The sequence below is a fragment of the Massilia pseudoviolaceinigra genome (assembly GCF_030846505.1).
Lineage (GTDB): Bacteria > Pseudomonadota > Gammaproteobacteria > Burkholderiales > Burkholderiaceae_D > Telluria_A > Telluria_A violaceinigra.
In genome coordinates this window covers 1-55,468 of the sequence record NZ_JAVCWL010000011.1, presented here as the reverse complement: position 1 = coordinate 55,468, position 55,468 = coordinate 1, and the positions used below count along the sequence as shown (strand labels likewise).

At 64.4% G+C, this 55,468-nt stretch carries 55 protein-coding genes and 1 pseudogene (1 of these 56 cut by a window edge); 27 read left to right on the top strand and 29 right to left on the bottom strand.

Going from position 1 to position 55,468, the window contains the following annotated elements; genetic code table 11:
- On the bottom strand, nt 1–132 hold the 5' end (the start) of the coding sequence (locus tag RBA40_RS12665) for a hypothetical protein (RefSeq protein WP_306648220.1). It extends 693 nt beyond the left edge of the window; 132 of the gene's 825 nt are visible here — the first part of the coding sequence; it begins with the start codon at nt 130–132; the stop codon falls past the left edge of the window.
- A gap of 317 nt (nt 133–449) precedes the next feature.
- Between RBA40_RS12665 and RBA40_RS12660 the strand changes: the two genes are divergently transcribed.
- Nucleotides 450–2,015 carry a sigma 54-interacting transcriptional regulator gene (locus RBA40_RS12660; protein ID WP_306648219.1) on the top strand — a complete coding sequence of 522 codons (1,566 nt, stop codon included), beginning with the start codon at nt 450–452 and terminating at the stop codon, nt 2,013–2,015.
- Nucleotides 2,016–2,025: 10 nt separating this feature from the next.
- On the opposite strand, the gene RBA40_RS12655 is transcribed toward RBA40_RS12660, so the two are convergent.
- Entirely contained in the window at nt 2,026–2,649 is a 624-nt protein-coding gene (locus RBA40_RS12655) for a hypothetical protein (RefSeq protein WP_306648218.1), read from the bottom strand.
- Nucleotides 2,646–4,814: a serine/threonine-protein kinase gene (locus tag RBA40_RS12650; RefSeq protein ID WP_306648217.1), complete on the bottom strand. Its 2,169-nt coding sequence runs from the start codon at nt 4,812–4,814 to the stop codon at nt 2,646–2,648. Before RBA40_RS12650 ends, RBA40_RS12655 begins: the two co-directional genes overlap by 4 nt.
- Before the next feature lie 159 nt (nt 4,815–4,973).
- Between RBA40_RS12650 and RBA40_RS12645 the strand changes: the two genes are divergently transcribed.
- Nucleotides 4,974–5,354 carry a hypothetical protein gene (locus RBA40_RS12645; RefSeq protein WP_306648216.1) on the top strand — a complete coding sequence of 127 codons (381 nt, stop codon included), beginning with the start codon at nt 4,974–4,976 and terminating at the stop codon, nt 5,352–5,354.
- Nucleotides 5,355–5,375: 21 nt separating this feature from the next.
- Here RBA40_RS12645 and RBA40_RS12640 read toward each other — a convergent pair whose 3' ends face one another.
- A complete protein-coding gene (locus tag RBA40_RS12640; RefSeq protein WP_306648215.1) occupies nt 5,376–5,774 on the bottom strand; it encodes a GFA family protein in 399 nt (132 codons plus the stop codon).
- 130 nt (nt 5,775–5,904) lie between these two features.
- On the opposite strand from RBA40_RS12640, the gene RBA40_RS12635 reads away from it, so the two are divergent.
- Together RBA40_RS12635 and RBA40_RS12630 are read left to right on the top strand one after the other, a co-directional pair.
- A complete protein-coding gene (locus RBA40_RS12635) occupies nt 5,905–6,159 on the top strand; it encodes a hypothetical protein (RefSeq protein ID WP_306648214.1) in 255 nt (84 codons plus the stop codon).
- A gap of 130 nt (nt 6,160–6,289) precedes the next feature.
- Nucleotides 6,290–8,485 carry a hybrid sensor histidine kinase/response regulator gene (locus RBA40_RS12630; protein ID WP_306648213.1) on the top strand — a complete coding sequence of 732 codons (2,196 nt, stop codon included), beginning with the start codon at nt 6,290–6,292 and terminating at the stop codon, nt 8,483–8,485.
- On the opposite strand, the gene RBA40_RS12625 is transcribed toward RBA40_RS12630, so the two are convergent.
- Nucleotides 8,451–9,254, bottom strand: a complete 804-nt coding sequence (locus RBA40_RS12625) for a DUF72 domain-containing protein (protein WP_306648212.1) — start codon at nt 9,252–9,254, stop codon at nt 8,451–8,453. The genes RBA40_RS12630 and RBA40_RS12625 overlap by 35 nt on opposite strands.
- Before the next feature lie 98 nt (nt 9,255–9,352).
- On the opposite strand from RBA40_RS12625, the gene trxC reads away from it, so the two are divergent.
- A complete protein-coding gene (trxC, locus tag RBA40_RS12620) occupies nt 9,353–9,796 on the top strand; it encodes a thioredoxin TrxC (RefSeq protein WP_306648211.1) in 444 nt (147 codons plus the stop codon).
- A gap of 75 nt (nt 9,797–9,871) precedes the next feature.
- Nucleotides 9,872–10,249 (top strand): DUF4870 family protein, encoded by a 378-nt coding sequence (locus RBA40_RS12615; RefSeq protein ID WP_306648210.1) that lies wholly within the window; start codon nt 9,872–9,874, stop codon nt 10,247–10,249.
- An 88-nt stretch (nt 10,250–10,337) separates the two neighbouring features.
- On the opposite strand, the gene RBA40_RS12610 is transcribed toward RBA40_RS12615, so the two are convergent.
- From RBA40_RS12610 to phaC, 4 genes are all read right to left on the bottom strand, one after another.
- Nucleotides 10,338–11,498, bottom strand: a complete 1,161-nt coding sequence (locus RBA40_RS12610; protein ID WP_306648209.1) for a cystathionine beta-lyase — start codon at nt 11,496–11,498, stop codon at nt 10,338–10,340.
- A gap of 60 nt (nt 11,499–11,558) precedes the next feature.
- Entirely contained in the window at nt 11,559–12,938 is a 1,380-nt protein-coding gene (rimO, locus tag RBA40_RS12605) for a 30S ribosomal protein S12 methylthiotransferase RimO (RefSeq protein WP_306648208.1), read from the bottom strand.
- A gap of 166 nt (nt 12,939–13,104) precedes the next feature.
- The gene (phaR, locus tag RBA40_RS12600) at nt 13,105–13,659 is read right to left on the bottom strand and encodes a polyhydroxyalkanoate synthesis repressor PhaR (protein WP_099879662.1); all 555 of its coding nucleotides are present in this window, start codon (nt 13,657–13,659) and stop codon (nt 13,105–13,107) included.
- Nucleotides 13,660–13,868: 209 nt separating this feature from the next.
- The gene (gene phaC, locus RBA40_RS12595) at nt 13,869–15,623 is read right to left on the bottom strand and encodes a class I poly(R)-hydroxyalkanoic acid synthase (protein ID WP_374710487.1); all 1,755 of its coding nucleotides are present in this window, start codon (nt 15,621–15,623) and stop codon (nt 13,869–13,871) included.
- Here phaC and RBA40_RS12590 point away from each other — a divergent pair.
- Entirely contained in the window at nt 15,622–16,011 is a 390-nt protein-coding gene (locus RBA40_RS12590; protein ID WP_306648207.1) for a hypothetical protein, read from the top strand. The two genes, phaC and RBA40_RS12590, sit on opposite strands and share 2 nt — an antisense overlap.
- Nucleotides 16,012–16,022: 11 nt before the next feature.
- On the opposite strand, the gene pgeF is transcribed toward RBA40_RS12590, so the two are convergent.
- A complete protein-coding gene (gene pgeF / locus RBA40_RS12585; protein WP_306648206.1) occupies nt 16,023–16,811 on the bottom strand; it encodes a peptidoglycan editing factor PgeF in 789 nt (262 codons plus the stop codon).
- Complete coding sequence (locus tag RBA40_RS12580; RefSeq protein ID WP_306648205.1) at nt 16,811–17,860, bottom strand: RluA family pseudouridine synthase; 1,050 nt, start codon at nt 17,858–17,860, stop codon at nt 16,811–16,813. The genes pgeF and RBA40_RS12580 overlap by 1 nt, the downstream gene beginning before the upstream one ends.
- A 65-nt stretch (nt 17,861–17,925) precedes the next feature.
- On the opposite strand from RBA40_RS12580, the gene RBA40_RS12575 reads away from it, so the two are divergent.
- A complete protein-coding gene (locus RBA40_RS12575; protein WP_306648204.1) occupies nt 17,926–18,756 on the top strand; it encodes an outer membrane protein assembly factor BamD in 831 nt (276 codons plus the stop codon).
- A gap of 164 nt (nt 18,757–18,920) precedes the next feature.
- Here RBA40_RS12575 and yaaA read toward each other — a convergent pair whose 3' ends face one another.
- Entirely contained in the window at nt 18,921–19,691 is a 771-nt protein-coding gene (gene yaaA / locus RBA40_RS12570; protein ID WP_306648203.1) for a peroxide stress protein YaaA, read from the bottom strand.
- A gap of 37 nt (nt 19,692–19,728) precedes the next feature.
- Between yaaA and RBA40_RS12565 the strand changes: the two genes are divergently transcribed.
- The 3 genes from RBA40_RS12565 (at nt 19,729) to RBA40_RS12555 (ending at nt 21,557) form a co-directional block, all read left to right on the top strand.
- Nucleotides 19,729–20,190 carry a putative toxin-antitoxin system toxin component, PIN family gene (locus RBA40_RS12565; protein ID WP_306648202.1) on the top strand — a complete coding sequence of 154 codons (462 nt, stop codon included), beginning with the start codon at nt 19,729–19,731 and terminating at the stop codon, nt 20,188–20,190.
- Between the two features lie 35 nt (nt 20,191–20,225).
- On the top strand, nt 20,226–20,378 hold the full coding sequence (locus RBA40_RS12560) for a hypothetical protein (protein ID WP_306648201.1): 153 nt from the start codon (nt 20,226–20,228) through the stop codon (nt 20,376–20,378).
- A 153-nt stretch (nt 20,379–20,531) separates the two neighbouring features.
- Entirely contained in the window at nt 20,532–21,557 is a 1,026-nt protein-coding gene (locus RBA40_RS12555) for a TonB C-terminal domain-containing protein (protein ID WP_306648200.1), read from the top strand.
- Between the two features lie 231 nt (nt 21,558–21,788).
- On the opposite strand, the pseudogene RBA40_RS12550 reads toward RBA40_RS12555, so the two are convergent.
- Nucleotides 21,789–22,159, bottom strand: a pseudogene (locus RBA40_RS12550) (integrase core domain-containing protein); the annotation flags it as partial.
- Between the two features lie 175 nt (nt 22,160–22,334).
- Here RBA40_RS12550 and RBA40_RS12545 point away from each other — a divergent pair.
- Both RBA40_RS12545 and RBA40_RS12540 read left to right on the top strand, forming a co-directional pair.
- Nucleotides 22,335–23,492: a pyridoxal phosphate-dependent aminotransferase gene (locus RBA40_RS12545; RefSeq protein ID WP_306648199.1), complete on the top strand. Its 1,158-nt coding sequence runs from the start codon at nt 22,335–22,337 to the stop codon at nt 23,490–23,492.
- A 22-nt stretch (nt 23,493–23,514) separates the two neighbouring features.
- Nucleotides 23,515–24,612 carry an HD-GYP domain-containing protein gene (locus RBA40_RS12540; RefSeq protein WP_306648198.1) on the top strand — a complete coding sequence of 366 codons (1,098 nt, stop codon included), beginning with the start codon at nt 23,515–23,517 and terminating at the stop codon, nt 24,610–24,612.
- Between the two features lies 1 nt (nt 24,613).
- On the opposite strand, the gene RBA40_RS12535 is transcribed toward RBA40_RS12540, so the two are convergent.
- The 16 genes from RBA40_RS12535 to RBA40_RS12460 form a co-directional block, all read right to left on the bottom strand.
- Nucleotides 24,614–25,738 (bottom strand): tetratricopeptide repeat protein, encoded by a 1,125-nt coding sequence (locus RBA40_RS12535; protein WP_306648197.1) that lies wholly within the window; start codon nt 25,736–25,738, stop codon nt 24,614–24,616.
- Nucleotides 25,735–26,625: an ExeA family protein gene (locus tag RBA40_RS12530; protein WP_306648196.1), complete on the bottom strand. Its 891-nt coding sequence runs from the start codon at nt 26,623–26,625 to the stop codon at nt 25,735–25,737. Before RBA40_RS12530 ends, RBA40_RS12535 begins: the two co-directional genes overlap by 4 nt.
- A 1-nt stretch (nt 26,626) precedes the next feature.
- Nucleotides 26,627–28,414: a pilus (MSHA type) biogenesis protein MshL gene (mshL, locus tag RBA40_RS12525; RefSeq protein WP_306648195.1), complete on the bottom strand. Its 1,788-nt coding sequence runs from the start codon at nt 28,412–28,414 to the stop codon at nt 26,627–26,629.
- 8 nt (nt 28,415–28,422) lie between these two features.
- Complete coding sequence (locus RBA40_RS12520; protein WP_306648194.1) at nt 28,423–28,803, bottom strand: hypothetical protein; 381 nt, start codon at nt 28,801–28,803, stop codon at nt 28,423–28,425.
- Nucleotides 28,788–29,507: a type II secretion system protein M gene (locus RBA40_RS12515; protein ID WP_306648193.1), complete on the bottom strand. Its 720-nt coding sequence runs from the start codon at nt 29,505–29,507 to the stop codon at nt 28,788–28,790. The genes RBA40_RS12520 and RBA40_RS12515 overlap by 16 nt, the downstream gene beginning before the upstream one ends.
- Nucleotides 29,504–30,211 carry a PilN family protein gene (locus tag RBA40_RS12510; RefSeq protein WP_306648192.1) on the bottom strand — a complete coding sequence of 236 codons (708 nt, stop codon included), beginning with the start codon at nt 30,209–30,211 and terminating at the stop codon, nt 29,504–29,506. Before RBA40_RS12510 ends, RBA40_RS12515 begins: the two co-directional genes overlap by 4 nt.
- Nucleotides 30,208–31,149, bottom strand: a complete 942-nt coding sequence (pilM, locus tag RBA40_RS12505) for a type IV pilus biogenesis protein PilM (RefSeq protein ID WP_306648191.1) — start codon at nt 31,147–31,149, stop codon at nt 30,208–30,210. The genes RBA40_RS12510 and pilM overlap by 4 nt, the downstream gene beginning before the upstream one ends.
- A gap of 163 nt (nt 31,150–31,312) precedes the next feature.
- Nucleotides 31,313–33,520: a DUF6701 domain-containing protein gene (locus RBA40_RS12500; protein ID WP_374710492.1), complete on the bottom strand. Its 2,208-nt coding sequence runs from the start codon at nt 33,518–33,520 to the stop codon at nt 31,313–31,315.
- Between the two features lie 905 nt (nt 33,521–34,425).
- On the bottom strand, nt 34,426–34,872 hold the full coding sequence (locus tag RBA40_RS12495; protein WP_306648189.1) for an agglutinin biogenesis protein MshP: 447 nt from the start codon (nt 34,870–34,872) through the stop codon (nt 34,426–34,428).
- Nucleotides 34,869–35,720 (bottom strand): type II secretion system protein, encoded by an 852-nt coding sequence (locus RBA40_RS12490; protein WP_306648188.1) that lies wholly within the window; start codon nt 35,718–35,720, stop codon nt 34,869–34,871. The genes RBA40_RS12495 and RBA40_RS12490 overlap by 4 nt, the downstream gene beginning before the upstream one ends.
- On the bottom strand, nt 35,717–36,331 hold the full coding sequence (locus RBA40_RS12485) for a type IV pilus modification PilV family protein (protein ID WP_306648187.1): 615 nt from the start codon (nt 36,329–36,331) through the stop codon (nt 35,717–35,719). The genes RBA40_RS12490 and RBA40_RS12485 overlap by 4 nt, the downstream gene beginning before the upstream one ends.
- Nucleotides 36,321–36,875: a pilus assembly FimT family protein gene (locus tag RBA40_RS12480; protein WP_306648186.1), complete on the bottom strand. Its 555-nt coding sequence runs from the start codon at nt 36,873–36,875 to the stop codon at nt 36,321–36,323. Before RBA40_RS12480 ends, RBA40_RS12485 begins: the two co-directional genes overlap by 11 nt.
- Nucleotides 36,876–36,969: 94 nt before the next feature.
- On the bottom strand, nt 36,970–37,494 hold the full coding sequence (locus RBA40_RS12475; protein WP_306648185.1) for a type II secretion system protein: 525 nt from the start codon (nt 37,492–37,494) through the stop codon (nt 36,970–36,972).
- Nucleotides 37,495–37,574: 80 nt separating this feature from the next.
- Entirely contained in the window at nt 37,575–38,108 is a 534-nt protein-coding gene (locus RBA40_RS12470) for a type II secretion system protein (protein WP_306648184.1), read from the bottom strand.
- Entirely contained in the window at nt 38,105–39,340 is a 1,236-nt protein-coding gene (locus RBA40_RS12465; RefSeq protein WP_099879729.1) for a type II secretion system F family protein, read from the bottom strand. Before RBA40_RS12465 ends, RBA40_RS12470 begins: the two co-directional genes overlap by 4 nt.
- 3 nt (nt 39,341–39,343) lie before the next feature.
- On the bottom strand, nt 39,344–41,047 hold the full coding sequence (locus RBA40_RS12460) for a GspE/PulE family protein (protein WP_306648183.1): 1,704 nt from the start codon (nt 41,045–41,047) through the stop codon (nt 39,344–39,346).
- A 373-nt stretch (nt 41,048–41,420) separates the two neighbouring features.
- Between RBA40_RS12460 and RBA40_RS12455 the strand changes: the two genes are divergently transcribed.
- From RBA40_RS12455 to RBA40_RS12390, 14 genes are all read left to right on the top strand, one after another.
- Complete coding sequence (locus RBA40_RS12455; protein WP_306648182.1) at nt 41,421–42,137, top strand: ABC transporter ATP-binding protein; 717 nt, start codon at nt 41,421–41,423, stop codon at nt 42,135–42,137.
- Nucleotides 42,125–43,051, top strand: coding sequence for an ExeA family protein (locus RBA40_RS12450; RefSeq protein ID WP_306648181.1), 927 nt, complete (start codon nt 42,125–42,127; stop codon nt 43,049–43,051). The genes RBA40_RS12455 and RBA40_RS12450 overlap by 13 nt, the downstream gene beginning before the upstream one ends.
- Before the next feature lie 67 nt (nt 43,052–43,118).
- The gene (locus RBA40_RS12445; protein ID WP_306648180.1) at nt 43,119–44,960 is read left to right on the top strand and encodes a type II secretion system protein GspD; all 1,842 of its coding nucleotides are present in this window, start codon (nt 43,119–43,121) and stop codon (nt 44,958–44,960) included.
- Nucleotides 44,961–44,962: 2 nt separating this feature from the next.
- On the top strand, nt 44,963–46,303 hold the full coding sequence (locus RBA40_RS12440; RefSeq protein WP_306648179.1) for a tetratricopeptide repeat protein: 1,341 nt from the start codon (nt 44,963–44,965) through the stop codon (nt 46,301–46,303).
- Between the two features lie 4 nt (nt 46,304–46,307).
- Nucleotides 46,308–48,011, top strand: coding sequence for a GspE/PulE family protein (locus RBA40_RS12435; RefSeq protein ID WP_306648178.1), 1,704 nt, complete (start codon nt 46,308–46,310; stop codon nt 48,009–48,011).
- On the top strand, nt 48,011–49,216 hold the full coding sequence (locus RBA40_RS12430; RefSeq protein WP_306648177.1) for a type II secretion system F family protein: 1,206 nt from the start codon (nt 48,011–48,013) through the stop codon (nt 49,214–49,216). The genes RBA40_RS12435 and RBA40_RS12430 overlap by 1 nt, the downstream gene beginning before the upstream one ends.
- Nucleotides 49,217–49,218: 2 nt before the next feature.
- On the top strand, nt 49,219–50,787 hold the full coding sequence (locus RBA40_RS12425) for a hypothetical protein (protein WP_306648176.1): 1,569 nt from the start codon (nt 49,219–49,221) through the stop codon (nt 50,785–50,787).
- The gene (locus tag RBA40_RS12420; protein ID WP_306648175.1) at nt 50,775–51,461 is read left to right on the top strand and encodes a hypothetical protein; all 687 of its coding nucleotides are present in this window, start codon (nt 50,775–50,777) and stop codon (nt 51,459–51,461) included. Before RBA40_RS12425 ends, RBA40_RS12420 begins: the two co-directional genes overlap by 13 nt.
- Nucleotides 51,458–51,850 carry a hypothetical protein gene (locus tag RBA40_RS12415; protein WP_306648174.1) on the top strand — a complete coding sequence of 131 codons (393 nt, stop codon included), beginning with the start codon at nt 51,458–51,460 and terminating at the stop codon, nt 51,848–51,850. Before RBA40_RS12420 ends, RBA40_RS12415 begins: the two co-directional genes overlap by 4 nt.
- Nucleotides 51,847–52,554: a type II secretion system protein gene (locus tag RBA40_RS12410; protein ID WP_306648173.1), complete on the top strand. Its 708-nt coding sequence runs from the start codon at nt 51,847–51,849 to the stop codon at nt 52,552–52,554. Before RBA40_RS12415 ends, RBA40_RS12410 begins: the two co-directional genes overlap by 4 nt.
- A 3-nt stretch (nt 52,555–52,557) precedes the next feature.
- Nucleotides 52,558–53,295 carry an ABC transporter permease gene (locus tag RBA40_RS12405; protein WP_306648172.1) on the top strand — a complete coding sequence of 246 codons (738 nt, stop codon included), beginning with the start codon at nt 52,558–52,560 and terminating at the stop codon, nt 53,293–53,295.
- On the top strand, nt 53,295–53,987 hold the full coding sequence (locus RBA40_RS12400) for a hypothetical protein (protein ID WP_306648171.1): 693 nt from the start codon (nt 53,295–53,297) through the stop codon (nt 53,985–53,987). Before RBA40_RS12405 ends, RBA40_RS12400 begins: the two co-directional genes overlap by 1 nt.
- 45 nt (nt 53,988–54,032) lie before the next feature.
- The gene (locus tag RBA40_RS12395) at nt 54,033–54,584 is read left to right on the top strand and encodes a prepilin-type N-terminal cleavage/methylation domain-containing protein (RefSeq protein WP_306648170.1); all 552 of its coding nucleotides are present in this window, start codon (nt 54,033–54,035) and stop codon (nt 54,582–54,584) included.
- A gap of 17 nt (nt 54,585–54,601) precedes the next feature.
- Nucleotides 54,602–55,303, top strand: coding sequence for a histidine phosphatase family protein (locus RBA40_RS12390; protein WP_306648169.1), 702 nt, complete (start codon nt 54,602–54,604; stop codon nt 55,301–55,303).
- Nucleotides 55,304–55,468: the final 165 nt, after the last annotated feature.

Genomic DNA, 55,468 nt, shown 5'->3' with positions numbered 1-55,468 from the left:
GGTGCCGCGGCCCATGTCGTAGGCGCCGCCGCCGGTCAGCGTAAAGCCGGGCGGCAGCCATACCTGGGCCGTCGGCCCGGTTGCCCGGGTGGCCACGCCAACAAATGCATAACTCTCGATCACGATACCCATGTTTCCAACTCTCTCCGGCGGATTAGCCACTTGCAGCCCGACAAGGCCGCGCTTAGGTACATAGCAACTCCCGTGCCACACTGATAAGTGCGCGAACGGCATGTCAATTCCCTGATTTACAAGGAAAAACATGTCAACGGGCATGTAAAGCCCCCCTTATTTACATGTTCAGGGGCAAGATGACGCGGAGATGCCCGGAGGGGATTTGACGCGAAACGTGTAAAACACGTGTAAAGCAGGGACTCTTTACATGTCAACAATTGCCGGGCTTGCTCTATAATTGGCAATTACTAAACGCTGTGCCATGGAGCCGAACGGTGAACGATGTTGATAACACGCTGACGACACAGCTTTTCTCGCAGAAAAATGGCATCACCAGTGCGCTGTTGGGCCTGACGATCCTGTGGCACCCGGAAACCGAGCGCATCGGCGAGCAATTCATCGGACCGGCCGAGGAAGGCGCGATCGAGGTGTGCCGCTACGCTCCGCTGTTTTTCCGTCCCGGCCAGGATGGCATCGCGCTCGGCCACCGGGCGATCGCGCGCGCCCCGCTGATGGTGCGCCGTACGGCCGACGACGGCGTCGAACTGGCCGCGCCCGACAGCCGCATGGCGCTTGAAGTCAATGGTACGCTGCTGAGCGGTACACGCAGTTTTACCCGCGAGGAGGTGGCCGCCGGCGTGGTGCTGGGCCTGGGCGGCCATGTGCTGCTGTGCCTGCACTGGATGACGAGTTTCCCCCGCCCTAACCTGTTTCCAGGCCTCCTGGGCGTGAGCAGCGGCGCCATCGCCACGCGCGAACTGATCCGCCAGGTGGCGGGCACCGACCTGGCCGTGCTGCTGCTGGGCGAAACCGGTACCGGCAAGGATGTGGCCGCGCGCGCGATCCATCAGGCCAGCAAGCGCAGCGCCAATCCGCTGGTGGCGGTGAACATGGCGACCCTGAGCGAGTCGCTGGCCGCGGCCGACCTGTTCGGCGCGGCCAAGGGTGCCTACACGGGCGCGCAGGCGCCGCGCCAGGGCTTGTTTGCCGAAGCCGATGGCGGCACCCTGTTCCTCGACGAGCTGGGCGACACGCCGGCCTCGGTGCAGCCGATGCTGCTGCGGGTGCTGGAAACGGGCTGCTACCGGCCGCTGGGCGCGAGCCAGGATGCGCGCACGACGGCGCGCCTGATCGCCGCCACCGACCAGGATCTCGACGCGCGCGGATTCAACCAGCCTTTGCTGCGCCGCATGGAAGCGTTCGTGATCCGGGTGCCGACCTTGCGCGAACGGCGCGAAGATATTGGGGTGCTGCTGCTGCACATGCTCAAGGGCTGCGGCTTGAAAGCCGAGGAGCTGGCGGCCTTTCCTCCGGCGCTGGTGAGCGAAATGTGCAATTACGACTGGCCGGGCAATATCCGCCAGCTGGCCAATGTGGCGCGACGCATGGTGATGGCGTTGCAGGCGGGCGAGCGCCCGGTACTGTCGCAGTATGTGCAGGCGCCGGCGCCGCTGCGCTCGGCCAGCGCCAGCCTGGCCGCACCGAACGGGCAGCCGCACGAACAGCCGCGCAGCGCCAGCATGAAAGCGCCGCCCGATACGGCGCCGCGGCGCAAGCTGGCCGAGGTCAGCAACGATGACCTGCTCGACGCACTGGAAGAACACGGCTGGCAGATCAGCGGCGCGGCCCAGCAGCTGGGCCTGTCGCGGCCCTCGCTGTACAAGCTGATCGAAGCGCATCCGGCAATCCGCCCGGCGGCCCTGATTCCGCGCGACGAACTCGACGCCGCCCTGCGCGTCCATGGCGGCGACCTGGCCCTGTGCGCATCGCTCCTCAAAACCCCGAGCGAGGCGCTGCGCCGCCATTTGCGGGTGCTGGGCCTGGACGCCGGCACCAGCTAGCTTATCCGGATCAGGCCGGCAAGCCGCCGATGATCTCGCCTTCCGGCATGCAAGCGATGCCGTCGTCGGTGTCATCCATGTCCGGCGGGGTGACGCCGGCGCCGACCACGCCTTCAGGATCGAACACGAACACGCGCGTATCCTGCTTGCCGGAGCGGCGCGTGATCTCGACGGTCAGCACGAACGAGACTTCCCAGCGGCCGGTTTCTTCGCCGACGGTGAGGAAGTTGTCCCATTTGCGCGACATCGTGTGGTACTTGCGTCCGTCATCCTCGCTCTCCCTGGCACGGGGCGGGCCGAATTCGCCGGGGGCGATCGCCACGCAGGCGCCGGCCACGCCGTCGAACGGCGACGGGCTGGCATAGGTGGCCAGCTGGCCGGGGGCAATGCATACGATTTGCGGGCGGGTAATGAGGGAACAATCGAGCACCTTGAACGACTCGAACTGCTCATACCCACCCGCACGCACCTTGATGTGCACCTGCTCGCCCATCGTGAAATAGATGGCGCCGGCGTAACGGCCCGTGAGCGGGTTGCCATCCCCATCCTTGCGGCTGAACTTCCATTCCAGCGTTTCGCCGATCTGGTTGATGTCGAAATTTGCTTCAAGAAGCATCGATGTCGGTTTCTTCATTTATCACTTTCTGTGGTGGAATCAAAGTACCGCGGGTCGCGCCGCAGCGCGATCAGATCGGGCTCGGCGTTGATGAGATGGATGGGATAACCTCGCTGGCGCGCCGCCGCCAGCTCCGCCAGGGCGCGGTCGCGCTCGCCCAGCAGCTCGTAGGCCATGAGCGCGCGAAAGCGCAGGTTGGGGTCTTCCGGCCGCATTTCCACGGCGCGCCGGGTATGCTCGAGCGCAGCGGCGCGCTCTCCCAGGCGCGCTCCGTATAGCCCCATGCGCGACTGGAAGGTGGCGTCGCCTGGAGCGTCGGTCAGCATCGGCTTGAGTATTCCGATCGCTTGCCGGTAAGCCTTGCGCGAATCTTCCTCGCGCCCCGGAATCCAGCGCAGGGTGTCGCCCAGGTTAGCCCAGCGCAGGTAGTCGGAATTGGTCGCGTACGGGGGCGTGACGGCGCGCTCGAACGCCTCGGCGGCGCCGACGTAATCGCCGCGGTTGAACAGGGCATTGCCCAGGTTGGTGTAGAGCATGCCCGTCGGACGTACCTGCAAGCCTTGCTGCAACACTTGCAGGCTTTCATCCATGCGATTCTGGCGCTGCAAAGCAAGGCTGAGGTTGCCGTAGGAGCTGACTGTATCCGGTTGCAGCTTGATGCTGCGCCGGAATGCCTCTTCGGCGGGCTTGAGCTGCCCCTGCTCGAAATACAGGGTGCCCAGCAAATCCTGCAGCACGTGGTCGGCCGGATAGATCTTGATCGCATCGCGCAAGGTGCGTTCGGCCTCGGGATAGCGGCGCGCGCGCGTCAGGGAGTTGCTCTTGGTAATCAGGCCGAACCAGTTGAGCGGGTCGAGCCGCAAGGCATGGTCGGCCAGCGACAGCGCCTCCGGCAGCCTGCGCTGGCCGGCGCGCACGGTCGCCTGGGCTGCGTAGCCGAGCGCCAGCTGACTGTTGAGCTTGATGGCGAGCTGGGCGCTGGCATCGGCGCGCTTGAGCCAGGCATCGTCGCGATGATCGCTGGTTTGCTTGAAGCTGTAGGCAAACGACAATCCCGCAGCGGCGGCGGCGTGATTCGGATCGCGCTCGAGAATGGCGCTGAAGCTGCGCACCGCCAGGTCCAGGCTCTCGGGCCGTTCGAAGGTGCGCAGCGCCGTCAGTCCGGTCTGCATCGCCGTCGCTTCGGAAAAGAAGGGATCGTTGCGCTGGTACCAGTCGTTCAGCACACCGGTGCGCAGCACGCCGCCCACCCCGATCGCCAGCGCGGCCAGGACCATGGCAATCTGCACTCTCTTCTTGCCGAACAGCGTCGCCGCGTGTTCGCGCCCGCCCTTGCCAGCCCCGGCGGGGACGGACGCGGGGTTCAGCTGGCGCAGCACCGCATCCTGCACGGCCTGCATCGAGGCCAGCCGGTCCTCGACCTTGCGCGCCGTCATGGCGCGCACCAGTGTGATCACGCCCGGCGCGGTTTGCGCCGGAAACGGCCACAAGTCGGACGAAGATTGAATGTGGGCGGCGGCCAGCGCCAGCCCGCTCAGGTGCGAAAACGGCCGGGTACCGGTCAGCAATTCGTACATCACCACGCCCAGCGCATACACATCGCTTTGCGGGCTCAGCGTGGAGCCCATCATCAGTTCCGGCGCCAGGTAGGCGATGGTGCCCTCGGTCTGGTCGAAGGCGATCGATTCGGTCGCTTGCGGGTCGATCTTGCGCGCCAGGCCGAAGTCCATGATGCGCACCTTGCCGGACGCTTCGAGCATCAGGTTGGCCGGCTTGATATCGCCGTGGATCAGTTGGGCCGCGTGGGCTTCGCGCATGGCGTCGGCCACCTGGGCCACGATGTCGAGAACTTTGTCTTGGGGCATCGGACCGCTCTTGCCCGCTTCGCGCAAGGTGCAGCCATCGACAAATTCCATTATGATCGACTGGTGGGCCGCATCGCCCTCGATCGAGAAGATGCGCACAAAGCTTGGATGGCGCAGGGACGCGGCCAGGCGCGCCTCGTCGAGCAGGTTTTCCGGCCGCGACGACAGCATTTGCGGTTTGAGTCGCTTGATGGCGATGGTACGCTGGAGCTTGGAATCCCAGGCCTCGTATACCTGCCCGAAGCCACCCTCACCCAACAGACGCTTCAGCCGATAATGACCCAGTTCTTGCTCATCCACCTGCAAATCGCGCTCCACGTCGTCTGGTTATGTAAACATTTCCATAGTGTACATGTAGGAAGGTGTCAACGACAAAAAAGTTTCGTATGATGTCATCGTTGTAACAAGCTGTAAGTAGCAGCGCCGCCAGCGGCCGTTTGCCTATAGTGATCGCATCGGAATGAGGAGTTTCCCGCCATGAAAAACCTGTTATTGATCGGTGTCCTGGCCGCGCTCGGCGGCTGCGCCACCTATCCTTCGTCAACCCGCTACGCGCAGCCGTCCGACCCGACCCAGTGGCGCGTGGTGTCCGTCACGCCGGTTGCGCCCGGCACCGGCGAGCGCGTGGCCGCCGCCTCGCCCACCGGTTCGCGCGTCGAGTATTCCTCGCGCCCGGTAACCGTGGTCGAACGGGTGTATGTGCCGCAGCCTGTGTATGTGCCGGCGCCGGTGTACATCGAGGAACCGGCCTATTACTATCCACCCATCTCGCTCAGTCTCGGCTTCGGCTTCGGGCGTTACTGGGGCCACGGCGGCCACGCACGCGCGCACATCGGGCGCGGCTGGCGCCACCGCTGAGGCGTCGGCGAGCGTTACAGCTTACAGATAGCCCGTTTCGGCGGGCGGCTTGTCCCACTCTTCGTTGCGTCCGTCCACGTAGCGCACCGGCACCCAGGACAGTTCGTCGTCGGTGACGCCGTCCAGGCAGGCGATATTAACGCCGTAAAATTTGCCCAGGCGGGGCGACTGGCCGATGCCGAACGGCGGCACCCCGCAGTGGCGGCAGAACAGGTGATGCTCGGTGCGGCGCTTGAACTGATAATCGCTCAGCTCCGAAGCGCCACACAGCAGGCGGAACGATTCCGGTTTCACGATCGCCGCCCACCAGCGGATCTTTTTGCAAAACGAACAGTTGCAGCGCAACGTTTCCAGGCTCAGGTCGATATCGGCCTCGAAGCGCACGGCGCCGCAATGGCAACTTCCAAGATACGTTTTCATCGTCGGTTCACCGCCGCGCGGTGTCGTCTGGTTGGGTGGTTAGTTTCAGTCCAGCATTGGACGTGAGTGTACCAGCAAGCCCGCCCGCCGGGCGTGGACATTCGCCATGCCAGCAGGTATGCTGTAGCGCATGAACATCAACCAGCAAATCGCCCTGACCCTGAGCACCGCCGCCAACGCGCGCGCGGCCAACTGGCGCGCCTGGGCGGCGCTGGCCGGCATGATGGTGACCATCGGCGGCATGGTGGCGATGATGTGGTTCCTGTCCACCCAGCCCACGCTCGACCTGCGCGGCTGGCTGTGCGGCGGCGCCAGCATGGCCGCACTGGCACTGTGGCGCGCGATGCTGCCGCTGGCCGTGGAGCACGAGCGGCGCGGACGCTGAAGCGATTTTCCTGACGCACCGGCCGGTGCGGTAAAATCGCGGCCAGTGTTCCCGTCACGTCCGATCGTCCATTCATTCGTCCATTCATGCCTGCAAAGTTCCTCTTGCGCCGCAGCGGCGCCCCCCGTTGATGCGCCTGCGTTCCCACTACATCGTCCTGGCCCTCTCGATTGTCGTTCCGGCTGCCGTGTTTGGCGCCATCGCGCTGCACATTCTGCAAGACACCCAGCACAGCTCGGCCATCGGCCGCATCGAGCAAAGCGCGACGCTGACCGCGCGCGCCATCGACGCCGATATCTACCGGGCCCAGTCGGTGCTCAAGGTGCTGGGCAGCTCGCACGCGCTGGCGCGCGGCGACCTGGCCCGCTTCTACGAGGAAGCGCGCGAGGCGAGCGCCGCGCCGGGCGGCTGGATCATCCTGTACGACACCAACGGCCAGCAACTGCTCAATACGCGCCGCGCCTACGGCGTCGACCTGCCAAGGCGCCCCGATCCGGACCAGGTGACGGCGATGCTCGCCTCGGGCCAGGGGCAGGTCACCGGCATCAAGTGGGGCGAAGTGCTGAAGAACCATTTCGTCATGGTCGAACAGCCGATCCGGACCCCGACCGGCCAGCGTTACGTGATCGGACAAGCGTTTTCGCCGGCCTTCTTCGCGCATTCGTTCGCCGGGCGCACCCTGCCGCCGGGCTGGCGCGTGGCGATCCTCGACCGGGCCGGCATCATCATCGCGCGCAGCGAGAATGCCGACAAATTCGTCGGCCTCACGGTCCGTCCCGCCACCCTGGCCGCCATCAACAAGACGCGCAGCGGCGTGTTCACGCATCTGTCGGGCGACGGCAACGAAGTGGTCGACGCCTTCACCCGCTCCGAGCGTTCGGGCTGGTCGGTCATCATCGGTGCGCCGCTGGCCGAGATCGACGCGGCCGTGTGGCGCGGGGTTCCGGTGATGAGCGCCGGCCTGGTGATCGCCCTGATCGCGGCGCTGGCCCTGGCCATGGTGGCCGGACGCCACCTGGTGCGCTTCGTGGCGCGCGCCTCGCAAGCCGCGGCCCTGCTCGGCCGGGGCGGCGAAGTGAACGCGCTGGCGCGCTCCGGCATCCACGAACTGGAAAGCCTGAACGAAGCGATCCGTGAAGCGAGCAAGCGCCTGCAGGCCGAAATGCGCTCGCGCTCGGACGCCGAAAACGAACGCAATGCGCTGCTGGTGTCGGAAAAGACCGCGCGCGCCCGCGCCGAAGAACAGAATGCCGCCAAGGACGAGTTCCTGGCGATGCTCGGCCACGAGCTGCGCAACCCGCTCAGCGCGGTCGCCAGCGCCGTCTCGATCCTCGACAACGGACGCAATATCGACGACGCCATGGCCCAGCGCGCGCGCGACGTGCTGCGGCGCCAGACCGACCACCTGCGCAAGCTGGTCGACGACCTGCTCGAAGTGAACCGCGCCCTGATGGGCAAGCTGGAACTGGACAAGACGCCGGTCAACCTGGCCGAGGTGCTGCAGCGCTGCGTCGACACGCTCAAGGCGAGCGGGCGCACGGCCGCCTTCACTGTGCGCCTCGATACCGTGCCGGCCACCGTCAACGCCGATCCGACCCGCCTGCTGCAAGTGATCGACAACCTGCTCGACAACGCCATCAAATACAGTCCGGGCGGTGGCGAGATCGTGCTGTCGGTGCGCCACGTGGGCGACGCGGCCGAACTGAGCGTGCGCGATTCGGGCCTCGGCATCCCGGCCGACCTGCTGCCGCACGTGTTCGACATTTTCGTCCAGGGCAAGCAGAGCCTGCAGCGTGCCCATGGCGGGCTGGGGATCGGCCTGTCGCTGGTGCGCCGGCTGGTCGAGCTGCATGGCGGCTTCGTGCGCATCGACAGCGAAGGCAGCGGCAAGGGCAGCACCGCCACCGTCACCCTGCCGCGCCTTGCCGGGCACGCGGCCGTGGCGCCGGACGCACCAGCGGCCCAATCGGCGCGCCTGCGCCGCGTGCTGCTGGTGGAAGACAATGCGGATGCGCGCGAGATGATGTCGATGCTGCTGCAGCTGCGCTCGTGCGAAGTGGTCAGCGCCGCCAGCGGGCCGGAGGCGATCGCCACGGCGCTGGCCGTGCAGCCGGAGCTGGCCTTTATCGACATCGGCCTGCCGGACATGGACGGCTATGCGGTGGCGCGCGCGCTCAAGGCCGACGAGCGTACCGCCGGCATCGAACTCATTGCCCTGACCGGCTACGGCAGCGAAAAAGACCGCACCTTGGCGCTGGAGGCCGGGTTCGCCCGCCACTTCACCAAGCCGATCAGGCTGGAAGACCTGGATCTGGCGCTGTCCTAGGCGAAGCCTGGCCGGGCCGCGCAAGGCCGAGCGCTTCGCGCAGCTCGAGCGCATTGGGCAGTGCCGCGCCGGACGCCGTGTTATCGAAGATGCACCAGACATCGCGCCCGTGCGCCGCGTGGGTCGCCATGTCGCGCGCCAGCTGGGCCAGATAGTCCGCGGAATACGGCGAGTAGTAGATGCGCGGCGCGCCATGCAGGCGCACGTAGATGCTTTCCGTGGTTGGCACATGCGGGCCATCCTGGCCCTTGGCCGGGTCGGCGATCACGCGCGTGACCGTTTCGCGCCGCAACAGCTCGCTGGCATCTTCCCCGAACCAGGTCCGATGGCGCGCTTCACAGGCGATCATGCAGCCGAAGGTGTCTTTCAGGCGCGCGAAAAAGTCGCTGGCGACAGCGGCGTCGAAAGCGAGCTTGGGCGGCAGCTGCACCAGCAGGCAACCGAGCTTGTCGCCGAGGGCGCCGGCTTCGGCCGCGAACTGGCTCAGCGGCGCATCGATGCCCACAAGGCGCGCATCGTGCGTGATGGTGCGCGGCAGCTTGACCGCGAAGCGGAAATCCGGCGGCACGCTACCGGCCCAGCGCTCGTAGGTCTTGGCCTGGTGCGGACGATAGAACGAGGAGTTGATTTCAACCGTGCCGAGCACGCGCGCATAGCGTTCCAAATGGCTGCCGGCGGTCTCGAACGCGCCCGCGGCCTCGCGCGAAATGGTCCAGCCGGCGCAACCGATGCGCAGCGCGCCGGCGTCTTGATGTGTACGATTTGTCATGGTGAGAAAGTGTAGCAGCGAGCGGCGCGCGAGCCGAACACGGTTGACCGCGTGCGGTCTACAATGGCGTTTTACCAATCAGTACGCAGGAGGATTCCATGACCGACCCCGTCCACATCGTCTGCCCGCATTGCGAAGCGGTCAACCGGCTCGCGCACGAGCGCCTGAACGACACACCCGTGTGCGGCAAATGCGCGCGTGAGCTCTTCGTCGGCATGCCGATCGACGTCAACACGGAACGCTTCAACAAGCATGTCGGGCGCAACGATATTCCGGTGCTGGTCGATTTCTGGGCCGAATGGTGCGGACCGTGCAAGATGATGGCGCCGGCCTACCAGCAGGCGGCCAAGCGCCTCGAGCCGCGCATCCGGCTGCTCAAGGTCGATACCGAGCACCTGCAGGATCTCGCGGCACGCTACAACATCCGCAGCATTCCGACGCTGGCGCTGTTCCGCAATGGCCGCGAAGTGGCGCGCCAGCCGGGCGCCATGGACGTGAACGGAATTGTTTCCTGGGTGGATGCGCTCATGCGCCACGCATGATATGCATGCGAAACAAGCGGATGGGCCGCGGCGGGACTGCTACAATCAGGTCATATTGCTAAAGGAGCATGAATTATGACGCAAGACCTGGTACTCGATTCCAATTTGGAAGAACAAAAAAACGTCGCGCGGATTCTGTACATCGTGCACGCGCTGACGCTGGTTTTCTCGCTGGGCCTGCTATCGGTCGTGCCCTTGATTGCGAACTATATCAAGCGGCCGGAGACGGAGGGATCGTATTTGTACAGCCATCACAGCTGGATGATCCGCTCGTTCTGGTGGTTTTTCGTGTGGGCCGTCGTTGCCGCGTTTTTCGTCTTCACCTTGTGGTGGGTGCTCGGCCTCGGCATCGTCATCGGGTATGTGGTGGGTGCTCTGGCGTGGATCTGGAAGGCGTATCGCTTGTTGAAAGGGTATTTCGATCTGGAGAAGAATCGGGCGATGCCGGGTTAACCAGTACCGTTGTTTCCGCCACTATCCCGTCCGTCGAGCCGCCACCGCCGTCGTTTCTGGCAATGCCAGAAACGACGAAGGTAGCGACTCAAAGCCTCCCCAGCCCCTGCTCCAGATCCGCAATCAGATCGTCGGCATCTTCCAGCCCGATATTGAAGCGCACCAGCACCCCCGCATCCTTCCACTGCTTGCGCATCGCCTGCATCCGGTACGGCATGACCAGGCTGTTCGCCCCGCCCCAGCTGTAGCCAATGCCGAACAATGCCAGACCATCGACGAAGCGATCGGTCTGCTCCTCGCTGTAACGCGCATCGAACACCACCGAAAACAAGCCGCCCGCGCCGGTAAAATCGCGCTTCCAGTGCTCGTGCCCCGGACAGTCGGCAAACGCCGGATGCAGCACCCGAGCGATCTCCGGGCGCCCCTTGAGCCAGGCCGCCACTTTCCGCGCCGCCGCATCGTGCGCCTCGAAGCGCAGCTTCATGCTGCTCAGCCCGCGCAGCACCAGATACGCGTCGTCGGCGCTCACGCCCATGCCCAGACGCATATGCGCCATCGCAATGCGGTCGTTGAGCGCGCGCTCGCGCGTGATCACAGCGCCCATCAGCACGTCCGAGCCACCCGACTGGTACTTGGTCAGCGCCTGCATGATGATGTCGACGCCATGCTCGAAGCCGCGCAGCGCCAGCCCGGCGGACCAGGTGTTGTCGAGCGCCACCAGCGCGCCCGCGGCGTGCGCCGCCTTGCAAATCGCCGGCAGATCGGGCACTTCCATCGAGACCGACCCCGGTGCCTCGGTCCAGACCAGCTTCGTATTGGGCTGCATCAATTCGGCGATGCCGGCCCCGATCATTGGATCGTAATAACGCGCGGTGATGCCGAAATCCTGGTTGAGCCAGCGGCCCAGTTCGCGGTTCGGGTTGTACACATTATCGGGCAGCAGCACGTCGTCGCCGCTTTTGAGCAGCGCAAAATCGACCATGGCGATCGCCGCCAGCCCGCTCGGCGCCAGCAGGCAGAACTGACCATCTTCGATCGCGGCCAGGCGTGCTTCCAGGGTGAACGTGGTCGGCGTGCCGTGCAAGCCGTAGGTGTAGGCGTTCTTTTCTTTCCAGTCGCCCGAGCGCATCGCCGCGACATCCTTGAACAGGACCGTCGAGGCGTGATGGATCGGGGTGGGAAAAGCCGCGAAGCCGGCGGGCGGCTCGTAGGCGTTATGAATCAGTTGGGTTTGCGGGGAAGTTTTCATCGGCTGGCAGGCTTTCCGGTGGCGGCGCGGCCACCGGGCGGCCGTGCCAGCCGTGGTGAACTAGACCACCGAGGCCCAGAGATCGTGGGCGTCGGCGGCGGTGATGGTAACGTCGGCAAATTCGCCGACGGTGAGCTTCTTGCCCGGCACCAGCGAACGCTTGATGTGGACCACGCCATCGATTTCCGGGGCGTCGGCCCACGAGCGGCCGATGGCTTCCTTGCCGCCGACTTCATCGACCAGCACGCGCATGGTCTTGCCGACCTTGGCCTGCAGGCGCTTGGCCGAGATTTCTTCCTGCAGCAGCATGACGCGGCCACGGCGTTCTTCGCGCACTTCTTCCGGCACGGGATTATCGAGCAGGTTGGCGGTGGCGCCTTCCACCGGCGAATACGCAAAGCAGCCGAGACGGTCGATCTGGGCTTCCTTGAGGAAGTCCAGCAGGTACTCGAATTCGGCCTCGGTTTCGCCCGGGAAGCCGGCGATGAAGGTCGAGCGGATCGTCAGGTCCGGATTCATGGCGCGCCAGGCCTGGATGCGGTCGAGGTTTTTCTCGCCGCTGGCCGGGCGCTTCATGCGCTTGAGTACGTCCGGATGGGCGTGCTGCATCGGAATGTCGAGGTAAGGCAGGACCGAGCCGCCGCTCATCATCGGAATGATCTGGTCGACGTGCGGGTACGGGTAGACGTAGTGCAGGCGCACCCAGGCGCCGAACTGGGCCGCCAGCTGGCCGAGCGCTTCGACCAGTTGCGTCATGTGGGTCTTGACCGGACGGCCATTCCAGAAGCCGGAGCGGAACTTGACGTCGACGCCGTAGGCGCTGGTGTCCTGGGAAATGACGAGCAATTCCTTGACGCCGGCCTTGAACAGGTTTTCGGCTTCCATCATCAGGTCGGCGATCGGGCGCGAGACCAGGTCGCCGCGCATCGATGGGATGATGCAGAAACTGCAACGGTGATTGCAGCCTTCGGAAATCTTGAGGTAAGCGTAATGTTTCGGCGTAAGCTTGATGCCTTGCGACGGCACCAGGTCGAAGAACGGCTCATGCGGCTTGGGCAGGTGCAGGTGGACCGAGTCCATGACTTCGCCGAGGGCGTGCGGGCCGGTAACGGCCAGCACCTTCGGGTGCACCTTCATGATGATGTCGTCGCCGGCAGCATCTTTTTTGGCGCCGAGGCAGCCGGTGACGATGACGCGGCCGTTTTCGGCCAGCGCTTCGCCGATGGCGTCGAGCGATTCCTGGACGGCGGCGTCGATGAAGCCGCAGGTGTTCACGATGACCAGGTCCGCGCCTTCGTACGATTTGGCGGTTTCGTAACCTTCGGCGCGCAGCTGGGTCAGGATCTGTTCGGAGTCGACCAGTGCTTTAGGGCAACCGAGCGAGACAAAGCCGACTTTTGGAGCGGCACCAGGAAGGGGAATACGACGAAGTTCGGACATGTTGGAGGCACGATAAGGCAGGGTAATCTGCGATTATACCTGTTTGCGGCAGGGTGATGGTGGTTTAGGCGTTGCCCCTGCGCTACTGTTTGCACCGCCCCCACTCCGTCGTCTCTGGCATTGCCAGAGACGACGGCTTGGGGGTAAGCGATAACACAATTCCGGCTTACTTCTTCTCCACCGGCGGAAACGGAAACGCCGCCCCAAAAATGCTTTTGCTCTGGTTCTGCATCTGTTCCTGCATCTGCACGAACAGGTTTTTGCTCTGGTCGATGTAGTTATTCATCATCCCCTGCATCATCGGCCCCTGCACATTCATGAACTGGGTCCACATTTCCGGACTGAACGGTTTGCCCTCGAACGCCCCGGTCGAGCCGGTGGTGAACTTGTTCTGGATATCCGTGAATGCCTGGACGTTTTTCTCCAGGTAAGACCCCATCATCCCCTGCATGGCATGGCCGTAATAGCGGATGATCTGCGACAGCACACCGCTCGAAAACATCGGAGCACCGTTCGCTTCCTCTTCCAGGATGATCTGAAGCAAGATGCTGCGGGTCAGGTCTTCGTTCGTCTTGGCATCGATCACGGTGAATTCATCCGCGTCGAGCACCAGCTGCTTGACGTCGGTCAGCGTGATATACGAACTGGTCTGGGTATCGTACAGACGACGATTCGGGTACTTCTTGATCAGGCGTTCCGTACTCTTTTTTGCACTACTCATCTCAAGGTTCCACTTATTGCGCCGCAGCGCATGTTGACTGATCACGAAAAAAAAGCGGACCGGGGTCCGCTCCTGACAGGCCTGCTTTTTGCATTATAGAGTGGATATTCGCAAAAATACCACTTTACCGAAGCGCGTGCAGCAAATAGTGCGCCGCACCCAAACGATAAATGCAGGGCAACCCCCGTTGCCCTGCCCCATTGCCTGCCTCAGTCCGCCCGGACCTTGACGTAACGCCCCGGCGCCGGCTCGATCGGCTGGTAGACCTTGCTGCCCGCCTTGGCCGGCGCATTGACTTCCTTGCCGCCGTGTTCAGCCAGGAAAGCGGCCCATTCCGGCCACCAGCTGCCCTTGTGCTCGGTCGCGCCGTCGAACCATTCCTGCGCCGACGCCGCCGCCTTGGCCTTGGCCTTGCCTTTGCCCTTGGGCGCGGCACCGGCGTCGTTGGTCCAGTAGCTGCGCTTGTTCTTCGAGGCCGGGTTGATCACGCCGGCAATATGCCCGGACGCGCCCATCACAAAGCGGTTGGCCTGCGCATTCTTCGGATTGAGGATGTGCATCGAGCCATATGCCGCGCTCCAGGGAACAATGTGATCTTCCTTGGAACCGTACACGAACACCGGCGCCTCGATCGCGCCCAGGTCGACCGGCACCCCGGCCACGGTCAGCTTGCCCGGTTCCTTGAGGCTGTTTTCCAGGTAAGTATTGCGCAGGTACCAGCAAAACATCGGCCCCGGCAGGTTGGTGCTGTCCGAATTCCAATACAGCAAGTCGAACGGCGGCGGTTCCTTGCCCTTCAGATAATTCGACTGCACGTAATTCCACACCAGGTCGTTCGGGCGCAGCGACGAGAAGGTCGTAGCCAGGTCGCGTCCCGGCATCAGCCCGCCCTTGGCCAGGGCCTTCTCGCGCATCGCCACCTGGGTTTCGTCGATGAACACTTCCAGCACGCCCGTGTCCTCGAAGTCGAGCAAGGTGGTCAGCAAGGTCAGGCTGGCCGCCGGCTGCTCGCCGCGCGCTGCCAGCACCGCCAGCGCCGTGCTCATGATGGTGCCGCCGACGCAGAAACCGAAGGCGTTGACCTTGTCGGCCCCGGAAATGGCGCGCGTGACTTCGATCGCCTTGATCGCGCCATTCTCGACGTAATCATCCCAGGTGGTCGCGCCCATCGAGGCATCGGGATTGCGCCACGACACCAGGAACACCGTATGGCCCTGCTCCACCGTGTAGCGCACCACCGAGTTTTCCGGCTGCAGATCGAGGATGTAAAACTTGTTGATGCAAGGCGGCATCATGAGCAAGGGCACCTGGTGCACAGTCGGCGTGGACGGCGTGTACTGGATCAGCTGGAACAGCTCGTTTTCAAACACCACCTGGCCCGGCGTGGTGGCGACGTTGCGGCCCACCTCGAAAGCCGATTCGTCCGACAGCGAAATGCGCCCTTTCTGCATATCGGTCAGCATATTGGCCATACCGCGGGTGAGGCTTTCGCCCTTGGTTTCGATGAGTTGTTGCTGCGCTTCCGGGTTCGTCGCCAGGAAATTGGCCGGCGACATGGCGTCGACCATCTGCTGCACGGCAAAACGGATCTTTTGCCGTTCGCGCGGACCGGTCTCGACGGCGTCGGCCATGGCGGTCAGAAACTCGGCGTTTAACAGGTATGATGCTGCACTAAATGCGGACATCGGATTGGACAACCATTCCGGCGCGGCAAAGCGGCGGTCGGTGAGCGAGGGAGTTTTCCCTGCAAGAAATTCCTGCCACAATCCGGCGGCTTTTTGCAGGTAATCGTTGCGCAACGATTCCAGTGCCTGTGGCGGGATGGTCGCGCCGGCGTCCTTGAGCAGGCCGGCCACCGGACTGGCGCCCTGCGGCGCCGCCCCGAACATCGCCTGCCAGGCGGAGGGATCGGTCATTTGGGACATCCATGCGGAGGCCATCGCTTGCGGGTCGGGCATATTCATGTTTGCGTTCATTGTTTCAATCTTTTCCAAGGAAAGTTGTATGTGGCTTGTCGCTATTGCATGGATCTATGTGGTCGGACTGATGGCGGTGACCGAGGTTACCGAGCACGGTATTGTCGCAGGGATTATGACGTTTTTGGGCTATTGTGTGTTGCCTTTGTCAATAGTCTGGTACATCGCCGGTTCGAAGATGCGGCGCATGAAGATCGCACAGAAAGAAGAAATGGCGCGCCGCCGACGCGCGGGACGCGAGCCGGATGGCCAGGACGTCACCGGCGAGCGCGAGCATCACCGCTCGTCGCGCGACCGCAGCGATAGCGACAGCGGCGACAACGACAGCAGCAGCGGCGATAGCGGCGGCGGCGACGGTGGGTCCGGCGGCGACTGACGCCGCCGGGCTCATTTAATCCAGATCAGGCTGGCCTGGCGGCCCGTGACCTGGTCGCGCCGGTACGAATAGAAGCGGCCGCGCTCGCTGGCAGTGCAATACGTTCCGCCGGAAACATCGGTCACGTTATCGCGCGCCAGCACGATGCGCGCCAGCCAGTAGATATCGGCCAGATACTTGCCCGGACGCCCAGGAAACGGTGCGAAACACTGCGCGGTCTGGCTCGCTTCATCAGCGCCGCGCGTCCCGGCCATAAAGCTATCGAACACATCGCTCCCAACCTCGAACTGGGTCGGACCGATTGCCGGCCCCAGCCAGGCGGTAATTTCGCCGGCGCCGGCCGCGCGCATGGCCGCCACGGTGTCGCGCAGCACCCCGGCGGCCAGCCCGCGCCAGCCCGCGTGCGCGGCGCCCACCACCTTGCCATCCCTTGAAGCGAACAGCACCGGCAGGCAATCGGCCGTCATGATCGCGCACACCACGCCGGGCACGCTGGCAATGCTGGCGTCGCCCACCTGCACCGGTTGGCCTGGCTGCACGGTGGCGGCGTCGACTACGGCCACGCCATGCACCTGCGAAATCCAGGCCGGCTCGCCCGGCAGCGCCTGCCGCAGGCGTGCGCGGTTCAGGCCGACCAGCACCGGATCGTCGCCGACGTGGTTGCCCAGGTTCAGCCCACCGCCGCCGGCCCCGTCGTCATACGGCGCCGGACTGACGCCGCCAACGCGCGTGGTGGCGATGGCTCCAATACCGGCCGGCATATCCGGCCAGTCGGGCGCGATGATGTGCAAGCCGGACATCACACCTGCTCGGGCTCGGGAATGCCGGCGCGTTCGATCAGCTCGGCGAAATCATCGGCCAGGGGCACGATCCATTCCATGTCCTCGCCGGTGGCCGGATGCACCAGACCCAGACGGCGCGCCTGCAGCGCCTGGCGCGGGAACACCGGCGTGAGGTGCTGCTTGCCGTACACGGCGTCGCCCACCAGCGCGAAGCCGATCGAGAGCATGTGCACGCGGATCTGGTGGGTGCGGCCGGTCTCGAGCTGGCATTGAACCAGACTGACGGGACGACGGTCCAACATACCGGTGGCGATGCGCTGGTAGTGGGTAATGGCCGGCTTGGCCGAGAAATTGGTCGATACGGCCATCTTGACCCGGTCTTTCGGGTGGCGGCCCATCGACGCGTCGATGGTGCTGCTCAGCTGCGGCGTGCCCCAGACGAGCGCAAAATACTCGCGCTTGACGCTGCGCGCCTGCAACTGGCGCACCAGGTCGGTTTGCGCCGCCAGGGTTTTGCCGATGACCATCAAGCCGCTGGTATCCTTGTCGAGCCGGTGCACGATACCCGCGCGCGGCACGCCGGCCAGTTGCGGGCAGTGATGCAGCAGGCCGTTGAGCAGGGTCCCGGCCCAGTTGCCGGCGCCCGGATGCACGACCAGGCCGGCCGGTTTGTTGATGACGATGATATGCTCGTCCTCGAAAACGATGTTCAGTTCCATCGCTTCAGGCGTGTAGGCCTCGTCTTCCGGCGCACTTTGTGGCAGGATGACGACCGCTTCGTCGCCATAGGCGGTGTCTTTGCCGCGCGCGGGCTTGCCGTCGACCAGCACATGGCCCGCTTCGAACCACAGTTGCAGGCGGCTGCGCGAAAATTGCGGAACCAGGCCGGCAATGACCTTGTCCAGACGGTGGCCGCAGGCGTCCGGCGTCAGTTCGAGGTGGATCGGAGAGAGGTCGATGCCGGTGGCGGGCAGGACGTATTCGTCGCCTGCCTCGTCATCGATGTCGATCTCCAGATCGGGGTCTAAGGGCAAATCCGCCGAATTCGGCGTTGGAGTTAATATCACAGCAGTCCCATCGGCTATAATCAGCCTTTCGTTGAATCTCAGTTAATACTCTCTTGCAAAAAGTTATGCAAAAAAAATTATCGCGTGTTGTTGCCAAATCTGTTGCTACTACTCTTCTGCTCGGTTTGTCCGCTTGCAGCTTGTTGCCGGAAAAAACCGACGAGACCAAAAACTGGCCGGTGACGAAATTATACGCTGAGGCACGCGAAGAAATGGCGGGTGGCCACTACGAGGCGGCAATCAAGCTGTTCGAGCGCCTCGAAACCAACTACCCGTTCGGCAATTATGCGGCGCAGGCACAGATGGAAATTGCCTACGCTCACTACAAGAGCCAGGACCAGGCACAGGCGCTGGCCGCAGTGGAGCGCTTCATCAAGCTGCACCCGAACCATCCCAACGTCGACTACATGTACTACCTGCGCGGGCTGATCAACTTCAACGACCAGATCGGCTTCCTGAGCTTCGTCTACGAGCAGGATCCGACCGAGCGCGACCCGAAGGCGACGCGCGAAGCGTTTGCCGCCTTCAAGGCGCTGGTCGACAAGTTCCCAGACAGCATCTACGCGGCCGATTCGATTGCCCGCATGAAGTATCTGGTGAATGCGATGGCGCAGTACGAAGTCCACGTGGCCAACTACTACCACGACCGCGGCGCTTACCTGGCGTCACTGAACCGTGCGATGGCGGCGGTGTCGGACTACCAGGATGCGCCAGCGCGCGAAGAGGCGCTGTTCTTGATGATGCGCAACTACGACAAGCTGGGCATGCCCGAGCTGCGCGACGACACCAAGCGCATTTTCGTGCGCAACTACCCGAACAGCAGGTACCTCGACCCGAACGCCGGCGAGAAATCGTGGTGGAAGTTCTGGGCGAAGTCGAACCGTCCGGCACGCTAATCACCGCGCTGAGGCAGATGCAAAAAAACCGGGGAAACCCGGTTTTTTGTTGGCGCAGCCGGTGCCATGCAAGTATCGATCGCGTTGAAGCCGTCGCCGCCTGCGCGGGAAAGACGGTTTTAAAGATTGTGGGCGGAAAACGGCTTAACTTAACGGCATTCGGGTCAGACCTCGACCCGGCGCCGAAAAATCCACGTGCGGTCGTCCGAATCGTGCTTGTCGAACGCATAACCGTCGACCTTGAAACTCTTGAGCTTCTCGGCGTCGACAATGCCCTTGATTGCCGCGTAGCGCGCCATCAGTCCGCGCGCCCGCTTGGCGAAGAAGGAAATGATCTTGTACTTGCCGCCCTTCCAGTCCTCGAACACGGGCGTGACGACCGGCACCGACAGCAGCTTGGGCTTGACCGACTTGAAATACTCTTGCGACGCCAGGTTGACCAGCACCTTGGCCCCCTTGGCGGCAATTGCCTCGTTCAGCGCGCCGGTGACCGTCTCGCCCCAGAACGCATACAGGTCCTTGCCCTGCGGCGTGGCCAGTTTGGTGCCCATCTCCAGCCGGTGGGGATGAATCAGGTCGAGCGGGCGCAGCACGCCGTACAGCCCGGATAAAATACGCACGCTGTGCTGCGCGTAATCGAGCTGGCCCGGCTTGAGCGTGCGCGCGTCGAATCCGGCATACACGTCGCCGTTGAAGGCCATGATCGCCTGCCGCGCGTCGCTGGTGTCCTTGCTCCAGCTGGCATAACGGCCTACGTTGAGGTCGGCCAGGGTGTCGGACAGATGCATCAGGCTGGCCAGCTCGGGCGGCGAATAGTGGCGCAGCACGTCGATCAGCGCGCCGGAACGGTCGAGAAAATCGGGCGTGGTGTGGAGTTTGGTGGTTGGGGGCGTTTCAAGGTCCAGCGATTTAGCGGGTGACAAGACAATCAGCATAAGATTCAATCAACTTACTACGAATAAACAGACCAATATGATACCCGCTCCAGCCAAACGCATCGTGCTCGACACCAATGTCTGCCTCGACCTGTTCGTCTTCCACGATCCGCGCTGGGCCAGTCTGCTGGCCGCCGTCGAGAGCGGCGCGGTCGAAGCCATCACGCGCGCCGATTGCCGCGAGGAATATCTGGTGGTGCTGCACTACAAGCACCTGCCTCTCGACGAAGCCTCCCGCCCGCTCGCGGCGGCGCGCTTCGATGCATTGATCACCGTCGTCGCCCCCGACGCCAAACCGGTGCGCCTGCCGGTCTGCACCGACCGCGACGACCAGAAGTTCCTGGAACTGGCGCGCGACGCCGGCGCCGACATCCTCATCACCAAGGACAAGGCGCTGCTCAAACTGGCGCGCAAGACGGCCCAGGCCGGCATATTCCGCATCTTGCTGCCCGAAGCCTGGGTCAAGCTGGCGGCGGCGGAAACTGCCGTTCAAGGCTGACGGCTCCCCGCCAGATCCTGGCGAGCAAGCCCGCAATGCCTGCCAATTTCACGGGCATGGTTGCCCGTGTGTGTGACGGACCGGAGAAAACAAGTAGTCGTGCTAAGTTCATTCCATCAGAACCGCTGCTGGTGATCCTGCTGTCGGGCATCGCCGACTTCCACTGGCAAATTCGAGCTTCCATTTGATCAATCGTTTGCCTTGGCATATCGCGGCGGTACTGGCGCTGCGTTTGGCTTCCTTCAAGCGCAAACCAACGCGATTGGTCACGGTATGATGGCTGACGTTCGAAGCGGCGTTTTGGGCGCCGCTGGCGGTGGTGGATAACCTCGATATACCCTTTGACGGCTGATCACGGATTAGCGCGTAGCGGAGCTGACGGCGCTCACCAGCTTCGTGTCGCACTCGAAGTATTGGTGAACCTGAACCGAATCATTCTGTGTCAAGAACCTACCAACATCCTACCCAATAAAGAAATGACAAAAAGTACGAAATCTCCTATTGTCCTATTAGCGAAGTTTGCAATTCTTTGTGCAGCGCTCTTAGGCACGTCGTCGGTATTTGCGCAGCAGCCAGAGGAACTCGCGATTGCAAGAAAACTCGTTGAACAGGCGCAACTACATAAAATGGCTGCGCTGGGTCTGCGCCTTTCCATAAGACGCAGCGTTGTTAATGGCGAAGCTACACAAGAATTATTGGAGTGTGTTTCGGCAGTTGATCCGGATATTTTTTTGCCCCCTATTGCGACAATATATGCAGAAAATCTTGCATCAGGTGACCTGAAGGATGCTCTAAGTTTTTTCGAGACTGCTGCTGGTCAGAAATATGTTTCGTATACTTTTCGGGGAACTGAAGAATATGCTGGATTCCCCCCAACCACACCACCTACGACGGTAACGATCGGCGAGAAGAGATTGATTGAGAAATTCATTTCTTCACCAGTAGGCAAGCAGATGAGCGGGACTTCCATTCCGCTTGCAATTTCCACTCAACGAGAGATTAGCAAGATCGTTGAGCCGATACTGGGTAAATGCATTCAGCCAAGGGGGCCGCTTCAAACACAATTAATCCCTGATAGCAGTAGCTACGTTGCCAGTCTAGTCGCCAAAATCAGGCGTGAGATCCTTTATTCTGGGAACCACGACAGTTTTCCTGGCAATCCAAGAGCAAGGTTAAGAATCGAACAACTCCCAACTGGAGAAATAGTTTCCGTGAAAAATATCGAGAGTAGCGGCGTTCCCGACTTTGATGTTGCAGTAACAAAAGCGGTTTACCGCTCCTCGCCATTACCGAAACAAATCGATGGAAATGTTGAGCGAGTCCTTATCATCGATTTTTTCATGAAGGAAGCATCTCATGCAAAATAGTTCGCAGCTTGCTCATCGGCGGAGGGGGCAAGAACCGTCGAATAGAATCGGCAGGAACCGGCCAACAGCGGAACTTTGCGTCAACGGCAGTCTGGCGAAGGCGGGAGGCGAAAGGAGCCGCCATGAGCAAAGAAACAGAGCACTGTTATCTCTGCAAGGTGCCCTCGCCGTGTGCCAACATGACTTGAGACACCTGCCCGACTAATTTAAAGTACAGCGGTAGGGATCCCATTATGTGTAAAGACCCGCTTGGTTATATACGCGCTTTAAGAATAGATCCGGTTTTTCTTCCTGCCATTTCTTGAATGCTTGGATGGGTGTCTGATGGCTCAAAGCGCGTTGGGGAATGTTGGGGTTGTAGATCTTGGCGTAGTTGCGCAGCGTTGATTCGAGCTCTGCGACAGAATCGAAGCAGGTTGATTGACGATCTCGGTGATATGTTCATTGAAGCGCTCCACCATGCCGTTGATTTGCGGGTGGCATGGTGGAATGAGAAGATGCTCGATCTTGAGTTGCGTGTCCAGGACGTCGAACACATGCTTGCCCGTAGGTATTCGGTTCCCCTCGGCATCCTTCTTCCTGCGGGTAAAACGGTCTGTAAAAATGGTGCTTCCCACGACAATCCGGTTCAAAAACGATTGCCGATATCTGATCGAGCGGGTCGGCATCGCGCGCCTGGCTGCCCTGCTGGCCACTGCCCCTGCGAACAAGGCAGGCCATCACCTGCCGCCCGTGCCTGCGCTAGAATAGTTGTCTCTGTCACTATCCGAACGCTCCATGTCCACTCCCGTCCTGCACACCCGCCTGCCTGCCGTCGGCACCACCGTCTTTTCGCTGATGTCGGCGCTGGCCAGCGAGCATGGCGCGGTCAACCTGGGCCAGGGCTTCCCCGATTTCGCCTGCGAACCAGCCCTGCTCGACCATGTCGACGCCGCCATGCGCGCCGGCCACAACCAGTATCCGATGATGACCGGCATGCCCGCGCTGCGCGAGGCCATCGCCGCCAAGATCGCGGCCGTCTACGGTGCCCACTACAACGCCGCCACCGAGATCACCGTCACCGCCGGCGCCACCCAGGCATTGACCACCGCCATCCTGTGCTGCGTGCACCCGGGCGATGAAGTGATCGTCATCGAACCGGCCTACGACAGCTACCTGCCCGCCATCACCCTGGCTGGCGGCGTACCGGTACCGGTCGCCATGGAGCTCGGCGAACATGGCTACACGGTGCCGTGGGAGCAGGTCGCCGCGGCCGTCACCCCGCGCACGCGCCTGATCGTCATCAACACCCCGCACAACCCGACCGGCTCGATCCTGCGCGCAGCCGACCTGCGAGCGCTCTCGGACATCGTGCGCGGCAGCGACATCCTGATCCTGTCGGACGAGGTGTACGAACACATGGTCTACGACGGCGAGCGCCATGAGTCGGTGTGCCGCTATCCGGAACTGGCCGAGCGCAGCTTCGTCGTATCGAGCTTCGGCAAGACCTACCACGTCACCGGCTGGAAAATCGGCTACGTCGCCGCGCCCGCCAGCCTGATGGCGGAGTTCCGCAAAGTGCACCAATATAATGTCTTCAGCGTTAACACGCCCATGCAGCACGGCTTGGCCACCTACATGGCCGACCCTGCGCCGTACCGCGATCTGCCAGCGTTTTACCAGCGCAAGCGCGACCTGTTCCGCGACGGCCTGAAAGGCTCGCGCTTCACGTTGTTGCCAGCCGACGGAACTTATTTTCAGTGCGTCAAGTATGAGGCGATTTCGCCTATACTGGAGTCGGATTTTGCACAATGGTTGACCACCGACATCAAGGTCGCCGCCATTCCCGTGTCGGCGTTTTACAGCCAGGGCCGGGAGTCGGGGATTGTGCGTTTTTGCTTCGCCAAGAAAGACGAAACCTTGCGCCTGGCGCTGGAGCGCCTCGCAAGACTGTGATTCACCGGGCTGGAATATTATCATGGCAATCAGGCGCATCACCTTGGCAGATCTGGTATTCGGCGAACCCTTGCGCTGGGATATTTTCAGCACGCCCTCGTCGAATCGCCCGCTGCTGCAGAAAGGCCAGGTCCTCGCCCCTGGCCAGCTGGACGACTGGATCGAAGCGGGCCTGTACGCCGAGGCCTCGTCGCCGGTATCGGTGCTGCAATCGCTCAACCAGATCAACCGCCGCCTCGAAAGCACCTTGATGGACCTGCGCGACCAGGGCAGCGCCGACCGCGAACTGCGCGCCATCGCCCAGGACCTGATCGCTACCGTCGAACGGGGCGCCGACGTCGCCCTGGCAGCCATTTTCCTGAACCAGATCGCCGGCGCCTATGCCGTGCGCCATTGCACCGAGGCGGCCGTCGTCGCCTGCCTGATCGCGCGCGCGATGCACAAGTCGCCCCTCGAAGTGCTGGTGATCACGGCGGCCGCCCTGAGCATGAACGTGGGCATGGTGCGCCAGGCCGACCTGTTCCAGAACAAGGATGGCGCCCTGTCGCACGAAGAACGGGCGCTGGTGCGGCGCCATCCGTCGGCCAGCGTCGAAATGCTGCGCTTCGCCGGCGTCAGCGACGAAGCCTGGCTCGACCTGGTGCTGCTGCACCACGAGAATGACGACGGCAGCGGTTATCCGGCCGGCAAACTGGGCGATGAGATTTCGCAAAATGCCAAGCTGATCGGGCTGGCCGACCGCTATTGCGCCTTCGTTTCGGCGCGCAATTATCGGCGCTCCCTGCTGCCGCCGGTGGCGCTGGAGCGTTTATGCGCGGGTAACGACATGCCGTACGACCAGATCGTGCTGGGGCACTTCGCCACGCAGATCGGCGCATATCCACCCGGCACGCTGGTGCGGCTGGAAAATGCGGAGCTGGGCGTGGTGTCGCGGCGCGACGAAGATGGCGCGGGGATGGCCGTGCATGTGCTGCGCGCGGCCGACGGCAAAGCCCTGGCCGAGGCGCAGCAGCGCGTGACCACCCAGCCGGGCTGCGCCATCGCGGAAGCACTGCATGAAGATCACGCCAAATTGCGCTTTCCGATGAAGCAGATCTGGGGCGAGCTGGCGAGCTTGTAATTCAGCGCCCCAGCGCCGCCACCTTGCGCTCGACAAAACCCTGCAACTCGGGCGACAGATTGCCCGCCGCCCTGGCCCGCTGGAATGCCGCCAGCGCTTCCGGCAGCCGTTTCTCCGCTTCCAGCGAAATCCCCAGCCCCATCCACCACACACTATTTTCCGGCGCGGCGCGCAGCGCGGCCTGATACTGTTCCACCGCTTCCTGATGGCGCCGCTCGCGCTGCAGCGCACCGGCCAGGAAAGCGCGATACTCGCCATTGCCCCCGGCCGCCGGCAAGCTCGCCATCAGGGTGTCGATTCCAGACCCGCCGCCGTCGATCTGCAAGCGCGCCAGCAGCATCGCCATGGCGGGCTGTCTGACGTCGATCGCCAGGCCGGCTTGCAGCAGGCGCATCGCTTCATCGGTGCGGCGCTGCTCGATCAGGATGCCGACCAGCGTCTGGCGCGCCGCCTCATGCCGCGCATCGATGGCGAGCGCAGCTTCAAGCTGGGCCACCGCCTCCGTCATGCGGCCGTCCTGCAAGCTGGTCAAGGCGCGCCGGTAGGCGCCCTCGGCGCCCTGCCCGGTCACCGCCTGCCGGCCTGCCTGCGGCGCCAGCGCCACGCTGGCCACCGGCGGGTTGACGCGCGGCGGCGGGGACACGGGTTTTTCCTCGCGCACCGGTACGTTCCGCTCGCGCAGCGGCGACGGCGACGCAAGCTTTTCCTCGCGCAGCGGAGGCGCTGGCGCCTGCTCCGGCTGCGCGGGCGGCTTGGGCCGCGACGTGGCATTGTCCGACGCCACCGTGGCCGGCGGCGGCGGCGCGGTCGTCGCCACCGTCGCCACCTGCTGCGGCTGCGCCGTTTCCGGCATCGGCAACTGTTCCGGCGGCGTAATGACGACCGGCCGGATCGGCGCCGCGGGCGCCACCACCGCCACCGGCGCGGTGCGCGGCTGCTGCAGGTAGCGCCAGCCGTACACGCCGCCCGCGGTCAGGATGATCACCCCGGCCAGCGCGCCCATCACCACCGGCAGCGGCACGCTGCGCTCGCCCCGCCCCACCGGCCGGATATCGGCCGGCGCGCCATCGGCACCGGGCGAACCGCGCTTGTCGAGATCCTGCAGCATCTTGTTGATCAGACTCATGTATTCAAGGCCCAGGTTAGTCCGCCGCCCGCCGCCAGGCTCAGCGCCAGCGCGGCAAACCAGGGCCACCGACGGCGCCTGGCGGAAATCGTGTCGCGCACCGCTTCGCTCACGTGGCTGCGGCTCACTTGCTGCTTGCCCTGCCCGTAGCACAGCATCAGCGCCTTGTGCGCGAGGATGTTGACCAGCCGCGGAATGCCGCCGCTGGCCGAGTACAGCGCGCCCACCGCCTGCCGGCTGAACAGGCGCGCGCCGGTGAACCCGGCCACCCGCAACCGGTGCGCCAGGTAATACTCCACATCGTCGCGCGTCAGCGGTCCCAGATGGTAGTGAAACGTGATGCGCTGGGCCAGCTGGCGAATCGACCGCAGGGCCAGGTTGCGGTTCAGCTCGGGCTGGCCGAACAGCACGATCTGCAGCAGCTTGCGTTTTTCGGTTTCGAGGTTGGTCAGCAGGCGCAGCGCTTCCAGGCTGTCGATGGGAATCGCCTGCGCTTCGTCCAGGCACAGCAGCACGCGCTTGCCCTCATTGGCCAAGGCCAGCAGCCTGTTCGTGATGGCCTTGATCAGCTGATGTTGGTCGACATTCTTGTCCAGCACCACTTCCAGTTCGTCGGCCAGGGCCAGCATCAGGGTGCGCGGCTCCAGATACGGGTTGGGAATGTAGGCGGTGAAGAAAGCGTCGCCCAAGGTCGCCATGAACTTGCGGCACAACAGGGTTTTTCCGGTGCCGACTTCGCCGGTGATCTTGATGAAACCTTCGCCACTGCGGGCGGCCACCAGCAGGGTATTGAGCGCTTCCTGCGAATGCGGGCTGGTGAAAAAGAAACTCGTGTCCGGCGTAATGCCGAACGGGACTTCGCGCAGGCCGAAGTGCGAGGTGTACATGTCAGCGGCGCCCTGCCGCGTTCGGATCCAGATCGTCGAAGCGGCGGCTGGTGTCGAGCAAATCCTGGTTCCAGCCGTTGGGGCCGTCGACGATGGTTGGCTTGATCAGCACCACCAGTTCGCGCTTCTGGTTGACGTTGGCCTTGTTGCGGAACAACCCGCCGATCACCGGCAGGCTGCCCGCACCGGGAACCTGCGAGCCATCGGCGGTCGAGGACTGGCGCATCAGGCCGCCAATGGCGACCACCCGTCCATCCTGCCCGCGCACCATGCTGTCGATTTCCGACGTCGACGAGGCCGCCAGCGGCAGGCTCAGGTTGCCGGCGCTGCCCAGGCTGACTGACTTGTTCACCGTGGTCACCTGGCTGACCGAGGGATGCACGTGCAGCAAAATATTGCCCTTGTCATCGATCTGCGGCGTCACGTCGAGCACCACGCCGGAAAAGAACGGTTGCAAGGTCACGCTCGGGCTGACGGTATTGTTGTTGTCGCCCGTGCTGGTGGTGGTCGACACGCCGGTCACGTAAAACTCGTCGGTGCCGATCTTGAGCACGGCTTTCTGGTTGTTGATCGTGGCAATACGCGGGCTCGACAGTACGTGCACGGTGCCTTGCGATTCCAGGAAGGAAATCAGCGCGGCGAAATTGCTGGTCTGGAAGGCCAGTCCGAACATCGATCCGGCCGTGGCCGCCGCATTCGAGAGCAGGAAGCCGGTGCTGGCGGCAATGGTCTTGCCGTCGCTGATGATCGGCGGCTGGCCGGTGCCGAACGGCAGTGGCTGGAGCGTGGTGCCGGGCGTGAGGAAACCGGTCGAGACGCGGTTGCCGTGCGAGCCGGGAAAGGAGGCGAACGAGGCCCAGTTGATGCCGCTCTGGAAGCTGTCGTTCAGTTCCACTTCGAGGATCTTGGCTTCCAAAATCACCTGGCGCCCGACCGACAGCTGGGTCGCCTTCAGGAACAGGTCGACATTGCGCAGTTCCTCCGGCATGGCGCGGATCACCACCACGCCCGACTGCGGATTGACCACCACCGTGCGGCCGTCCTCTTTCGAGCCGACAATCGCGGCGATCGAGGCCTTGAGCTCGACCCAGAAATCGCTGTCCGAGGTGGTGCTGACGTTGCTGCTGTCGGACCGCTCGGTGGTGCCGCCGCCGTTCTGGTCGTTACTGTTATTGTTGCTGTTATTGTTGCCCTGCCCCGAGCTGCCGCTGCTGCCGCCGCTGTTGCTGGTGCCGGCATTGGTGATCGAGGTGGAGGTCACGCGCAGGTTGGATTTGCCCTTGCGGTTGCCCACCAGGTAGTTGACCTGGAACATGCGCGTCTGCATGGTGAGCGGCTTGATCGAGACGCGGTTGCCCTCGATCCGGTATTCGTAGCCGTACATTTCGCGCACGGCGTCGAGCGCTTCGGCCAGGGTCACGTCCTTCAGGTTGGCGCTGATGTTACCGCTCACTTCGGGATGGACCAGCATGTTGTAGCGCGTGCCGGTGGCGATCGAATTGAAGAATTGCTGCGCCGGCACATTGTTGAAGCTGACGTTGAAGCGCTCTTCCAGCGCCTGGCGCGACTTGGGCAGCTGCCCGGCCAGCGCCGCGACGGGCGGCAGCAGGGCCGCCGCCACCGCGTCGTCGGGCCGCGCCGTGGCGGCCACGGGACGCGCGGCGGCCGCCATCTGGGCGGTGATGTTCTCGTACGTGTCGCGCTTGGGCGTGGCGTTGCAGCCAGCCAGGATGACGGCGCTTGCCATCACTGATGCCATCACGAGGTGTTCCACACGTTGTTTTTGCATGCTTTTTGTCAGTCTCTCTCGTTATGCCGCTGCGGCGGTGGTGCCGGCGGGTACAGCCGCAATACGCGGCGGCTGGCGCCGTCCACCAGGACAACTTCGGTTTGCGTCATCTGGGCCACGCGCGCGCCCTTGAACAGGCCGCCCAGGCGCACGGTCTGGCCGTCGATCACGGCCACGTGGCGCCCGCCAGGCGCGATCAGCACCGACTGCAGTTGCGGCAGCGCGTTCGCCACCGGCGCCGCCGGCGCGTCAGCCGGGCTACCGGCCGGGATGGTGAAACGCGCCGGCGGACGGGTCGGGTCGGCCAGCGGCTGGGCCGTGGCGGCCGCCGCCTGCAGCGCCAGCGCGGCCACGCACAGCAATCGGCGCGGGTTCACAGCGTCATCCATTTCTTGTCCAGGCTCAGCGTGTACAGTGTCAGGCTCAGGCGCGCCTCGGGATAGGTGTCGACCTCCATCTGGGCCGCGCCCCAGTACAGCTGGAGCGGCATGGCTTCGAGCGCATCCATGTAATTGACCATGTCCAGGTAATTGCCGCGCACCGTCACCTCGACCCCGTGCGCGTAGATGGCGCGGCTGGAGACGGCAGGGAGCGCCGTAGCCGGGGGCGCCGTGGCCGGGGCTGCGGGTTCGGCAACGGCCGGGCCCGCGGCGGCGTCGAAGGAACCGTCGAACGACATCACCGGCAAGCTTTTCAGGGCCACCAGGCGCAGGCGGCCATTCGACTTGAGGATCGATTCGAGCAGCGGCGCGATGCGTTCGGGCGCCACCAGGCTGCTGTGCGCCGTGCGCAGCTGGTTCGACAGCGTGGCGCTGGCGTTCCTGATCGCCGCCAGGCGCGCCTTGCTGGCCAGGTCCGGATCGGCCGCGTGCGCCTGCACCATGGCGGTGATCTCGGCGTCGATGCCCTGCATATTGTTTTGCTGCTGGCTGATCTGGTTGCGCAAGGTTTTCTGGCGAACGAACAGCGGGTCGATCAGCATGGCGAACATGATGAAGACGATCACGCCGACCGTGGCGCCGAACACCATGGCGCGCTCGCGCACGCTCATCGCATCGATTTTCAGTTGCAGCTTGAGCAGGCGCGCTTTCATCTGGCAACCTCCGGCTTGGGCGTGGCCGCCACCGCCAGCTCGGCGGGCGCCGGGGCCGCGGCCACGCGTTCAGGAGGCAGATCCTGCAGGGTGAAATCGATATACGGCGCCAGCTGGGATGGGTCGGGCGAGTCCTTGCCATCGACCTGCAAACGGGCGCGGCTGATCTGCAGGCTGGAAAAGCTCTTGCCCCGCATGGCCGGCTCGCGCGTGAGACGGCTGACATAAGCCGGCACCAGGTTGGCGTCGAGCGCCCTGCCCTGCAAGGCAATATGCGAGCCGACGCCGCCGATGCGCACTCCGGTCAGCCACAGGTCGCCCGCCGACTGCCGTGCCAGCGCCTTGAAATAGCGCGAAAAACCCTTGCGCGAGTTGGCCATCGTGTCGCTATTGAGCATCGAGGCGACCGCGTTGAGCGATGCCAGGTCGGCTTCGGCGCTGGCGATCTCGTTTTCCAGTTGCTTGCTTTTCTGGCGCGGGGCGAATTCCGCCATGACGGTGGCCTGGCGCGCCTTCTTCAGTTCGAGCTGCTCGGCGCCGGCCGCCGCTTCCGCTTCGAGCGCGCGCACGCTGTGACGCCCCATCAACACCAGCGCCAGCGCGCCGGCCACCAGCACGCCGAGCGCGATCAGCATGGCGCCGGACGTGAAGATCTTCTTCTGCGTGAGAAAGTCGGGGTTGAATAGATTGATCTGCTGGCTCAAGAGGCGGCCTCCTCTTGCCGCAACGCCGCGCCCAAGGTCAGGAAGAAGCGCTGCTGCTGGGCAAGCGCAGCCAGTTCCGGCACGCTCCCCAGGTCCAGCACCGTGGCCAGGTCGAGCGATTCGACCTTGGTGTACAGATTGCTGGACAGGTATTCGTCGAGGCCGCTCGCGCCGGTCGGCGCCAGCACCAGTTTCGAGACATTGATGAAGTTGTATTGACGGTCGAAATGGTCGAGCGAGCGTTGCAGTTCGAGGGTGATCTTGTCGTAGCACACGTGCTTGCGATCATGATCGCTGTCGAGCAATTGTTCGAGCGTCACATCGATGCGGCGCGCCAGGTACAGCTCGCCGTTGTAGGTCACTGTCAGCAAGCCGCCTTCGTTACTGAACGAGAGCATGGCCACGCCGCGCCCTTCCGGTTCGACCAGGGCCGAGATATTCCGTTGCGCCATTTCGGGAATGTCGATCACGGCCAGCGGCACGCCGGCGTCGACAAAGCGGTTCTGGCGCGTTTCGATCAGGCTGTTGCGCGCGGCCACGGCGAACAGCGACTGGCTGCGGCCCTGGGCTTTATCGGTGGGAATGTCGAGCACGTCGATGCTGGCCTGGTCGGCGGGAAAGTCGAGCATGTCCTTCAGGCGCCAGCGCACGGCGGTGCGCAGCTCGTCGGCCGGCACATTGGGCGACTCCACCGACAGCAACTGGTATTCGCCGGCACCGAGAATGGTCGTGCAGCGGAAACTGCCGGCGTGCAAGTCCTTGCCCGTCTTTTCCAGCATGTCCGGGCCGGTGCTCTTTTCGGCGGGATAAAACGAGGCCAGCGTCACGCGCGGCATGCCCTCGGCCTGGCGCTTGACGCGGGCGGCAAACACGCCCTCGCCATGCAGGGCGATCGCCAGCAAGCCATCCTTCTTCTTTGATCTCGAGAAAAATCCCATGCCCGCAATCTATATCAATACCGCGCGCGAAGTTCGCACGGTAGCGTCTTGATTATATTCAAGTTTCACCGTGATTTAACACGAAATTTGCGTTCGGCAACAGAAACCGTCTTATTTCCACCGCATAGGCATAGCAGGATGGAATGTTCTTTACGCGCCCCTATCAGAAAACCTCGCGGATGTAGATCAATGGGGTCGGTTTATACACGCCGAAGGTCAGTTTGCCGGCCGCCGGCGGCAGCCACACGGGCTGGCCGACGCTCACGTTCACGCTGCCGGTCTTGTTGGTCGGCGCGAACTTGAACTTCACCAGACCGTTGACCATCGACGCGCTCGCGAGCGTGGACTTAGGATCAGGAAACGGCGTCGCCGCGCTGCACGCAGCCATGCTTTTCAGGCACTGCGAATAGCTCAGCAGCAGCTGGGCGGCGGTGACGCTGTGCGGGAACGTCACCACCCCCGAGGCGGGCGCCGGCGTGGCGACAATGCTGATGCTGTCGGTACGGCTGTCGGCCCAGCGGCCGTCGGTGGCGCTGGTGCCGCTCCAATACTGGGCGCGCATGACCACCGGCAGCGCCAGCAGCTCCGAACCGAAGGCGTTTTCGATCAGCAGGCGCCCGCGCACGATCTTGGTGGCGCCCTCGACCGACAGGCCGGAGCGGCCCGAGGTCACCAGGTCGGCGTCGCTGGCGCGCAGGTAAATATCGACCGGCGCCATGCTGGCGGCGGCAAAATCGAAGCTGGGCCAGGCGGTGCCGCTGCCCTGCACGAAGACGGTGGCGGCGTTGGCGATCGGGCTCGGGGTGAGCGTGCCCGAAGGCGACTGGGTCAGCCCGCCCAGGGCGGTGTATGGCAATAGCTTGGGCGCCTTCACGAACTTGCCCTGATAAAACCTGGTGATCTCGCCGGCGGCGTTGTAGGCCGTCACGATGGTCTGGATCGGCTGCTTCGAGTAATGCAGGCCGATATTCTGGCAGTTGAGCGGATGCTGCGCGGCGCAGGTGATCGCAATCGGCACGGTGGTACGGAAATGGTCCGGATAAAAACGGCCCAGCGCCACGCCGTCGCTGGCGACATCCTCGGCACCGAGATAATTACCGCTTTTCATGTGCACGTTGACGTTGACGATGCCGACCTCGGCGAACGTGAAATTGCTGCCCGTGGCCGCGCCCGCGCTGAAGGCGCCGAAATTGCCTTCCACCTTGCGCACCGGGTCGCCCGGACCGGTTTGCATCTCGGCGAAGGGCAAGGTTTCCGAATTGGTGTCGCCGGGAATAGCGTAATTGGTGGAATCGATGGTCGCCGTGGTGAGCAGCTCGACTTCCTGCGGCGTGGTTTCCTTGCCAAAATTGGGAGTCGGGGTGCTGTCCGCCGCCTGCGCCACCACGTTCAGCGTAAAACCGGCGCCGGCCTTCCAGAAACGGCCGATGTCGGCCGTCATGTCGTCGGCGGCGACCGCGCCGGCGGGGTTGCTCAGCGGCGTGCTCAGGGCAAATTTATACGGCCGCACCACGAACTGCCCGCTGGTGCTGGTCAGGGCCACGGCGGAAGCCGTTTCCGATAGAAACAATTCGATCATCCCGACGTCGCCGTACACAAACTGCATCAGCGTGCTGCTTGGCGCGCCGGTCGCGAACGCCATGGCGATTCCTTGCCACTGGGTCGCGCTTTGCAGGGCCGTGCTCGAAATGCAGGCTTTCAGCGCCACGCCCTTCAGCCTGGCCACCCCGCCGGCGCTGGTGGTCGGATTAACGCAGCGAAACGAGAATTGCAGGGTCGGCGTGGTCGACGGCGGCAAGGCGGGTCTGAAGTTGCTATCCACAAAAGTCACATACACGGGCGACTGCACGCCCGCCTGCAAGGTCGGGACGCTGAGCAGATTGCATTTACCGGGCGTGCCGAAGGCAACCCCGACTTCGCACGGATTGTCAGTGAACACATAGCGCGCGCTGCTGAAGGTGATCGTATTGCTGGCGCTGTTATTGCCCATGTCATTATCGAACTGCAAGCCGCTGGCGGTCGCGCTGCTGGTCATGCTGTTCGGCGCCGTCAGGCCGATCCTGGCCGTGATCGACAGCGCCGGTGCCGACTCGCCCACCTCGAGCGCTTCGGCGCTGGTGCAGGTCACCACCTGGCCGCTGGCGCTGCAGCTCCAGCCGGTGCCGGACGAGGACAGATAGGTCAGGCCATTGGCCAGGGTATGCTTCACCGTGATCGGCCCGGCGTCCGGCAAGGGGCCCTGGTTGGTCACGGTATGCACCAGGTTGACGTTGTTGCCGCGCGCCGGCGTCCCCGTGAGCGCAATCGCCAGCGACAGGTCGGCCACGTCGACGTTCGGCACCGAGACGATTTCAGCGTTCAGCAAGACCATGTCTTGACCGGACTCGTACAGCATGGTGGCGGTGGTCTGGCCGGCAAACAGCCTGGGGCTGGCCAGCAGGTAGGAATCGAAGTCGATCCCGTACGACGCGTTGTCGACCGTGCCGCCGATATTGCTGGTGGAATTGAACTGGTTGCCGGTCGGATTGGCGCCATCGACCATCTCGCCGCCGTTGAACTTGAGGTTCTCGCCGCCGCCGGAGAGCGAGCTGTCGCCTTCCCAAGTCACGTGGGCGATGCGGCCGGTGGCGCTGCCTAGCGGCGTTGGCGTCCTGAAGTTGCTCAGGTTCAGGCTCACCTTGATATTGTCGGTACCGAAGGTGCGGATGTACTGGAAGCCCTCGTACAGGTTGAGGACGCGAAATGCTTCGTTCGGATCCGAGTAGATCGCCACCAGCGAAAAGCCGCCCACCACGCCTTCCACCGCGCAGTACGGGGTACCGTTGGTGATCGTCAGGTTGGAAAACGCGTAGTCGGCATTGCGCTTGGCCGTCACTTGCGCCGTCACGTCGACCGCGCCGGAAAAATAATTGTAGCCGATGGTCGCGGTGGTAAAGCGGCGGTTGGCCGGCGCGCTCAGCGCCACGCCATCCATGCTCACGCCATAGTCGGGCGTGCTGCTTGACCCGGCCCAGTACAGGTGCGCGCTGACGATCTTGGCGGTGGCGGGAATGCCGGTCAGCTTGGCGACCAGCGCATTGTTGGTGATGTTGCAAGGATTGCTGCCGTTGGCGCCCGTGCGCATGGTTTTTTGCGTGCCGGTAAAGTTCAGCCGTCCGGCATAACTCTTGAACAGGGCGATCGGCGTGTCGGCCCGGGCCGGCAGGCTGGCCAGCAGCAGGCCGGCGCCGCACCCCATGGCCAGCGCGGCGCGCCAGAACCTGTCGATGCGCTGCGTCATGGCTGCCCCGGCTCGCTCAATTCGACATGCACCACGCGCTGCACATAGTCGATGTTATTGGTCGGACTCGGGCAAGCGCCCGTGCCCGGCGTGTTGCAGGCGGTGCTGCGGACCGTGTAGCGCTGCAGCTTGCTGACCGTATCCAAGGTGCGCGTGCAGATCACGGTGACCTTCATGCGCGCCAGGGTACTGTCGGCCGGCATGGGGAAGGTGCTGGTGGCGCAGGCGCCATTGGCGCGCGTGACCTGGTACACGCCCCATTCGGCGCCGGCGCGCGCCGACAAATAGGCGCGCGTGCCCTGCAAGTCGAGCGCCGAACTGGTTTGGGCGCTAGTGGCCAGGGTCACCATCGCCACCGCCAGCCCGGCCAGCACCACCAGCAGGAAAATGGCGGTGACCAGGCTCACGCCGCGCATGCGCTCCAGGTTGGGAAAGCGTTTCATGGGTTGTTATCCACGTGCACCTGCTGGATCAGGCGGATCGGGCCGTCGCTGCCATTGGCCCGGTGCAGGGTGAGGGTCAGGCGCACCAGCGCCGAGCGCGTGTTGCCGACCAAGAAATAATTGAATTCGCAGGATGCCACGTTGGTCGCCAGGATCGCCGGCGCGGCGCTCGGCACCGCCTCCTGCACCGCCTTGAAGCCGTAGTTGGCGTGGCGGTACAGCATGCCGTTGGCGCAGCTGTAGGTGACCGGCTGGCCGATGACCTGGAAGCGGTGCAGCGGATGGGCCAGGGGCGGGTTTTGCGCCGCGAACGGATTGGCCGCCAGCGTGACCAGCTTGTTAGTGGCGTCCACCGCCGTCACCTGGGCGCGGTTGGTCGGCGCGGCCGCGTACACATTGGCCAGATCGCCTTCGACGGCCATGTTGTTGACCACCACCGTGTCGCCCGCCACGATCTGCTGGGTCCCGCCCTGCAACGGGCCGACCACGCGAAAGTTGACGTCGGTGGCGACGGCGAAGTTCAGGTGTTCGCCGGATTCGACATCCTCGGCGGCGAGGTAGCGCCCGCCCGTCTTGGTGGGCACGAATTCGATCGAGGTACCGGCCGCGCTCGAGGGACCCGTCACGCGCACCGTGTTCGGCAGCGCCAGGCGGATTTCGCGCACCATGCGCCGCACGGCAGTGTCGGCCACGTCGGTCAGCTCGGCGCGGCCGGCGCTGTCGACATAATTTTGCACCGGCAGGCGCAGGAAGGTGGCGACGATGCCGCCCAAAATGCCGGTGATGACGATCACGACGATCGCCTCGACCAGGGTAAAGCCTGCTTGACGTGAACGTGGCGGCATCATGGCGGGGAATTCGGTGCGTAGCGCGCGCGGTAGCCGTCCAGCACCACCGTCTCGACATTGTTGTACGACACCGCCACCCGGATCCACAAGGCTTCCGATGACGGCAGGCCGGCTCCGGCCGGACCCAGCAGGTTGGTGGGCGTCACGGTCAGCCTGGCGGTGTAGCCCGGCAAGGGGATTTCCATTCCGGCCGCGTCGCTCAGCTTGGCGGAGGTGAGGAACGCTTCGGTGGCGCTGCCGTAGGCGGCCACATAATCGTTGACGTTGTCGAACGGACGCGTGCCGCCGGCTTCGTTGCCGACGTTCTCGACCAGGGTGGCGCAGCCGGTTGGGCCGATCGCCGCGCTCTCGGCCGAATCGACCTGCTCGTCGGTGGCGTCGCAAAAGGTGAAGCGGGCCAGCTGGACTTCTTCCATCAAGCCTTCGGCCAGCATCAGCGCCTGCTTGCGCACCAGCGGGTCGGCGCTGACCCGGGTGGTGAGGTTCATGGCGTTGAGGATGCCGGCCAGGCCGACGCCGATGATCACCATGAAGATGATCAGCTCGACAAAACTGATGCCGCGCTGGTAAGCGAGGGTGCGCGGGCGGGTAGCGGCGCGCTCAGTGCACATGGCCGGTATCGGCTTCCACCACCCGGGCGACGCTGCTGGCGCCGGACTTGACGGTCATGGTCAACCTGGCAAACGCATCCGCGCCCACGTTGGCGGGACGGCCCAGCGCATCGTAGGAAAAGAAAGCGGTCGCGGGACTGGTGGCATAGGTAACGCCGGGCGGGTTGCCTTCGCAAGCCCAGCTGGTCGAATTGGCGCAGCGGGCCAGCGTATTGGTGCTGGCGGTATTGTTGGCGGAGGGAGACATCACGCGCTGGTCGGCGGGACAGCTGCCGTCGGCCACGTACACGAAGCACAGGGCCACGCTGTTGCCGTCGAGGCGCACGAACACGGGACGGTTCTGGGCGACGGCCACTTTCTGGCCGTAGCGGACCAGGGAGCGGGCTTGTTCGGTGAAGGCGGCCGCATCATACACGGCGCGGTCGAAATAGCGGGTCGCCGCGGCGGCGGCCAGGACGCCGACGATCACCATGACGGTGATCAGCTCGACCAGCGTGAAACCCTGCTGGAGGTGCTTGCCGTGGCGCCGGAGGATACCGCTCATGGAGAAGTTGCCGGCAGGACTGGCGCACTGGACAGCGGCCTTGGCCGCGATGCCCGTCGTTCCGTGCGCTAGTCCGCCAGTCACTCGGTACGGCTTAGCAGGATGTGGCTTTGACGGTGATCACCGGCGGGGTCGCATCGGTGGCCGGGGCCACTGCCGCGACGGCCGGCTTGTAGTGCACGTAGCAGTTCAAGCCCTTGGGGGTGCCCGACACGCTCAGCGGCACGATGGCCACTTCGCCGGCGATGGTGGTCGGCGTATTGGCCGAGCTTTGCGCGGTGGTGATCAGCTGGTAGTCGGTATCTTTCAGGCCGGCTGCTTCGAGCAGGGCGGCATTGCCGGTAGGATAGCCGTTAGCGACCGTCACCGAGGTACCTTCGAGCGACACGGTGGCGGTTGGGGCGATCAGGTACTTGCCGTGCACCATGGCCGAGACGGCTTCCAGCGAACCCTTGGCCGCCTTCATGGTGGCAGCGCGGGCGTCACCGCCGAGGTCGGCGAATTTTGGCAGCGCGGTGGCGGCGAGGATACCGAGAATGACGATCACAACGATCAGTTCGATCAGGGTGAAGCCAGCTTGAGCAGTGCGAATGAACTTACCGTGGGATTGCATTTTCATGTGGATCTCCAAATTCGATTTAAGCAGTGAAATATGAGGTGCGTAACAGAAACACGACTACCGTATTCTTTAACGGCGGTTTAACTATTAACTTGAGTAAGGGCAACGGTCCGAGTTTCTGACGTACCACTCTGCTTGGCGGGGATTGTGGGCAAGCGAGTGAATTCTACCTTGAAGTCGATGCGCTTCGCAGTGCCACGTGGAAATTTTTTTTCCCCACTTATCAAGTACACCAAGGTTTTGGTTTTCAGGTCGAAATACCAGTTGCCGGGACCGACCTGGGCCGGAGTCGGCGCGAAGTATTCGCCGGCATAATTGCGCGGCTTTTCAGCCAGCCAGTCGATCGGGTTTTTCCCAATGAGAGAGGGAATTTCCGCCTCTTTTCCACGGGCTTGCAATTGGCCGATCTTGAGCACCAGCGCGCTGCGCAGCACGCCGGCGAGCTGTTCCACGGCGGCCAGTTCGGCCTGTTCGCGATAGTAGAGCAAGCGTTGTAAAAGCACACCAGTCAACACCGCCATCACCACCGTGCACACCGCCATTTCCAGCAGCGAAAAGCCGCCCCGGCGCGAGCACCCCGATGACAACGTTGGCGGGGTGGCAATCTGTCTCATTTATGCAAAGCGGCTTTGCCCAGATCCCAGATCGGCAGGAAGATGCCCAGCGCCAGCACCAGCACCATCGCCCCCAGGAACACGATCATGATCGGCTCGATCTGGGCCGACAGGGTTTTCAGTTCGTAATCGACTTCGCGCTCGTACATCTGGCCGATTTCATCCATCAGGTCGTCGAGCGAGCCGGTTTCCTCGCCCACCGCGACCATCTGCAGCACGATCGGGGTAAACACCCCGGCCGCCACCGCCGTGCGCAAGATGCTCTCGCCGCGCTCGACGCCATCGCGCATCTGCTCCACGCGCGAGGACAGATAGGCATTGTCGACCGTTTGCGACACCACCGTGAGCGCCTGCACCATCGGCACCCCGCTCTTCATCGACAGCGCGAAGCTGCGCGCAAAGCGCGCCATGGTGCCTTTCAGGATGATCTTGCCGGCAATCGGGATGCGCAGGCGCACCCGGTCCCACCACATGCGCCCTTCCGTCGAATTGATGTAGCTGCGCCAGCCGAAAAACGCCACCACCGAGAAGCCCAGCAGCGCCGGCCAGAAGCGCACCATGAAGTTCGAGCTGGCGATCAGGATGCGCGTCATCAGCGGCAACTGCGAATTGAAGCTCTCGAACACCTTCACGAACTGGGGAATGACGAAAATGTTCACCACGATCATCGCCAGCAGCATGGCGATCATCACAAACATCGGGTAGCGCGTGGCGGTTTTCACCCGCTCGCGCATGTCGCGGTCGAATTCGAGGTGGTCGAACAGGCGCAGGAACACGTCTTCCAGGCGCCCCGTCATTTCGCCCACGCGCACCATGGACAGGTAAAAATTGGAAAACACGTCCGGATGGCGGCGCATGGCCGCCGACAGCTCGCGTCCGGAATCGAGCGACTCGCGCAAATCCTTGATCACCTTGCCGAACGACTTGCTGATGGCCGATTCCTGCAACCCCGCCAGCCCGCGCATGATGGGCACGCCGGATTTGAGCAAGGTGTAGAGCTGACGGCTGAACAACTGCACATCCATCGAGGTGACTTTTTTCTCGAACATGCGGTCGAGCCAGCTCTCTTCCTCGCCGCTGCTGGTGACGGCGCGGCTGGTCGGGCTGATCTCGAGCGGCGTGACGCCGTTGCCGAACAGCTGATCGGCCACGGCCCCGCTGTCGGCGCCCTCCAGCACGCCTTGCATCAGCTCGCCTTTGGCGTTGCGTCCCTTATAGGCGAAGAACGGCACGGTTTATTCCTCGATCTGGTTACTGATGCGCATCGCTTCGGACACCGTGGTGCGGCCCTGCACGGCCAGCTGCACGGCGTGGCGGCGCAAGGTTTCGCCCTGCATCTCGGCGTGCGCCGCTTTCAGGAAGTGGGCCGGATCGGGGTGGTTGGCCGCGTCCACCACGGCGCGCGTCATTTCCAGCAGCTCGTACACGCCGGTCCGGCCGCGGTAACCCATGCCGTTGCAATGCGAACATCCTTTGCCGTGAAAAAACTGGGTGGTCTCGGCATGCTCGTGCAATTCCGCGCGCAGCCACTCGCGTTCGGTTGGCGTGAGCTGGTAAGTGGTGGTGCAACTTTCGCAAATCACCCGTACCAGGCGCTGCGCCAGCACCGCCTGCAGCGAACTGCCGACCATGTAGCGCGGCACACCCATGTCCATCAGGCGCAGCGGGGTGCTGGCGGCATCGTTGGTGTGCAAGGTGGAGAGCACCAGGTGACCCGTCATGGCGGCGCGCAGGCCGATCTGGGCGGTCTCCTGGTCGCGCATCTCGCCGACGAGCACAATGTCGGGATCCTGGCGCAGTGCCGAGCGCAGCACGCGCGCGAACGACAGGTCGATTTTCTCGTTGACCTGGACCTGGTTGATGCCGGCCAGACGGTATTCGACCGGGTCTTCCACCGTGATCAGCTTTTTCTCGACGGAATTGAGTTCCGCCAGCGCGCTGTACAGGGTGGTGGTCTTGCCGCTCCCCGTGGGGCCGGTGACCAGCACCAGGCCGTTGGGGCGCTGCACGATGGCGCGAAATTTTTCCACCAGGCGCGCCGGCATGCCGATCGCGTCCAGCCGCAGGGTGGTGCCGCCCTGGTTCAGCAGCCGCATGACGACCGATTCGCCGTACTGGGTCGGCATGGTCGAAATGCGCACGTCGATGCGCTGCTGCTTGACCTTGACGGCGAAGCGGCCATCCTGCGGCAAGCGCTTTTCGGAGATGTCGAGGTCGGACATGAGTTTCAGGCGCAGCGCCAGCGGCGTGGCGATCTTGATATCGGCCTCGGTCTGCAAGTGCAGCACGCCATCGATGCGGAAACGGATCTGCAGCCGCGTTTCCTGCGGCTCGATGTGGATGTCCGAGGCGCGCACCTGGGTGGCGTCGTCGAACACCGATTGCAGCAGCTTGACGATGGGCGCCTCTTCCAGGTTCGGATTGGCGGCCAGGGTGCCGAAGTCGACGAAAGTGTCGCCCAGATCCTGTTCCAGCTCGCGCGCGAAGTCGGTGATCTCGTCGGTGCGGCGGTAGATGCGGTCGATTGCGGCCAGCACCTCGGTTTCATTGACCACGGCCAGCTCGATATTACGTTTGACCAGGCGCGCGATCTCGTCGTAGGCGAACAGGTCGGTCGGGTCGGACATGCCGATCAGCAGCGCGCCGCGCCGGTCTTCCAGCGCGATGGCGCGGAAACGCCGGGCCTGGGTTTCCGGCAACTGGCGCACGATGTCCGGGTTGGTGTTGTAAAACTTGAGGTTAATGTACGGAATGTCGAGCTGCTTGGCGAGCGCGCCCGAAATCTGTTCCTCGGTCACGAAACCGTTTTCGATGAAGACCCGGCCCAGTTTGCGGCCGGTGCGTTTCTGATCCTGCAACGCCGCACCCAGCTGTTCTTCGGATAACAGGTTTTGCTGGACGAGGATTTCGCCGAGGCGGACTTTTTCTGGGCGTGCCATGAAGACCCTTGTTGGTTTGCTTGTCGAGTGAATAAGACCGTGGCTGCGAGCGCTGGCGTGGACGCAACCAAGCCGATCATCGTTAACCGTAAAACCGTCATTCCCGCGCAGGGCTCGGCGCCCCCGCAGGAATCCAAGTTCGTTTCCCGACTGAGCAGCCAAACTTGGCCCCCTGCCGAGTGCCGCCTTGGCGCGGGAGCGACGGCTCACGCAGAAAGCCGTCGAACTATTCTATTCCAGAAACACTCGTTTTTTACATTCACAATGATTTTGTGTCGTACTAACGTGCAACCATTGTGCAAGCGACACTGAATGCGCTACAGTCGGAGCGTCGCTCCCTGTCCACCTTGCCACCTCTGCCAACATTGCCAACATGAGCACACCCGCGCTGCGCTTTCGCCAGTTAGTCAAACGCTACGCCGGCACCCCGGTGCTGGAAGGCATCGACCTCGACATCGCGGCCGGCGAATGCGTGGGACTGGTGGGGGTGAACGGCGCCGGCAAGACCAGCCTCCTCAAATGCCTGTTCGACTTCGTCTCGTTCGAGTCCGGCAGCATCGAGATCTTCGGCCAAGGCCACCGCCTGGCGCAAGCGCGCCGCCCGCTCGCCTTCCTGCCCGAACGCTTCATGCCGCCCTACTACCTGACCGGCGCCGAATTCCTGAAATACATGGCCAAACTGCACGGCAACGCCTACGACGTCCACGCCGCCCACGCCATGCTCGACGCGCTCGACCTCGACCACGCGGCGCTCTCGATGCCGGTACGCAAGCACTCCAAGGGCATGACCCAGAAACTCGGCCTGGCCGCCTGCTTCCTCGCCGACAAGCAAGCCTACGTGCTGGACGAGCCCATGAGCGGCCTCGACCCGAAAGCGCGCGCCCGCCTGAAAGAGCGCCTGTCGCACGCGCGCAGCCAGGGCGCCACCGTGTTTTTCAGCTCGCACGCACTGGCCGACATCGAAGAACTGTGCGACCGCATGGCCATCCTGCACGGCGGCCAGCTGCGCTTCATCGGCACGCCCGCTGCCTGCCGCGATGCCTACGGCGCGGCAACGCTGGAACAGGCCTTCCTCGCATGCGTGCACTAAACGCCATGTACCACCAGCACTTCGGCCTGCACCAGTCGCCCTTCGGCATCACGCCCAACCCCGCTTTCTTCTACGCCGGCAATACGCGCGGCGAGATCCTCGACGCCCTGCTCTACGCGGTCGAACACGGCGAAGGCATCATCAAGGTCACGGGCGAAGTCGGCAGCGGCAAGACCATGCTGTGCCGCATGCTCGAAAACCAGCTGCCGCCGCACATCGACGTCATCTACCTGGCCAATCCCACCCTGAAAAACACCGAGGTCGCCTACGCCATCGCCGGCGAACTCGAACTGGACGTGACCGGCAAGCGCATCGACGAAGTCACGCGCATGCTGCAGGCCGACCTGATCGCCCGCCACAGCGCCGGCAAGCAGGTCGTGCTGCTGGTCGAGGAAGCCCAGGCCATGCCGCTCGAGACGCTGGAAGAGGTGCGCCTGTTCTCCAACCTGGAAACGGCGCGCCACAAGCTGCTGCAGATCGTGCTGTTCGGCCAGCCCGAGCTCGACGAGCACCTGAACCTGGCCAGCATGCGCCAGTTCAAGGAACGCATCACCCACAACTTCGTGGTGCCGGCCATGCCGCCCGACGTGATTCCCGACTTCCTGGCATTCCGCCTGCATGCGGCCGGCTACAACGGCCCGGCCGTGTTCAGCGCCGCCGCAACCAGACAGATCGCGCGCGTGTCGCAAGGCATCGTGCGCCGTATCAATATCCTGGCGGACAAAGCCCTGATGGCCGCCTACATCGACGAATCCGACCTGGTCGAAGCGCGCCACGCCAAAGCGGCCATCGCCGACTGCGCCTTTGCCGGCAGCGGCCGCCTCACGGGCAGGACACTGGCCCTGGCCGGCCTCGGCGCGGCCATGCTGGCGTTGCTGGGGTGGCTCGTTTCGCGCAGCATCTTCTTCCATTAGACGTGCAGCAATTGCCCCACGCTTACTTTTCCGCCATTATTGTGTCATGGCACTCACGAGCGCACCAATGACCCTCACTACATCCGTTTTCCCCTGGAGTACCGCCGGCACCGCCATCTGTTGCGCCTTGTTGAGCGCGTGTGCCACGCCCACCCTGCCCGGTTCGCCGTCGCACGTGACGCAGGCGCCCCCGGCGGCCGGACGGATTCCCGACCCAGTCATGCACAGCGCGCCGCTGCCGCCCCCCAAAGCCACGCCCAAGGCTGAAACCTACAGCGTCACGGTGCACAAGGTGCCGGTGCAGTCGCTGCTGTTTGCGCTGGCGCGCGACGCCCGCCTGAATGTCGACATTCACCCGGGCATCGAAGGCACGGTGACCCTCAACGCGCTCGACCAGACCCTGCCGCAGTTGCTGACCCGCATTTCGCGCCAGGTGGACATGCGCTACGAAATCGACGGCGCCACCCTGACGGTGCTGCCGGATACGCCGGTGTGGCGTAATTACAAGGTCGATTACGTCAACATGGCGCGCAGCACCAACAGCAGCGTCAACATCGCCACCCAGATTTCGACCACCGGCGGCGGCTCCAGCAGCCCCACGCTGACCAACGCCAACGGCAGCACCAGCGGTGGCGCGGCCGCGTCGGGCGGATCGGGCAATAATAATTCGACCACCTCGGTCACCAACCGCTCGGAAAACAATTTCTGGGGCAGCCTGGAAAAGAATATCCGCGACATGCTGCGCGAAACGACGCTGGGCGACGCGCCAAGCACGATCTCGTCGGCCGCGCCCCCGCCCGCGCCCGGCGCCGCCCCGCCGCAGCCGGGCCAGCCGGCCCAGCCCACGCCGCAAGCCGTGCCCGACAACGTGCTGGCCGCCTTCAACGCCTCGTCCAGCGAGCGCCAGCGCAACGCGCCGTCGGTGATCGTCAACGCCGAAGGCGGCCTGCTGGCGGTGCGCGCAACCGGGCGCCAGCACGAAAAGATCCAGCAATTTCTCGACATCGTGCTCGGCAGCGCCAAGCGCCAGGTGCTGATCGAAGCGACCATCATCGAAGTGCGCCTGTCCGACCAGTACCAGCAGGGCATCAACTGGAGCCGCCTGCACGGCGGGCTGACCCTGACCCAGAAACCGGTCGGCGGCACGCTGCCCGGCTCGAACGTGGCCATCGGCACCACGCCGGGCCTGTTTTCGATCAATTACATCAACCCCACCTCGGCGCTGGGCAACATCACCACCGCGATCCAGCTGCTCGAATCGTTCGGCAAGGTCAAAGTGCTGTCCAGCCCGAAGATCAGCGTGCTGAACAACCAGACCGCGATGCTGAAAGTGGTCGACAACAACGTCTTCTTCACCATCAAGGTCACGCCCGCCGTGATCGGCGTGAACGGCAACGTCACCACGCCCGCCACCTACGAATCGAAGCTCGAAACCGTGCCGGTCGGCTTCGTGATGAGCGTCACGCCCCAGATTGCCGACTCGGACGAAGTCACCCTCAACGTGCGCCCGACGATCACCCGCATCGTCGGCTACGTGACCGACCCCAACCCGGCGCTGGCCGCCGAAAACGTGACCAGCCAGGTGCCGGTGATCCAGGCGCGCGAAGTCGAATCCATCCTCAAGGTCTACAGCGGCGACATTTCCGTGCTGGGCGGGCTGATGCAGGACTCGGTCGACAACGCCAAGGACGCGGTGCCGGGCGCGGGCGTGCTGCCGGTGATCGGCAATTTCTTCTCGTACCGCAATGAGAAAGTCAGCAAGACGGAGCTGGTGATCTTCATCCGGCCGGTGGTGGTGAAGAATGCCAGCATCAACGGCGACTACAAGGATTACCGCTACCTGCTGCCCGACACCAGCGGCGCCGTGTCCGAGCCGTACTCCGAACCCGTGCGCGCAAAGGTGAACTGACCATGAGCCTCCTGATGCAGGCCCTCAAGAAAGCCGAGCGCGCCAAGCAAAACCATGCGCCCGACGAGGAACTGGCCAAGCCGTCCGAAGCCTACGACGAGGTACTGGCGCTGGCGCCGCATGAGCAGGCCGCATCGGCCGAACCGCTGACTCTCTCGCCGCTCGACGCCGCGCCGGCCGCCGCGCGCGCCGAACCGTCCATCGATTTCGCGCCCGAGGCGCCGCGCATGGCCGTTCCGGACCCGCAGGCAGAACCGCCGGCGCCACCGCCACGGCGTGCGCGCAACGCCCCGCCACCGCCGCCACGGGTCAAGGCCCAAAAGCGCGCCATGGCGCGCATGGACGCGCGCACCATCCGCATTGCGGTCCTCGGCAGCATCGCCCTGCTGATCGCCGCCGTGTTCGCCTATATTTACTGGAACGCCGTGTACGGTCCCGGTTCCAGCCGCCACCTGCCGATGGTGCCGATGCCGGGCCAGAACCAGAGCGCCGCGCTAGACCCCGGCGCCGCCGCGCCCGGCGTAGCCGTCATCGCCGCCCAGCCCGGTGCGGACGTCCCCATTCAAGCGGCGCAGCCGGTCCAGCCCTACGTTGCGCAAGCGCCGGCGCCCTCGTCGCGCGACCAGATTCCGCCGGACGAAGCGATGCGCCTGCAGCAGTTGCAGCAGCAGCAACAGCCTCCTGCTCAAGCTGCGCCGCGCCCGTCCACCGCGCGCGCGCCGGCAGCGCCGGCCGACAGCAGCGGCATCCGCGTGGCACGCGTCAGCAAGCCGGAGCAGATCAATCCCTCGCTCCAGAACGGTTTTACGGCCTACAACAATGGCGACCTGCCAGCCGCGCGCCAAAGCTACCAGACCGTGCTGCGGCAAGACGCGAACAACCGCGACGCCCTGCTCGGCATGGCCGCCCTCGCCGCGCGCGACAACCAGGCCGAGCAGGCTGCAAGCATCTACGCGCGCCTGCTCGAGCTCGATCCCCACGACAACGACGCGCTGGCCGGCCTGACCAGCGTGCGCCAGGGCGACCCGGCCCAGTCCGAAGCTCGCCTGCGCCGCGTGGTCGAGCGCAATCCGGAATCGGGCCCGCTGCTGTTCGCCCTGGGCAATCTGTACGCGCGCCAGGGGCGCTGGCCCGAAGCCCAGCAGCATTATTTCCGCGCCTATTCCGCCAGTCCCAACAATGCCGACTATGCCTTCAACCTGGCCATTGGCCTGGACCGCCTGAACCAGGGCAAACTGGCGCTGACCTATTACCAGCGCGCGGTGGAACTGGCGCAGCGCGGCGCCGTCAATTTCGACCGCAACGCGGCCGCCACCCGCGCACGCGAACTGGGCGGGCAATAAGCGCATGTCGGAACATGCAAAATTCCCTCTCGGCAAACTGCTGATCCAGAAAGGGGTCATCAGCGAAGACCAGCTGCGCATCGCGCTGATCGAACAAAAGCGCAGCAGCGAGCCGCTCGGCAAACTCTTGATCACGCTCGGCTTCGTCACCGAAGCGACGGTGCGCGAAGCGCTGTCCGAAAACCTGAACCAGCAAAGCGCCGACCTGACCAGCCTGGTGGTCGACGCCATCGCGTTGAAACTCATCCCGAAGGATGTGGCCAAGCGCTACCGCGTATTCCCGATCGTCTACGAGCGCGACACCGACAACCTGATCCTGGCCATGGCCGACACCAGCAACATCGTCGCGCTGGACCAGATCAGCGCCATGCTGGTCAAGGGCATCACGATCGCGCCGGTGCTGGTGAACGAATCGGACATCGCGCGCGCCATCGACCAGTACTACGGTTTCGAGCTCTCGATCGACGGCATTTTGCTCGAGATTGAAACCGGCGAAGTCAATTACTCCGCCATGGCCGCCACCACCGACGAATACAGCCAGCCGATGGTGCGCCTGATGGACGCGCTGCTGGCCGACGCGGTGCAAAACGGCGCGTCGGACATCCACTTCGAGCCGGAACAGAGTTTTCTGCGCATCCGCTACCGCATCGACGGCATCCTGCGCCAGATCCGCAGCCTGCACAAATCGTACTGGCCGGCGATGGCGGTGCGCCTGAAGGTGATGAGCAATATGAACATCGCCGAATCGCGCGCGCCGCAGGACGGACGCATTTCGATCAAGTTCTCGGGGCGCCAGATCGACTTCCGGGCCTCGGCCCAACCGACCACGCACGGCGAAAATTTTGTCCTGCGCGTGCTCGATCGCCAGAAGGGACTGGTGCCGCTGGACGGCCTGGGACTGGGCGAGGACGAACTGCACCTGCTCAAACTGATGATCGCCCGTCCGCACGGCGTCATTCTCGTCACCGGCCCGACCGGCAGCGGCAAGACCACCACCCTGTACTCGATCCTGAACCACATCAACACCGAGAGCGTGAACATCATGACCTTGGAAGACCCGGTCGAGTACCCGATGAACATGATCCGCCAGACCTCGATCAACGAGTCGGCCAAGATGGGTTTTGCCGACGGCATCCGCTCGATGATGCGCCAGGACCCGGACATCATTCTGGTGGGCGAAGTGCGCGACAAGGAAACCGCCGAAATGGCGTTTTCGGCCGCCATGACCGGCCACCAGGTCTACACGACCCTGCACACCAATTCGGCCATCGGCTCGGTGTCGCGCCTGCTCGACATCGGCATCCTGCCCGACATCATGGCCGGGAACATCATCGGCATCATCGCCCAGCGCCTGGTGCGGCGCCTGTGCCAGGTGTGCAAGACCGAATCGCTTGCCGACGCGATGGAGCGCCGTTTGCTTGGCCTCTCGGCCGAGGACCCGGCCGCCACCATCTGCCAGGCGGCCGGCTGCGAAGCCTGCGGCCACCAGGGCTACAAGGGCCGCATGGCGATCATGGAACTGCTCAAGATGAACGCCGACATCGACGAAGCCATCGCCCGCCGCGCCTCGCTGCGCGAGCTGAAAGACACCGCGCGCGCCGCCGGTTTTCGCTCGCTGGTCGACGACGGCATGCGCCGCGTGCTGGAGGGCGCCACCTCGCTCGACGAAGTGGCGCGCGTGGTCGACCTGACCGACAGGCTGGCCTGATGCCGCTGTACGCCTACCGCGCGATGGACCTGGCCGGCCAGATGGTGCCCGGCGCGATGGACGCGACCAACAGCGCCGACCTGGAACTGCGCCTGCGCCGCATGGAGCTCGACCTGATCGACTTCCGCGTGGCCGGACAAAAAGCGGTCGCCTTCGGCAAGCGCGTGGTGCGGCGCGCGGACCTGATTAACTTCTGCTTCCACATGGAGCAGCTCACCGCCGCCGGCGTGCCGATCCTGGAAGGCCTGGGCGACCTGCGCGACTCCACCGACCACCCGCGCTTTCGCGAAATCGTCACCGACCTGATCGAGTCGATCGAAGGCGGCCTGACCCTGTCCGAAGCGCTGCGCCACCATGACGAAGTGTTCGACAACACCTTCACCAGCCTCATTACCGCCGGCGAATCGAGCGGCAAACTGGCCGAGGTATTCCGCAACCTGTCCGAGAGCCTGAAATGGCAGGACGAACTGGCCGCCCAGACCAAGAAAATCATCACCTACCCGATCGTGGTCGCGGTCGTGGTGCTGGGCGTGACCTTCTTCCTGATGATCGTGCTGGTGCCGCAACTGACCTCGTTCATCAAGAACATGGGCGGCGAGCTGCCGTTTCATACCAGGGCGCTGATCGCCGTCTCGAATGTCTTCATCCACTACTGGTATATCTTGCTCGCCTTGCCGCTGCTGGCCTGGTTCGGCGCACGCGCATGGCTGCGCCGCAGCGACAGCGCGCGCATGCTGGCCGACGGCCTGAAACTGCGCCTGCCCCTGATCGGGCCCGTGCTGCACAAGATCATCCTGGCGCGCTTCGCCACCTTTTTCGGTCTGATGTACGGCTCCGGCATCACCATCCTCGAATGCATCCGCCTGTCCGAAGGCATCGTCGCCAACCGCGTGGTGGCGGCCGGCCTGCAGCGCGCCGCGCAATTGATCTCGGACGGCCAGAGCGTCACGCTGGCGTTCCAGAACAGCGGCATCTTCCCGCCGCTGGTGCTGCGCATGCTGCGCGTGGGCGAGGCCACCGGCTCGCTCGACAACGCCCTGCGCAACGTCAGCTACTTCTATAATCGCGAAGTGAAGGAAATGATCGAGCGCGTGCAATCGCTCATCGAACCGGCCATGACGGTCACGCTCGGCCTGCTGCTGGGATGGATCATGCTGTCCGTGCTGGGACCGATCTACGACACCATGAGCCAGTTGAAAACGTAAGGATGGCAGTGCTGCCCAAACAATTATTCTATGTGACGAACGACCGGCTGTGCGCCTTCGACTGGCGCGCCGGGGCGCTTGCGCCCGGGCCCTGCTTTTTGGCCGACCGTGACGGCATGGACGCCTTCGCGCGCTACCTCGATGGCGCGCAAGGCACACGCGCCTGCCTCGTGGCCGACCTGGTCGAAGAAGACTTCCAGCGCTGCCTGCTGCCGCACGTGGGCGGCCGCGCCGGGCGCACCCTGGTCGAACGGCGCCTCTCGCACGCCTTTCGCGACACGCCGTTCCGCCACGCCGACATCCAGGACCGCGACAGCGAAGGCCGGCGCGACGACCACACCGTGTTCTCGGCCCTGACCAACGCCGCCATGGTGCAGCCATGGGTAGCCGTGATGGAGCAGAACAAAATCCCGCTGGCCGGCCTGTACTCGGCCGCCCACCTGTCGGCGCGGCTGGTGCGGTGCATGGGCATCGCCCAGAACCATCTGCTGCTGATCGCCGAACAGGGCGGCGGCCTGCGCCAGAGCTATTTCCAGGGCCCGTACCTGAAGTTCAGCCGCCTGACGGTGCTGGCCGCGCACGACGATGTCATCGACGCCACTGCGTTAGAGACGGCCAAGATGCAGCAGTTCCTGACCAGCACCCGCCTGCTGGGACGGGGCGACATGCTGCACGTGGTGGTGCTCGCGCCCTCGGCGCGCGTGGCGGCGCTGGAACAGCGCTGCGAAGACGATCAGGAACTCGCCTACCACTTCATCGACATCGACAGCGCCTGCGCGCGCCTCAAACTGGCCGGCGACGTGGACACGGCCGAACAGCTTTTGCTTGGCCTGCTGGGCCGCGACTCCCCGCCCAGCCAGTACCCGCCTGGCGCGGCCGGCCGCTTTTACCAGATCTGGCGCGCGCGCCTGGCGCTCAACTGCACAAGTGCCGCGATCGCCGCCGTCGGCGCCGTCTGGCTGCTCGCCAGCGTGTGGGGCAGCGTGCTCGATGGCCAGGAAGCCACGCGCCTGCTGGCCGAGGCGGCGCAGCACGATGCGCGCTACCGCGCCATCATGGCGAGCTTGCCGCCCACGGCTGCGCGCAGCGCCAACATGAAGGCCGCGGTGCAGCTCGACCGCCTGCTCGGCGCCACCGCCCCCGCCCCGGCGCCGCTGGTGGCGCTGGTGAGCCGCTCGCTGGAACGCGCACCCGCGATCCGCCTGCTGGCGCTCGACTGGCAGGTGCAGCAGCCGGCGCTGGCCCAGACTGGCGCCGGCGCCAGCCTGGTCGCGCCAGCGACCAGCGACACCACCGACCCGATCGCGGCCAGCGTGGTCGGCCTGCCGTCGGCGCCGGTGCAGGTGCTGCGCATCGATGGCGAAATCGAGGTCGGCCCATCGGACTACCGCGCCATTGTCGACAGCGTGAACCAGTTCGCGCTCGACATGGCCGGCAATCCCGGCGTGGCGGTGCACATCGTCGAAGCACCGCTCGATGTGCGCCAGAGCGTCAAGTTAAGCGGCAAGACCGACGCTGGCGACAGCGGCGTCAAGCCCCGCTTCGTCATCAACGTGACATGGAAACCATGATGGCCAAGCCGAACGTCCTGCGCGCCAAGCCGGCCGACGCCAGCGTACCCACCTGGCGCGACGAACTCGGCATGATCGCGGCGAGCGCCAAGCTGTGCGCCGGCGTGCTGGGCGCCGCCGTGCTGCTGGTGGGCGCGGCCACCTGGTACGGCGCGCAAAAGGCGGCATCGCTGGCGCAGGCGGCCCAGGTGCGTGGCGCGGCGGCCAGCCGTTTCCAGAATGTGGAATCCGAAAAACAGGACATCGCCATCTACCAGCCACGCTTCATGGAACTGCAGGCGGGCGGCCTGATTGGCGACGAAAACCGGCTGGCCTGGATCGAGACGATCAAATCGATCCAGGGCACGCGCAAGCTGGTCTCGGCCAGCTACGACATCGAACCGCAGCAGGCGCTTGCCTTCAGTGCCCCGATGGCCCTGGGCGACTACCAGCTGCGCGGCAGCCGCATGCGCGTCGAACTCGGGCTGGTGCACGAACTGGACCTGTTCCACTTCATCGACGACCTGCGCGGCGCCGGGCGCTTCACGGTCCAGGACTGCAAGCTGAAACGCACCGACGTACCGGCCGAAGCGATTGGGGTGGCGCGCCTGACCGCCAACTGCACCCTGGTCTGGCTGACGCTCGGCGCCACGCCGCAGCAGAATGCGTCCGCGCCCGCGAAGGGATGGCCATGAAATCCGCCGCTACCGCATGCGTGCTGCTCTTCGCCGCCCTCACCGCCCAGGCCCAGACGGCGCCGATGGGGCGCCTGTTTACGACACCGGGCGAACGCCACCAGCTCGACGTCCAGCGCGGCCTGGTCGCCGCACCGCCAGTGCCGGTGGTGGAAGCGGTGCCCGTGCCGCAGCCGCTGACCGTGAACGGCTTCGTGCGGCGCAGCAGCGGCAAGTCCACCGTGTGGGTGAATAACGAGGTGCAGGAAGGCGCGCGCAACCGCTTCAGCGGGCCGGCGCAAGCGCCGCGCGTGACGCTGACGCTGCCCTCGGGCCAGAAGGTCGTACTCAAACCCGGGCAAAGCGTGGACATGAACGCCGGCACCGTCACCGACGTCGACAAGCCATGACGCGCGCGCAGCAGGGATTCAGCCTGGTCGAAATGGCGGTGGTACTGGTGATCGTCGGGCTGATGATCGGTGGGTTACTGACCCCGCTGGCGGTGCAGATGGAACAGCGCAAGATCAGCGACACCCAGAAAACCATGGACGAAGCGCGCGAAGCGCTGATGGGTTTCGCGCTGCGCAACGGCTACCTGCCCTGCCCCGCCGTCTCGCCGGTCAACGGCCTGGAAGACCGCAACGGGGCCACCTGCCGCGACGGCAAGCGCCAGGGCGTGCTGCCGTGGGCCACGCTGGGTATGCCCAAGCTCGATAGCTGGGGACGCGCGTTCCACTACAGCGTCACTCCGGCGTACAGCAACAGCCAGACCATGTTCACGCTGCAGACCGCGCGCGACATCACCATCGGCACGCGCGATGCGCGCGGCAATCTGGTGGCGGCGACCGGCATCAACGACATTCCGGCGGTGATCGTCTCGCACGGGAAAAACGGCGCCGGCGGCTTTGGCGACACGGGAGTGCGCAGCCTCGATACGAGCAGCACCAACGTCGACGAACGCACCAACGCCGGCAGCGCCGGCATCGCCTTCGTTGCGCGCACGCCGAGCGGGAGCCCAACCGCGCCGGGCGGCGAGTACGACGACCTGGTGATCTGGCTCTCGCCGAATGTGCTGTTCAACCGCATGGTTGCCGCCGGAACGCTGCCGCGCTAGGCCATGCTGGGACCCATCCTTACGATTGCCTCATACACCTTGCTCGAAGCGCTGCGCAACCGCATCGCCTGGGTGCTGGGCGGCCTGGCCGTCGGCGCGGTCGCGCTGGGCGGCTTCGTGGGCCAGCTGGCGCTGACCGAAAGCGGCTCGCTGCAAGCGGCTCTGCTGGCCGCCCTGCTGCGGGTGTGCTGCGTGCTGCTCATGGCAGGTTTTGTAGCCACCAGCGTGGTGCGCGAGGCGGCCGACAAGGGCCAGGAACTGCTGCTCGCCCTGGCGATACCGCGCGCCGCCTACGTGCTGGGCAAGCTGGCCGGATTCGGTCTGGTGGCGCTGCTGCCGGCGCTGCTGTTCGGGGCGATGGCATTGATGCTCGCGCCGCCAGCCTGGTGCGCCGCGTGGGCGGTCTCGCTGTGGTGCGAACTGTGGATCGTCGCCGCGTTCTGCCTGCTGTGCGTGCTCACGCTCGGGCAGGTCATGGCCGCGCTGGCGGCAACGCTGGCGTTCTATCTGCTGGCGCGGGCGATCGGCAGCCTGCAAGCCATGGCGCAGGATGCGGCGCAGCTGCCGCGCATGATCGTCGACGCGCTGGCGGCCGTGCTGCCGCACCTGGACCAGTTCACGCGCAGCGAATGGCTGGTGTATGGCGGCGCGCAACTCGCGCCCCTGCTGGCGCAGGGCGCGATCTATGTCACCTTGCTGGGGGCCGCCGCGCTGTTCGATTTTTACCGCAAGGACCTGTGATGGCGCGCGTGCCGCTGTCGGTGACGCTGCTGCTGGTGGCCGCGCTCGCGCTCCAGGTGGGCTACCGGGCCGTGCGCGCGCAGCAGCCCCCGACTGCGGCCGGACTGGGCCCAGCGCCGCCGCTGGCCGTGCTGCGCCTGGCCAGCCTTGGCGAACCGGTGGCGCTGGCCAGGGCCATGACCCTGTACGTGCAAGGGCAGGACGAGGCGGCCACGCCGCTGGGCACCATCGATTACAGCGCCTTGCGCACCTGGCTGGAGCGCATCGTCGACCTCGACCCGCGCGGCCAGGCGCCGCTGCTGGCGGCGAGCCAGGTGTACAGCGCCAGCGCCGACCCGGCGCGCACCCGCATCATGCTCGATTTCGTCCACCAGCGTTTTGGCGAAGACCCGGACCGGCGCTGGCCGTGGCTGGCGCATGCGGCGCTGGTGGCGCGCCACCGGCTGCACGATCCCGCGCTGGCGCGCCAGTATGCGCACGCGATCCGCACCCGTGCGACAAGCGCGGTTCTGCCAGCGTGGGCGCGCCAGATGGAGCTGTTCATCCTCGACGACATGGGCGAGGACGAGAGTGCAAAGACGCTGATCGGCGCCATGCTGGCCAGCGGCCAGGTCAGCGATCCGCGCGAGCTGGCGTTGTTGGAACGGCGCCTGCACAACATTTCGGCGCGCCAGCGCCGGGCCCATCCTTGATACGCTAGAATAATACGCAGCTGCCGTCACAACAGAGAGAGCCCCATGCAACGACAACAAGGATTCACCCTCGTCGAAATCGCCATCGTGCTGGTGATCATCGGCCTGCTGCTGGGCGGCGTGCTCAAGGGACAGGGGCTGATCGACAGCGCCAAGGTCAAGAACATCATCCAGCAGTCGAACTCGCTGTCGGCGGCGGTGAACGCCTACCAGGACAAATTCCGCGCCCTGCCCGGCGACGACGTGCTGGCCACCACCCACGTGGCCGGCGCCACGGCCAACGGCAACGGCGACGGCCAGATCACCGAATACCTGTCGGCGCCGCAACACCTGGCGCTGTCCGGCTTCATCACCGGCGCCTACAACGGCACCACCGATTTCATGACCAGCGCCCAGGGCGGCGCGGTCTACATCTACAACGATGCGGTGGGCGGGCGCAGCGGCAATGGCTTGCGCTTCGACAACCTCCCCGACTCCTTCGCCCAGCAGCTCGACAGCAAGCTCGACGATGGCGTCGCCACCACCGGCGCCGTGCGCGCGACCGCCCCGTACACCAACACCGGCGGCATCGTCACCCGCACCGCCCTGTTTTTCTGAACCGACCACAAGAACCCATGCTTCCTACTTCCCAGCGCCGGCGCATCTTCCTGATGCGCCATGGCAGCGTTACCTATTTCGATGCCGCAGGCAAACCCTTTCTTCCCGAAACCGTACCGCTCAACGAACAGGGCTGCGCTCAAGCACGTGCCGCCGGACAAGCCTTCGCCGCCGAAGGCATCCAGTTCGACCGTGTGATCGTCTCCGGCCTGCCGCGCACGGTGGAAACGGCGACCCGCGTGCTGGGCGCGACCGGCCAGGGGATCGACATCGAGATCTGGCCCGAGTTTGAAGAAATCCGCGGCGGGCGCCTGTCGACGATTGCCGACGCCGACCTCAAGGACGCGTTTACCGGTGCGTTTGAAGGCATGGTGGGCGAAGACAAGCGCTTCCTGGGAGGCGAATCGGTGGGGCAGCTGATGGACCGCATCCACCCGGCGGTCACGCGCTTGCGGGCCCAGGACGACTGGGACACGGCCTTGCTGGTGCTCCATGGCGGCGTGAACTGCGCGATTTTATCGTTGGCGCTGACGGGGCAGCGCATGTTTCTTGGTGGGCTGTCGCAAACGGCCGGCTGCATCAACGCGCTCGACGTTGGCGACGACGAGGCCGACTGGGTAGTACGCTTCGTCAACTACTCCCCGCCCGCACCGCTGCAAACCGACACCCGCAGCACCACGATGGAACAGCTGTACGAGCAATACCGCCTCTCGCGCTGACCGTCCCCCAACATTATTTCTGAACCGGGGTCAGAGCTCTGACTCGAAACGTTTCTTAATTGAGCTCTGACCCCGGTTGTAGGAGTTACGGAAAATTAGGCACGAGACTGTTAGGAAATCGCTTCATCGATCGGTCGTAGCGGTGAGTCTCCAGCGCTGCCAAGG

Excerpts from the sequence above, each read along its gene's own strand:
- RBA40_RS12475 (WP_306648185.1), bottom strand. The coding sequence starts at position 37,494 with ATGAAAATGCAATCCCACGGTAAGTTCATTCGCACTGCTCAAGCTGGC.
- RBA40_RS12455 (WP_306648182.1), top strand. The coding sequence starts at position 41,421 with ATGAGCACACCCGCGCTGCGCTTTCGCCAGTTAGTCAAACGCTACGCC.
- RBA40_RS12440 (WP_306648179.1), top strand. The coding sequence starts at position 44,963 with ATGAGCCTCCTGATGCAGGCCCTCAAGAAAGCCGAGCGCGCCAAGCAA.
- RBA40_RS12420 (WP_306648175.1), top strand. The coding sequence starts at position 50,775 with ATGGAAACCATGATGGCCAAGCCGAACGTCCTGCGCGCCAAGCCGGCC.
- RBA40_RS12520 (WP_306648194.1), bottom strand. The coding sequence starts at position 28,803 with ATGGATGACGCTGTGAACCCGCGCCGATTGCTGTGCGTGGCCGCGCTG.
- RBA40_RS12425 (WP_306648176.1), top strand. The coding sequence starts at position 49,219 with ATGGCAGTGCTGCCCAAACAATTATTCTATGTGACGAACGACCGGCTG.
- RBA40_RS12480 (WP_306648186.1), bottom strand. The coding sequence starts at position 36,875 with ATGAGCGGTATCCTCCGGCGCCACGGCAAGCACCTCCAGCAGGGTTTC.
- RBA40_RS12615 (WP_306648210.1), top strand. The coding sequence starts at position 9,872 with ATGACGCAAGACCTGGTACTCGATTCCAATTTGGAAGAACAAAAAAAC.
- phaR (WP_099879662.1), bottom strand. The coding sequence starts at position 13,659 with ATGAGTAGTGCAAAAAAGAGTACGGAACGCCTGATCAAGAAGTACCCG.
- RBA40_RS12410 (WP_306648173.1), top strand. The coding sequence starts at position 51,847 with ATGACGCGCGCGCAGCAGGGATTCAGCCTGGTCGAAATGGCGGTGGTA.
- RBA40_RS12640 (WP_306648215.1), bottom strand. The coding sequence starts at position 5,774 with ATGAAAACGTATCTTGGAAGTTGCCATTGCGGCGCCGTGCGCTTCGAG.
- RBA40_RS12535 (WP_306648197.1), bottom strand. The coding sequence starts at position 25,738 with ATGAGTCTGATCAACAAGATGCTGCAGGATCTCGACAAGCGCGGTTCG.
- RBA40_RS12430 (WP_306648177.1), top strand. The coding sequence starts at position 48,011 with ATGCCGCTGTACGCCTACCGCGCGATGGACCTGGCCGGCCAGATGGTG.
- RBA40_RS12445 (WP_306648180.1), top strand. The coding sequence starts at position 43,119 with ATGACCCTCACTACATCCGTTTTCCCCTGGAGTACCGCCGGCACCGCC.
- RBA40_RS12415 (WP_306648174.1), top strand. The coding sequence starts at position 51,458 with ATGAAATCCGCCGCTACCGCATGCGTGCTGCTCTTCGCCGCCCTCACC.
- RBA40_RS12645 (WP_306648216.1), top strand. The coding sequence starts at position 4,974 with ATGAAAAACCTGTTATTGATCGGTGTCCTGGCCGCGCTCGGCGGCTGC.
- RBA40_RS12590 (WP_306648207.1), top strand. The coding sequence starts at position 15,622 with ATGTTTGCGTTCATTGTTTCAATCTTTTCCAAGGAAAGTTGTATGTGG.
- RBA40_RS12560 (WP_306648201.1), top strand. The coding sequence starts at position 20,226 with ATGCCTGCCAATTTCACGGGCATGGTTGCCCGTGTGTGTGACGGACCG.
- pgeF (WP_306648206.1), bottom strand. The coding sequence starts at position 16,811 with ATGTCCGGCTTGCACATCATCGCGCCCGACTGGCCGGATATGCCGGCC.
- RBA40_RS12470 (WP_306648184.1), bottom strand. The coding sequence starts at position 38,108 with ATGAGACAGATTGCCACCCCGCCAACGTTGTCATCGGGGTGCTCGCGC.
- RBA40_RS12565 (WP_306648202.1), top strand. The coding sequence starts at position 19,729 with ATGATACCCGCTCCAGCCAAACGCATCGTGCTCGACACCAATGTCTGC.
- yaaA (WP_306648203.1), bottom strand. The coding sequence starts at position 19,691 with ATGCTGATTGTCTTGTCACCCGCTAAATCGCTGGACCTTGAAACGCCC.
- RBA40_RS12540 (WP_306648198.1), top strand. The coding sequence starts at position 23,515 with ATGGCAATCAGGCGCATCACCTTGGCAGATCTGGTATTCGGCGAACCC.
- RBA40_RS12530 (WP_306648196.1), bottom strand. The coding sequence starts at position 26,625 with ATGTACACCTCGCACTTCGGCCTGCGCGAAGTCCCGTTCGGCATTACG.
- RBA40_RS12400 (WP_306648171.1), top strand. The coding sequence starts at position 53,295 with ATGGCGCGCGTGCCGCTGTCGGTGACGCTGCTGCTGGTGGCCGCGCTC.
- RBA40_RS12625 (WP_306648212.1), bottom strand. The coding sequence starts at position 9,254 with ATGACAAATCGTACACATCAAGACGCCGGCGCGCTGCGCATCGGTTGC.
- RBA40_RS12390 (WP_306648169.1), top strand. The coding sequence starts at position 54,602 with ATGCTTCCTACTTCCCAGCGCCGGCGCATCTTCCTGATGCGCCATGGC.
- RBA40_RS12405 (WP_306648172.1), top strand. The coding sequence starts at position 52,558 with ATGCTGGGACCCATCCTTACGATTGCCTCATACACCTTGCTCGAAGCG.
- pilM (WP_306648191.1), bottom strand. The coding sequence starts at position 31,149 with ATGGGATTTTTCTCGAGATCAAAGAAGAAGGATGGCTTGCTGGCGATC.
- RBA40_RS12575 (WP_306648204.1), top strand. The coding sequence starts at position 17,926 with ATGCAAAAAAAATTATCGCGTGTTGTTGCCAAATCTGTTGCTACTACT.
- rimO (WP_306648208.1), bottom strand. The coding sequence starts at position 12,938 with ATGTCCGAACTTCGTCGTATTCCCCTTCCTGGTGCCGCTCCAAAAGTC.
- RBA40_RS12485 (WP_306648187.1), bottom strand. The coding sequence starts at position 36,331 with ATGTGCACTGAGCGCGCCGCTACCCGCCCGCGCACCCTCGCTTACCAG.
- RBA40_RS12490 (WP_306648188.1), bottom strand. The coding sequence starts at position 35,720 with ATGATGCCGCCACGTTCACGTCAAGCAGGCTTTACCCTGGTCGAGGCG.
- RBA40_RS12395 (WP_306648170.1), top strand. The coding sequence starts at position 54,033 with ATGCAACGACAACAAGGATTCACCCTCGTCGAAATCGCCATCGTGCTG.
- RBA40_RS12500 (WP_374710492.1), bottom strand. The coding sequence starts at position 33,520 with ATGGTCTTGCTGAACGCTGAAATCGTCTCGGTGCCGAACGTCGACGTG.
- RBA40_RS12655 (WP_306648218.1), bottom strand. The coding sequence starts at position 2,649 with ATGAAGAAACCGACATCGATGCTTCTTGAAGCAAATTTCGACATCAAC.
- RBA40_RS12495 (WP_306648189.1), bottom strand. The coding sequence starts at position 34,872 with ATGAAACGCTTTCCCAACCTGGAGCGCATGCGCGGCGTGAGCCTGGTC.
- RBA40_RS12610 (WP_306648209.1), bottom strand. The coding sequence starts at position 11,498 with ATGAAAACTTCCCCGCAAACCCAACTGATTCATAACGCCTACGAGCCG.
- trxC (WP_306648211.1), top strand. The coding sequence starts at position 9,353 with ATGACCGACCCCGTCCACATCGTCTGCCCGCATTGCGAAGCGGTCAAC.
- RBA40_RS12515 (WP_306648193.1), bottom strand. The coding sequence starts at position 29,507 with ATGAAAGCGCGCCTGCTCAAGCTGCAACTGAAAATCGATGCGATGAGC.
- RBA40_RS12435 (WP_306648178.1), top strand. The coding sequence starts at position 46,308 with ATGTCGGAACATGCAAAATTCCCTCTCGGCAAACTGCTGATCCAGAAA.
- RBA40_RS12460 (WP_306648183.1), bottom strand. The coding sequence starts at position 41,047 with ATGGCACGCCCAGAAAAAGTCCGCCTCGGCGAAATCCTCGTCCAGCAA.
- phaC (WP_374710487.1), bottom strand. The coding sequence starts at position 15,623 with ATGAATATGCCCGACCCGCAAGCGATGGCCTCCGCATGGATGTCCCAA.
- RBA40_RS12545 (WP_306648199.1), top strand. The coding sequence starts at position 22,335 with ATGTCCACTCCCGTCCTGCACACCCGCCTGCCTGCCGTCGGCACCACC.
- RBA40_RS12630 (WP_306648213.1), top strand. The coding sequence starts at position 6,290 with ATGCGCCTGCGTTCCCACTACATCGTCCTGGCCCTCTCGATTGTCGTT.
- RBA40_RS12635 (WP_306648214.1), top strand. The coding sequence starts at position 5,905 with ATGAACATCAACCAGCAAATCGCCCTGACCCTGAGCACCGCCGCCAAC.
- RBA40_RS12450 (WP_306648181.1), top strand. The coding sequence starts at position 42,125 with ATGCGTGCACTAAACGCCATGTACCACCAGCACTTCGGCCTGCACCAG.
- mshL (WP_306648195.1), bottom strand. The coding sequence starts at position 28,414 with ATGCAAAAACAACGTGTGGAACACCTCGTGATGGCATCAGTGATGGCA.